The 57,671-nt window shown below is 62.6% G+C and carries 47 protein-coding genes, 1 tRNA gene and 1 pseudogene (1 of these 49 running past the window's edge); 14 read left to right on the top strand and 35 right to left on the bottom strand.

Annotation, left to right across the window (positions count from 1 at the left end; genetic code table 11):
- The 28 genes from ACO6VD_RS23975 to ACO6VD_RS23840 form a co-directional block, all read right to left on the bottom strand.
- Positions 1-265 carry the 5' end (the start) of a lipocalin-like domain-containing protein gene (locus ACO6VD_RS23975; RefSeq protein WP_422422444.1) on the bottom strand. 800 nt of this gene lie to the left of the window's left edge, so only the first 265 of its 1,065 coding nucleotides appear in the window; the start codon lies at positions 263-265; its stop codon lies off the left edge, out of view.
- On the bottom strand, positions 255-2,717 hold the full coding sequence (locus ACO6VD_RS23970) for an FtsX-like permease family protein (protein WP_422422443.1): 2,463 nt from the start codon (positions 2,715-2,717) through the stop codon (positions 255-257). The genes ACO6VD_RS23975 and ACO6VD_RS23970 overlap by 11 nt, the downstream gene beginning before the upstream one ends.
- On the bottom strand, positions 2,717-3,382 hold the full coding sequence (locus tag ACO6VD_RS23965; protein ID WP_422422442.1) for an ABC transporter ATP-binding protein: 666 nt from the start codon (positions 3,380-3,382) through the stop codon (positions 2,717-2,719). The genes ACO6VD_RS23970 and ACO6VD_RS23965 overlap by 1 nt, the downstream gene beginning before the upstream one ends.
- 62 nt (positions 3,383-3,444) lie before the next feature.
- On the bottom strand, positions 3,445-3,882 hold the full coding sequence (locus ACO6VD_RS23960; RefSeq protein ID WP_422422441.1) for a lipocalin-like domain-containing protein: 438 nt from the start codon (positions 3,880-3,882) through the stop codon (positions 3,445-3,447).
- A gap of 2 nt (positions 3,883-3,884) precedes the next feature.
- On the bottom strand, positions 3,885-4,733 hold the full coding sequence (locus tag ACO6VD_RS23955) for an alpha/beta fold hydrolase (RefSeq protein WP_422422440.1): 849 nt from the start codon (positions 4,731-4,733) through the stop codon (positions 3,885-3,887).
- Positions 4,730-5,689 carry a VOC family protein gene (locus tag ACO6VD_RS23950; RefSeq protein ID WP_422422439.1) on the bottom strand — a complete coding sequence of 320 codons (960 nt, stop codon included), beginning with the start codon at positions 5,687-5,689 and terminating at the stop codon, positions 4,730-4,732. The genes ACO6VD_RS23955 and ACO6VD_RS23950 overlap by 4 nt, the downstream gene beginning before the upstream one ends.
- 25 nt (positions 5,690-5,714) lie before the next feature.
- A complete protein-coding gene (locus tag ACO6VD_RS23945) occupies positions 5,715-6,473 on the bottom strand; it encodes an SDR family NAD(P)-dependent oxidoreductase (RefSeq protein WP_422422438.1) in 759 nt (252 codons plus the stop codon).
- A gap of 29 nt (positions 6,474-6,502) precedes the next feature.
- On the bottom strand, positions 6,503-7,951 hold the full coding sequence (iaaH, locus tag ACO6VD_RS23940) for an indoleacetamide hydrolase (protein WP_422422437.1): 1,449 nt from the start codon (positions 7,949-7,951) through the stop codon (positions 6,503-6,505).
- 21 nt (positions 7,952-7,972) lie between these two features.
- Positions 7,973-8,710 (bottom strand): aspartate/glutamate racemase family protein, encoded by a 738-nt coding sequence (locus ACO6VD_RS23935; RefSeq protein ID WP_422422436.1) that lies wholly within the window; start codon positions 8,708-8,710, stop codon positions 7,973-7,975.
- 18 nt (positions 8,711-8,728) lie between these two features.
- Positions 8,729-10,051: a M20 family metallopeptidase gene (locus ACO6VD_RS23930; protein WP_422422435.1), complete on the bottom strand. Its 1,323-nt coding sequence runs from the start codon at positions 10,049-10,051 to the stop codon at positions 8,729-8,731.
- A gap of 10 nt (positions 10,052-10,061) precedes the next feature.
- Positions 10,062-11,090 (bottom strand): FAD-binding oxidoreductase, encoded by a 1,029-nt coding sequence (locus ACO6VD_RS23925; RefSeq protein ID WP_422422434.1) that lies wholly within the window; start codon positions 11,088-11,090, stop codon positions 10,062-10,064.
- A gap of 142 nt (positions 11,091-11,232) precedes the next feature.
- Complete coding sequence (locus tag ACO6VD_RS23920) at positions 11,233-12,639, bottom strand: amidase (protein ID WP_422422433.1); 1,407 nt, start codon at positions 12,637-12,639, stop codon at positions 11,233-11,235.
- A complete protein-coding gene (locus ACO6VD_RS23915; protein ID WP_422422432.1) occupies positions 12,636-13,499 on the bottom strand; it encodes an alpha/beta fold hydrolase in 864 nt (287 codons plus the stop codon). Before ACO6VD_RS23915 ends, ACO6VD_RS23920 begins: the two co-directional genes overlap by 4 nt.
- Before the next feature lie 56 nt (positions 13,500-13,555).
- Positions 13,556-14,893 carry a Rieske 2Fe-2S domain-containing protein gene (locus ACO6VD_RS23910; protein WP_422422431.1) on the bottom strand — a complete coding sequence of 446 codons (1,338 nt, stop codon included), beginning with the start codon at positions 14,891-14,893 and terminating at the stop codon, positions 13,556-13,558.
- A 146-nt stretch (positions 14,894-15,039) separates the two neighbouring features.
- A complete protein-coding gene (locus ACO6VD_RS23905) occupies positions 15,040-16,038 on the bottom strand; it encodes an AraC family transcriptional regulator (protein WP_422422430.1) in 999 nt (332 codons plus the stop codon).
- Between the two features lie 412 nt (positions 16,039-16,450).
- The gene (locus ACO6VD_RS23900; protein ID WP_422422429.1) at positions 16,451-16,990 is read right to left on the bottom strand and encodes a cupin domain-containing protein; all 540 of its coding nucleotides are present in this window, start codon (positions 16,988-16,990) and stop codon (positions 16,451-16,453) included.
- Positions 16,991-17,047: 57 nt separating this feature from the next.
- Positions 17,048-18,148 carry an alcohol dehydrogenase catalytic domain-containing protein gene (locus ACO6VD_RS23895; protein WP_422422472.1) on the bottom strand — a complete coding sequence of 367 codons (1,101 nt, stop codon included), beginning with the start codon at positions 18,146-18,148 and terminating at the stop codon, positions 17,048-17,050.
- A 101-nt stretch (positions 18,149-18,249) separates the two neighbouring features.
- Positions 18,250-19,518, bottom strand: a complete 1,269-nt coding sequence (locus ACO6VD_RS23890) for a DUF1329 domain-containing protein (protein ID WP_422422428.1) — start codon at positions 19,516-19,518, stop codon at positions 18,250-18,252.
- Positions 19,519-19,537: 19 nt separating this feature from the next.
- Complete coding sequence (locus tag ACO6VD_RS23885; RefSeq protein ID WP_422422427.1) at positions 19,538-21,139, bottom strand: DUF1302 family protein; 1,602 nt, start codon at positions 21,137-21,139, stop codon at positions 19,538-19,540.
- 60 nt (positions 21,140-21,199) lie between these two features.
- Positions 21,200-23,575, bottom strand: a complete 2,376-nt coding sequence (locus ACO6VD_RS23880) for an efflux RND transporter permease subunit (RefSeq protein WP_422422426.1) — start codon at positions 23,573-23,575, stop codon at positions 21,200-21,202.
- A 34-nt stretch (positions 23,576-23,609) separates the two neighbouring features.
- Positions 23,610-24,572 (bottom strand): YCF48-related protein, encoded by a 963-nt coding sequence (locus tag ACO6VD_RS23875; protein WP_422422471.1) that lies wholly within the window; start codon positions 24,570-24,572, stop codon positions 23,610-23,612.
- A gap of 297 nt (positions 24,573-24,869) precedes the next feature.
- Complete coding sequence (gene dmpG, locus ACO6VD_RS23870) at positions 24,870-25,886, bottom strand: 4-hydroxy-2-oxovalerate aldolase (protein ID WP_422422425.1); 1,017 nt, start codon at positions 25,884-25,886, stop codon at positions 24,870-24,872.
- A gap of 10 nt (positions 25,887-25,896) precedes the next feature.
- Positions 25,897-26,838, bottom strand: coding sequence for an acetaldehyde dehydrogenase (acetylating) (locus tag ACO6VD_RS23865; RefSeq protein ID WP_422422424.1), 942 nt, complete (start codon positions 26,836-26,838; stop codon positions 25,897-25,899).
- Positions 26,839-26,868: 30 nt separating this feature from the next.
- Complete coding sequence (gene mhpD, locus ACO6VD_RS23860; protein WP_422422423.1) at positions 26,869-27,663, bottom strand: 2-keto-4-pentenoate hydratase; 795 nt, start codon at positions 27,661-27,663, stop codon at positions 26,869-26,871.
- 71 nt (positions 27,664-27,734) lie between these two features.
- The gene (locus ACO6VD_RS23855) at positions 27,735-28,592 is read right to left on the bottom strand and encodes an alpha/beta fold hydrolase (protein WP_422422422.1); all 858 of its coding nucleotides are present in this window, start codon (positions 28,590-28,592) and stop codon (positions 27,735-27,737) included.
- A 21-nt stretch (positions 28,593-28,613) separates the two neighbouring features.
- Positions 28,614-29,564 (bottom strand): 3-carboxyethylcatechol 2,3-dioxygenase, encoded by a 951-nt coding sequence (mhpB, locus tag ACO6VD_RS23850; RefSeq protein WP_422422421.1) that lies wholly within the window; start codon positions 29,562-29,564, stop codon positions 28,614-28,616.
- A gap of 147 nt (positions 29,565-29,711) precedes the next feature.
- Positions 29,712-30,353 (bottom strand): LysE family translocator, encoded by a 642-nt coding sequence (locus tag ACO6VD_RS23845; protein ID WP_422422420.1) that lies wholly within the window; start codon positions 30,351-30,353, stop codon positions 29,712-29,714.
- 57 nt (positions 30,354-30,410) lie between these two features.
- On the bottom strand, positions 30,411-30,893 hold the full coding sequence (locus tag ACO6VD_RS23840; protein ID WP_422422419.1) for a GNAT family N-acetyltransferase: 483 nt from the start codon (positions 30,891-30,893) through the stop codon (positions 30,411-30,413).
- Positions 30,894-31,011: 118 nt separating this feature from the next.
- Here ACO6VD_RS23840 and ACO6VD_RS23835 point away from each other — a divergent pair, with 118 nt between their 5' ends.
- The 4 genes from ACO6VD_RS23835 to ACO6VD_RS23820 all read left to right on the top strand — a co-directional run bounded on the left by ACO6VD_RS23835 (position 31,012) and on the right by ACO6VD_RS23820 (position 36,209).
- The gene (locus ACO6VD_RS23835; RefSeq protein ID WP_422422418.1) at positions 31,012-31,518 is read left to right on the top strand and encodes a GNAT family N-acetyltransferase; all 507 of its coding nucleotides are present in this window, start codon (positions 31,012-31,014) and stop codon (positions 31,516-31,518) included.
- 355 nt (positions 31,519-31,873) lie between these two features.
- Positions 31,874-34,135 (top strand): catalase/peroxidase HPI, encoded by a 2,262-nt coding sequence (gene katG / locus ACO6VD_RS23830; RefSeq protein WP_422422417.1) that lies wholly within the window; start codon positions 31,874-31,876, stop codon positions 34,133-34,135.
- Positions 34,136-34,555: 420 nt separating this feature from the next.
- Positions 34,556-35,494, top strand: a complete 939-nt coding sequence (locus tag ACO6VD_RS23825) for a Ppx/GppA family phosphatase (protein ID WP_400174272.1) — start codon at positions 34,556-34,558, stop codon at positions 35,492-35,494.
- Between the two features lie 43 nt (positions 35,495-35,537).
- Positions 35,538-36,209, top strand: coding sequence for a class I SAM-dependent methyltransferase (locus ACO6VD_RS23820; protein ID WP_422422416.1), 672 nt, complete (start codon positions 35,538-35,540; stop codon positions 36,207-36,209).
- 93 nt (positions 36,210-36,302) lie between these two features.
- Here the strand turns inward: ACO6VD_RS23820 and ydiJ are convergent, their stop codons facing one another.
- The gene (gene ydiJ, locus ACO6VD_RS23815) at positions 36,303-39,320 is read right to left on the bottom strand and encodes a D-2-hydroxyglutarate dehydrogenase YdiJ (RefSeq protein WP_422422415.1); all 3,018 of its coding nucleotides are present in this window, start codon (positions 39,318-39,320) and stop codon (positions 36,303-36,305) included.
- 152 nt (positions 39,321-39,472) lie between these two features.
- On the opposite strand from ydiJ, the gene ACO6VD_RS23810 reads away from it, so the two are divergent.
- Positions 39,473-40,375, top strand: coding sequence for a LysR substrate-binding domain-containing protein (locus ACO6VD_RS23810; RefSeq protein ID WP_422422414.1), 903 nt, complete (start codon positions 39,473-39,475; stop codon positions 40,373-40,375).
- Positions 40,376-40,413: 38 nt separating this feature from the next.
- Here ACO6VD_RS23810 and ACO6VD_RS23805 read toward each other — a convergent pair whose 3' ends face one another.
- Together ACO6VD_RS23805 and ACO6VD_RS23800 are read right to left on the bottom strand one after the other, a co-directional pair.
- A complete protein-coding gene (locus tag ACO6VD_RS23805) occupies positions 40,414-42,408 on the bottom strand; it encodes a peptidase U32 family protein (RefSeq protein WP_422422413.1) in 1,995 nt (664 codons plus the stop codon).
- A gap of 161 nt (positions 42,409-42,569) precedes the next feature.
- Positions 42,570-42,950 carry a RidA family protein gene (locus ACO6VD_RS23800; protein WP_422422412.1) on the bottom strand — a complete coding sequence of 127 codons (381 nt, stop codon included), beginning with the start codon at positions 42,948-42,950 and terminating at the stop codon, positions 42,570-42,572.
- A gap of 196 nt (positions 42,951-43,146) precedes the next feature.
- On the opposite strand from ACO6VD_RS23800, the gene ACO6VD_RS23795 reads away from it, so the two are divergent.
- Positions 43,147-43,221, top strand: a tRNA-Gln gene (locus ACO6VD_RS23795).
- A 129-nt stretch (positions 43,222-43,350) separates the two neighbouring features.
- Here the strand turns inward: ACO6VD_RS23795 and ACO6VD_RS23790 are convergent.
- A complete protein-coding gene (locus ACO6VD_RS23790) occupies positions 43,351-45,066 on the bottom strand; it encodes an amidase (RefSeq protein WP_422422411.1) in 1,716 nt (571 codons plus the stop codon).
- 273 nt (positions 45,067-45,339) lie between these two features.
- On the opposite strand from ACO6VD_RS23790, the gene ACO6VD_RS23785 reads away from it, so the two are divergent.
- Positions 45,340-47,757, top strand: a complete 2,418-nt coding sequence (locus ACO6VD_RS23785) for a glucose/quinate/shikimate family membrane-bound PQQ-dependent dehydrogenase (protein ID WP_422422410.1) — start codon at positions 45,340-45,342, stop codon at positions 47,755-47,757.
- Positions 47,758-47,855: 98 nt separating this feature from the next.
- On the top strand, positions 47,856-49,097 hold the full coding sequence (locus tag ACO6VD_RS23780; RefSeq protein WP_422422409.1) for a carbohydrate porin: 1,242 nt from the start codon (positions 47,856-47,858) through the stop codon (positions 49,095-49,097).
- Here the strand turns inward: ACO6VD_RS23780 and ACO6VD_RS23775 are convergent.
- Entirely contained in the window at positions 49,087-49,512 is a 426-nt protein-coding gene (locus ACO6VD_RS23775; RefSeq protein ID WP_422422408.1) for a RidA family protein, read from the bottom strand. The genes ACO6VD_RS23780 and ACO6VD_RS23775 overlap by 11 nt on opposite strands.
- 139 nt (positions 49,513-49,651) lie before the next feature.
- On the opposite strand from ACO6VD_RS23775, the gene ACO6VD_RS23770 reads away from it, so the two are divergent.
- Both ACO6VD_RS23770 and ACO6VD_RS23765 read left to right on the top strand, forming a co-directional pair.
- On the top strand, positions 49,652-50,017 hold the full coding sequence (locus tag ACO6VD_RS23770; RefSeq protein ID WP_422422470.1) for a glyoxalase superfamily protein: 366 nt from the start codon (positions 49,652-49,654) through the stop codon (positions 50,015-50,017).
- A 160-nt stretch (positions 50,018-50,177) separates the two neighbouring features.
- Positions 50,178-51,767, top strand: a complete 1,590-nt coding sequence (locus ACO6VD_RS23765) for an ABC-F family ATP-binding cassette domain-containing protein (RefSeq protein ID WP_422422407.1) — start codon at positions 50,178-50,180, stop codon at positions 51,765-51,767.
- Positions 51,768-51,955: 188 nt separating this feature from the next.
- Here ACO6VD_RS23765 and ACO6VD_RS23760 read toward each other — a convergent pair whose 3' ends face one another.
- Positions 51,956-52,429: an Lrp/AsnC family transcriptional regulator gene (locus tag ACO6VD_RS23760; RefSeq protein ID WP_422422469.1), complete on the bottom strand. Its 474-nt coding sequence runs from the start codon at positions 52,427-52,429 to the stop codon at positions 51,956-51,958.
- A gap of 143 nt (positions 52,430-52,572) precedes the next feature.
- Here ACO6VD_RS23760 and ACO6VD_RS23755 point away from each other — a divergent pair, with 143 nt between their 5' ends.
- The gene (locus tag ACO6VD_RS23755) at positions 52,573-53,208 is read left to right on the top strand and encodes a LysE family translocator (protein WP_422422406.1); all 636 of its coding nucleotides are present in this window, start codon (positions 52,573-52,575) and stop codon (positions 53,206-53,208) included.
- A gap of 132 nt (positions 53,209-53,340) precedes the next feature.
- On the top strand, positions 53,341-54,360 hold the full coding sequence (locus tag ACO6VD_RS23750; protein ID WP_422422405.1) for a branched-chain amino acid aminotransferase: 1,020 nt from the start codon (positions 53,341-53,343) through the stop codon (positions 54,358-54,360).
- A gap of 51 nt (positions 54,361-54,411) precedes the next feature.
- On the opposite strand, the pseudogene ACO6VD_RS23745 reads toward ACO6VD_RS23750, so the two are convergent.
- Positions 54,412-55,178: pseudogene (locus tag ACO6VD_RS23745) on the bottom strand (sulfite exporter TauE/SafE family protein).
- Positions 55,179-55,551: 373 nt separating this feature from the next.
- On the opposite strand from ACO6VD_RS23745, the gene ACO6VD_RS23740 reads away from it, so the two are divergent.
- Both ACO6VD_RS23740 and ACO6VD_RS23735 read left to right on the top strand, forming a co-directional pair.
- The gene (locus ACO6VD_RS23740; RefSeq protein ID WP_400173652.1) at positions 55,552-56,232 is read left to right on the top strand and encodes a response regulator transcription factor; all 681 of its coding nucleotides are present in this window, start codon (positions 55,552-55,554) and stop codon (positions 56,230-56,232) included.
- Positions 56,210-57,598 carry a sensor histidine kinase gene (locus tag ACO6VD_RS23735; protein ID WP_422422404.1) on the top strand — a complete coding sequence of 463 codons (1,389 nt, stop codon included), beginning with the start codon at positions 56,210-56,212 and terminating at the stop codon, positions 57,596-57,598. The genes ACO6VD_RS23740 and ACO6VD_RS23735 overlap by 23 nt, the downstream gene beginning before the upstream one ends.
- Positions 57,599-57,671: the final 73 nt, after the last annotated feature.

Here is a 57,671-nt window from a genome sequence, read left to right as displayed (position 1 = left end):
GCAGGGCCGAACGGAACAAGGTCCACTGCGCGCCCCACTCCCGCCCCTGGGTGTCTTTGAGGTTGGCGGTGACGTACCACCACTCGATGCGAAAACCGTTGTGCGCACCATGGTCGAGGGGAAAAACCAGTGGATGATTGCGTGTCACTTGCGTGAAGGCGCTCGCCTCCTCGGCCAACCCAGCATAGCCTGTGTCAGCAGGTTCGGGCTGATCACAGCCGCCCGGCAGTAACAGGACAAACAACAGCCAGACTTCAGGTTTCATCGGCAAATTGCCTCAACAGTTCGCCCGGCTGGCGCCGCGCCAGTTGCCACAGCGGCCAGGCGCTGGCCAGCAGGCTGGTCAACACGCCGAGCAAAGCCAGTTGCAGCAACTGTTCGGGAAACACATGCAACGGCAAGCGCCAACCGAATGCCTGGACATTGACCACCGCCACCAGGCACCAGGCGAGCAACACACCCAGGGGTATCGCCAGGAGCACGGTGAGGCTGCTCAACATAAGGGTTTGGCCGAGCGACAGCCAGACCAGCTGCCTGCGCGGCACACCCAGTGCCCAAAGAGGTGCCAGTTGGCCGAGGCGGCTCTGGCTCAAGCTCAGCAGGCTGATGAACAAGGCGATGCCCGCGACACCGAGGGTCAGGCTATTGAGCGCGGAGGTGGCGGCGAAGGTGCGGCTGAAGACGTCCGTCGACCAGCGCTTCAAGCTGGACTGCTCGACTACGCGGCTGTCGTCCAGCGCAAAGCGTGATTGCAACTCAGCCTTGAGCGCTGGTACACGCTCGCTGTCCACGCTCAGGCTGATGTTGCTCAGGCTCGCCTCAGGCCGCTGTTTGCGCAGCCAGTCGGCGTTGACCAGCAAATGCCCTTTGGGGTTGCCATAGTCAGCGTACACGCCCACCACCGTCATGCTTTGCACAGGTTCCACAGGCAGTTGCAGGCTGTCGCCCAGTTGCACGCCCAGGCGCCGCGCCAGTTGTTCACTGAGCATGACTGCGCGACCGCTCGCCAGTCGCTCCCAGGCCTGCGCGCTGTGTTCCAGCAACGGCCAGCGGCTGCGGTAGGCGGGATGTTCGATGATCCCCTGGACCTGCACCGGCCAGCCCTGCACAGACAGCTCAAGGCGCCAGCTTGGCAGCACCGCGTTGATCGCCGCTTGCCGCTTGAGCCAGTCGTTGATCTGCACACCCTGTGCGCTATCGCGGGGGGTGATGTAGAGGTCGGCGGCCAGGCGCTGGTCGAGCCAGCCGGTGAAGGTCTTGCGAAAGCCTTCGGTCATGCTGCCCACGCCGACACTCGCGGCCAGCGCCAGCAGCAAGGCCATCAGCGCCAGACTCAAGGACGGCAATTGTTGCCGGCTGTCGGCGATGAACCACTGGCTCAACGGCCGCCGACAGAAGCGCGCCAGCCAGGCCAGCGCGCCATCGAGCAAGGCTGGCAACAACAGCGCCGACGCCAGCAGCAATGCGGCGAGCAAAATGAATGCGCTGGGCAAGCTGGCACCGAATCGCCAACAGACCAATGCCAGCAGCACTAAAAGCCCTGCCGCGACCGCCTGGCGCCGCAGCCAGGGGCCCTGAGCCAACCGCCAGGCCTGGGGTTGCGCCAGGGCCAGCAGCGGCAAGCGGGCGGCGCGCAGCACACTGCTGACGCCGGCGAGCAGTGCGCCGAGCACACTCACCACCACCCCGGCCAGCCACCACCAACCCGGCAGGCTCAACTGCCCGGCGACTTGCGCGCCATACAGGCCGCGCAAGCTGGCGGCAAAATCGGGCAGCAGCAAGGCGGCCAGAACATAGCCACTGGCGACACCGGCCAGACCGCCCAGCAGCGCGAACACGCCCAGCTCCAGGGCCAGGCCGAGCAATACGATTTTCAGACTGATACCGCATGCACGCAGGGTGCGGATCAGGCCGCGGCGCTGCTCCAGCGCCAGGCCGATGGCCGCATGCGCGATAAACAAACCGACGACGAAGGCCAGCAGGCCGAGCGCGGTGAGGTTGAGGTGAAAACTCTCGGTCAGGCGCTGCAGGCCACCGTCGTCGCCCGGTGGTTGCCGTTTAAGGTGAACCGCGATGGCCGCCGGCAGGGGCGCATTGTCATCCGCCAGCAACAGGCGCGACAGCTGCCCCGGCGCTTGCAACAAGGCCTGGGCATGACCGATATCAACGACGATGACGCCCGGCGCCAGCTGTGGTTTGAGCACGAAAGGCGGCAACACCTGGCCGTCGCTGCTGACAGCTTGATCGCTGGCTTGCATGCCCAGTTGCTGCAACGTGTCCGGGCCGATCCAGGCTTGCCCCGGCGTGCCGATGAAGGCGCGCAGGTCGAAGTCTTTGACCTGCGTGCCGGCAACGCTGGATGCCGCGGGCAGGCTCAGTGGTTCGATGCCGATCAGCCGCACCGCCAGCGGCCGCTCGCCGGCAAAGCGCAAACGCCCCTCCAGCAGCGGCGACAGCGACCAGCCCAACTGGCGCAGTTGCAGGTACAGCGACTGGTCGAAGCGCTCGGCATCACGCGCCACCCACTGCGCTTGCGCAGGGCCCGCCAGTACCGCACTGGCGCGGGCGTAGTCATTGCGCGCCTGGCTGTTGAGGGCCTGGACACCGGTCCATAACGCCGTGGCCAGCCACAACCCGGTAAAGATGCTGAAAAACTGCAGGCGATGCCGCCGCCAGTGGCTCAGCAGCGCCTGCACGGTCATGCGCAAGGCATTCATCAGGCTTGCTCGACCTGAACCCGACCGGCATGCAGGAAACAGCGCTGCTGCAGGCGCGCCGCCAGACGCTGACTGTGGGTCACCATCAAGACGCTGCTGTCGGCATCCGCGACCAGTTGCAGCATCAACCCCAGTACTTCATCGCTGCTGGCCTCGTCGAGGCTGCCGGTGGGTTCGTCGGCCAGCACCAGCGACGGTCGCGGCGCCAGCGCCCGACCGATGGCGACCCGCTGTTGCTGACCGCCGGACAGTTGTTCCGGGTAACGTTGCAGCAGGCTCGTCAGGCCCAGGTGCTGGGTCAGGTACTCCATCCACTGCGCGTCGTGACGCCCCGCCAGCCGGGCTTGAAACGCCAGGTTGGCCGCCACATCCAGGCTGCTGATCAGGTTGTACTGCTGGAACACCAGACCGATGCCTTCGCGGCGCCAGCGTGCCAGCGCGGTCTCCGAGCGACCGTCGAGGGGCTGGTCGTCGATGAGGATGCGCCCGCTGTCGGCGCGGTCGAGCCCCGCGAGCAGATGCAGCAAGGTGCTTTTACCGCTGCCCGATTCGCCCATCAACGCCAGGCTGCTGCCGCGTGCCAGGCGCAAGTCGACGCCCTGCAACACCGGCAAGGTGCCCTGGGCAGTGATGAACGACTTGCGCAACTGCTCGACGACCAGCATCAACGGCTATCCGAAAGCTTCAAGCAATAGGAATAGCAGTGTTCTCAGGCTTTGCCCATTGCTCATCGCGTCACGGAAACAGCCCTTTGCCACTGCAAGCGTGCAGTACGCGCTTCGGCAGTGCCCTCTTCCAGCCGCGCCGTGAGTGACAGCACATCGCCCTCAAGCACTGCGCTGCGCTGCTGGATGCCGCCCACCCAGTTGGGGAAAATGCTGTGGCGCACTTTATGGATGATGGTGTCGCCTTCCACTTCGAAGTCACCGGCATAGGTCAGGTAGCTGCTGTAGGCTGCCGCCTTCTCGCTATCCTCGGCAGACCACTGGCCACCGCTGGTGAACGCTTCCCGGCCTTGCCTGGCGATTACGCAGAACATGCCAAAATCGCTGTATTCGATAAAGCCCTCCAGCTGCGTGCCCATCGGCAGCACGACCCGGCCGTCGTCGTACAGTTGCTCCCAGGCGAGGATATTCCAGCGACCTTTAACAGTTTCACGGTCCATGCTCATGCTCCGGTTGTGGTGGGCTGTTCAAGCAGAAAATCGACCAGCAGTCGGGTGAACGCCTGGGCCCGTTCAATCTGCACCCAGTGGCCGCATTCGCCGAAGACGTGCAACTGCGCATGGGGGATCAGGCGCAGCATGCGTTCAGACACCTCAAGCGGGATGACCTGGTCGTCGCGGCCATGAATCAGCAAGGTCTGCTGCGTCAGCGCCCGCAGGTCGTCTTCCGCCAGCGCCAGCAGTTGCACACCCTGCTGGCGAGGTTCGGGGAACAGTTGGGCGAAACGGCTCTGCACATCGTCACGAATGCTGGCTTCGAAGCGCATCCGCACCAGGTCGTCGTTGATCAGGCCGTGGTCGTAGGCGAACACCTCCATCAGCTCGCGCATTGCCTGCAGCGAAGGCTGATAGCCCCAGACCTTGTTCAGCCCTTCGGTGAGGGGGAACGACAACCCCGCCGCGCCCATCAGCACCAAGCGCTGAACCCGCTGCGGGAAGGCCTTGGCGAAGGCCAGGGCAATGGCCCCGCCGAACGAGTTGCCGACGATCGAGACACGCGGGATGTCCAGCGCATCGAGCAGGCCGACGAGCGACTGTACCCAGGTCTGTGGGTCCAGTTTCCACTCGGCCGGGCACTGGCTGTAGCCGAAACCGAGCATATCCGGGGCAATCACCCGCGCCTGTTGCGACAGGGCCGGGATCACCCCGCGCCAGTTGGCCCAGGCAGTCACCCCAGGACCTGAGCCGTGAATCAGCAGGATGACTTCGCCGTCGCCCTGATCGTGATAGTTGAGGGTGCATTCACCGATCTGAATGCTTTGGGCGATTTCCGGGCAGGTATTTGCAGTCATTGTTTGGCCTTGGCAGTTTGAGAGGTGGTGACAACTGGCGCGCGCACGCCCTGGGCGGCCAGGCGTTGGAGAATTTGCCGGGCTTCTTCGCGTTTGTGCTCCGGCAGCCAGGTACGGTCATGGCCCCACAGGCTCATGCCTTCCAGGGCCTCGGCCTGCCAGTCGGGACCGACGGTGCGGCTGGCCCAGCCCAGTTCGAACATCCAGCCATCGGGGTTTTTCAGGTAGAACGAGGTGACGTGGTCGTTGATGTGCCGCCCCAGGGTCACGCCGATGCAGTCCGGCTGGGTCAGGGCCATGTCGTAGGCGCGGCCGACGTCATCGAAATCGTTGTATTCGAGCATCAGGTGATAGATCTTTGCCGGTCCCCCGGTGTGGGCCAGGCCGACGGTGTGGTGGCGCGGATTGCAGTGGAGGAACTCGACGCGAAACGGCGCTTCGGTGTGGTCGCTGACCTTGAAACCAAAGAGCGTGCGATACAGGTGGCTCAGCGCCTCAAAGTGCTCGGTGATCAGGGCGATATGACCCAGGCCCATGTCGCCGGTGCGAAAGCCACCCAGTGGCCGACCTGGCACGAACGGCGTGGGCGCATCGGCGAGGCCGTGACAGACCTCGATGCGCAGACCATCCGGGTCGCGAAAGTGGAACATCGCCTCGACCCCGCGCAGCTGCAGCTCTTCAGCGCTGCCCAGGGTAGTGGCATAGCCCTCGGTCTCCAGCACTTCACGCAGCGTCGCCAGGCTTGGCGCATCGGCGACTTCAAAGCCCATGCCCATGCTCGCCTCGCCATCGACCTTGCTGACCAGCAGACGCTGCAGCTTCTGATCGGCACGCAGGCGCACGCAGGCATCGGCTTGCATCACCTCGACCTGCAGGCCGACATGCTGCTCGGCCTGTTCGATCCAGGCCTGCAGGTGCGGGGTGTGCACCACCACATAACTCAATGCATTGATCATTCATGGTTCTCCTGTGATCGAAGCGCTATTCGGCCGACATGCCGCCATCCACCGAGAGCGTGCTGCCGGTGACGTAGGAAGCCTGATCGGAGAGCAGCCAGAGCACTGCTGCGGTCACCTCTTCAGGGCGGCCAATGCGGCGCATGGGCACGCCGTCGTCGTAGAGGTGATCGTCGCCAGCAGTGACGCGGTCGAAACTTGGCGTCTTGATCGGCCCTGGGCAGACGGCGTTGACGCGGATGCCATGGGTGGCGTAATCCAGTGCGGCGGCGCGGGTGGCGCCGACAATGCCGTGCTTGGAGGCCACGTAACAGGCGGTTTCGGCCATGGCCTTGAGGCCGAAGATCGAAGCGTTGTTGACGATGGCCCCGCCACCGCCGGCGAGCATGGCGGCAGCCTCGTACTTCATCATGTACAGGATGCCCTTGAGGTTGATATCGATGACGTCGCTGAGGTCTTCGATGGGTGTGGCATGCAGCGAATTGAAGCTGCGCTGCAGCCCGGCGTTGTTGAACGCCGCATCGAGACGCCCGTAACGCTCGCTGGCCAATGCCACCAGTGCCTGGCAATCCTCGGCGCGCGCGACATCAGTAACCTGGAACACCGCCTGGCCGCCGCCGGCACGGATCTGTTCGAGCAGCAACTGACCCGCTTCGGCATTGCGGTTACCAATCACCAGCCGCGCGCCTTCGGCCGCCAAGGCCAGGCAAACATCACGGCCCATGCCGCTGGCGCCACCGGTCACAATCACCACCTTGTCACGCCACACAGTGCTCTGACTCATACCTGCTCCTTAGTGAATACACAGCCGCTTCACGCCCGCGCAATGCGGCCGAACAGGCTTTCCAGCAATTGACCGATGGCCAGCAGGCGGCGGTCGCTGCCAACCGGGCCATCCACTTCCATGCCCACCGGCAAGCCGCTAAGAGCACCGATACCGACCGGCAGTTGAATGCACGGCAGGCCGGCACTGGCGCCCGGTTCGGTGTTCTGGATCAAGCGTTCGAAACTGCGTGGCTCATTGACTTCAGCACTGGCCAGCGGCGCGACTATGGTGGTGGTGGGAAACAGCAGGCCATCGAGACGGTGCAGTTCGAACAGATCCTGATAACGCTCGCGCAGGGCCTGACGGCCGCCGTTCTGCGCCGCCTCATAGAGCGGCGCGACATCCACCATCCGCTCGCCGACCGGGACCTTGCGCGGCAGCACCCAGTGTTCGTAGATAAAGCGTACGTCAGGGCTGTGCAGCTTTTCACCGACCTGCTCGATGGTCATGCCGTGGCCGTACTCGGCCAGGTAATCGACCATGCAGTCGTAGGCTTCGTGGATCACCACCGGGAAGCCCACCGGCTCATTGAGCGCGTGCAGGCCGGCTGCTTCGATCGGGACCAGGGTCACACCGACATCGCGCAATAGCTGCAAGGCCGCCGAAGCAAGCGCCTCGGTATCCTCATCAAGGTTCAACCAGAACTCGCCGGGAACACCCAGGCGCAGCTCGCTCAGGCGAACCGACGGTATCGCGTAGTCCTCGGTGATCAAGCCGTCGAGCAAGGCCACGTCAGCCATGCACAGGGCCATCGGGCCTACCGTGTCGCGGCTGCGGGCAATCGGAATCACCCCGCGGTCGGAGTAGCGGCCCTGGCTGGGGCGCAGCGCAGCGCAGCCGTTGAGTGCCGGTGGAATACGCATCGAACCGCCGGTGTCGGTGCCCAACGCCGCCAGGGCCATGCGCGCGCCCAAGGCGGCGGCACTGCCGGAGGACGAACCACCGGCAATACGCGTGCTGTCATAGGGATTGCGCACGCCGACATCGCGACCGGTGTTGAAGGCGCCGTTGTAGCCGGTGGCGCCAAAGGCCAGTTCGTGCATGTTGGTCTTGCCGAGGATGATCGCCCCGGCCTCACGCAACTTGCGCACGGTCGGCGCATCTTCACCCGGAACAAACCCGGCGAAGGCCGGCGAGCCCGCCGTACAGGGCAGACCGGCGCAGTGAATGTTGTCCTTGATCACCACCGGGATGCCGCTCAGCGGCCGCTGTGGCTCGCCGGCCTTACGGGCGGCATCGGCGGCCTGGGCAGCGCGCAGTGCCCCGACGCCGTCGAGGGTGACATAGACATTGAGGGCCTTGCCATCCTCGGCGCGCTGCAGGCAGGCATGCACCAGCTCGACACTGGTCAACACGCCGTCACGGAAGGCGGCAACCGCCTGGGCGATGGTCAGGTCGCTCGCAGCATGGGACAGCCCTGGTTCAAACATTTTCATTCAGGTACTCCTGGCGTCACTTCAGTGAATGAAGGCCGCGTCTTTGTTCTGTTCCGGGCTTGGGTAGGCCGCTTTGCTGTGACTCAAGCCGAGGTCGAGGAGCATTTCGCACTGCTTGTAGGCGATCACCCCGGGGTTGAGCACCGGCACAGGCAAGTGCTCACTCAGGTAGGCGTGAGACTGGTGCATGGTGGTGGAGCCAAGGACGATGACATCGGCACCGTCTTGCTCGATGGCCTGCCAGGCCGCTTCCAGCAACCTGGCGAAGACCACGGTTTCCTTGCCTTGCAGCAAGGCTTCGGTATCCGGACGCACATCGATCGAGCGGATCGATGCCAGCCGCGGTTCCAGGCCGTATTCCTTGATGGTCTTGCGATACAACGGATACCAGCGCGGCCACATGGTCAGCACACTGAACTTGTGCCCCAGCATGCACGCGGTATGAAAGGCAGCAAGGCCAGGCGCCAACACCGGAATCGACAGGCGCGAGCGCAACGCCGCCAGGCCGGAGTCGCTGACGGTGTTGATGCACACCGCATCAAAACCCTGCTCCTCGGCCTGGATACCGGCCTCGATCACCGCCAGCTCCATCAAGGCCATGTCGTAGTAACTGTCGGCCAGCGTCATTACCTGGCCGGCACCGACAAAGCTCACCTCGATGTCCGGGCGCAGCAGGGACGTCGGTAGCTGTGACTCCACCAGCGGACGGGTGGCGTCACTCATCGGCACCGGAAAGATCATCTTGATACGCTTATTCATCTGCTGCCTCCGGCGGCCTTACAGGCCCAGTTCGCTGCGTGAACGGGTCAGCGTGTCGACCAGGGCGTAGAGGATTTTCTCGGCGCAAGGCATCAGGTCAGGGATGTACGTCGCGCCCATGCCCCCCAGGCCTTCGGCCACCGGCAACGGTGCGCCGGTCGCCGGCCACGGCCAGCCGATACGCGCCGTTGGTACGCCGTAACGGCGCAGTGCGGCACCATCGGTCTGGCCGGCGAGCATGTCGGGAATGCCATGCGGGCGCTGCTCGATGAATTCCCAGCCGCGCTTGCACGACTGCACGATCCAGTTCTCTGGGTCGGTGCTGCCACCGGGTACCGAGCCGTACTGCTCCCAGTCCAGATCCAGCGCCGGGAAGCGCGTCTTGAGGTCGCTGACAAAGTCGGCGAACTGCGCTTTGACGCTGGCCGGACTGACCCGCGGATTGACCCGCACATCGAAGAAGATTTCCGTCACCGCGCTGGGGAATGCCGGGCGCTCGACATCGCCGCTGCGCACCCCGGCAATCCAGCCGTGCGGCTGGATCACGCCGCTGGTGTTGCGGTCGGTGTACTGCACGATCCACGCCTGCAGCTCCTGGATCACGCTGGCGGCTGGCAGCACCGAACTGCGGAAACCCGGAGTGTCGTGTGGCACACCGGCGTACCCGAGGGTGCCTTTGACCTTGAGCTTGAACCAGGCCATGCCCGGCTCCTCGTGATAGACCCAGTTCCACGGTTTCATGATGATCGCGAAGTCCGGGTACATGCCGCGATTGAGCATATGGATCACCCCGTTGGACATCCCCGCATGGCGGGCACTGATGTCCACCGGCATGCCGCCGTCGGCCATGCCCAGCAGCAAGTCGCCCTTGAGCGGGAGGTTGGCTTCGAGCAGCGCAGTGGCCACTTCGGTGAGGGTCGCAAGCATGGCCTTGGGGTTGGACGAACCGAGGCCGAAGACCCAGTCGTCGACCTGCTGGGCGAAGGGCTGCAGGTCCGCTTCCTGGCCTTCGCCGGTGAGCACCTGTTCGCCTGAAGTGCGATCCAGGTGGGTGTCGATCGGGGCATACAGCAACACGGTGGCGCCATCGCCACTGCCCCTGCGCTCACCCAGGGCATTGCCGCTGATGTCGTTCATCGGGTAGTAGCGCGACTGCATGCCGATGGACTGCAGGTGGCGGGTCATGAATTCGCTGGCCTGGCGGGTGGCACCGGTGGGGCTGTGAATGTTGGTCAGGTCGAACAGCAGGGCCTGCAGGCGCTTTGGGTTGAGGCGGGCGCGAGCCTGCTCGTACCACTGGCTTTGCTCGGCGGTGAACGGCAGCGACGTCGTCGGTTTCATGCGCGGGTCCTCAATGGCTGGCAACGAATTGTTCGGCAAAAATGTTCTGGGCTTTGACGCCCAGCTCGATCAGCCGCCGGGTGGCGGCATCGATCATCGGCAGCGGGCCACACAGGTAGGCCACGGTGTCGGGGTCGCTCACATCGCCTTCGCGCAGGGCGCTGACCGGGCTGCCCAGGTGCAGCCCCTCCGTGGCTTCGCGGTCGACGCAGATGCGCGCTTCCAGGCTTGGCAACCACTGCTGGCGCAGCTCGATGTCTTCCTGCGAGAACAGCGCCTCGGGCACCGCACAGCCGAAGCTCAGGAGCATCGGCGGCTTGCGTCCGCTGCTCTGGCGCAGGGTGTCGATCATCGACAGGATCGGCGCCAGGCCGGTGCCACCGGCGACGAAGATGTGCGGTACACGCTTGTGTTCATCGCGCAGGAAAAACGCGCCGTAGGGACCACTGAGGGTCAATACGTGATCGGCATCGGCCTCGTTCTCGAGGAAGCTGGACATCGCCCCACCCGGCAGCAGGCGGATGAGGAACTCCATCTTTGGCAGGCTCACCTGGGTACTGGACGGCGAATAGCTGCGCAGCACGCCCAGGCCCGGTACGACGATCTGCATGAACTGGCCGGGGCGAAACTCCAGCCACTCGCCTTCCGCCAGCTCCACCGTCAGCTTCATGACGTTGCTGCCGATGCGCTCGATCGAGTCGATGAACGCGTGTACTTCGCGGGCCGCGGTAGAGCCCACTGCGCTGCCATAGGCCAGTTCGAAGGTGCAATCGGAATTGGCTTGCGAGACACACAGCAAACGCTGGCCAGCTTCGTACTCACTGCCCAGCAACGAGGCACTGGCACCGGGTTGGGTCACCGCTTCGCCTTGACTGAGGTTGCAGATGCAACTGGAGCAACCGCCGGAGCGGCACTGATAGAGCACGGGCATTTCAGCGGCGATGGCGGCATCGAGAATGTTGCTACCCGCTGCGACACTGAAGTGGTGGGTGACGCCATCGGCGAAGTTCAGGGTGACTTGATGTAGTTGCTCATTCATGGCTGGGTTCCACCGATATTCGAGACTGACGGGTGTGCGGACTGCAGATGGCGTCGATGTTAGGAACTGCCCGGTGGGCGCGGCGCTCCCTTGGGCTACGCGGTTATCCCGAAAGCGCAAGTTCTTGCACGCCCCTGCCCGCTCAACTGAAGCCTTGCGGACGCAGCTGGTGCCAGTGCGAAACGCGCTGCACCGCCATGCCGGCGCGGCACAGCACTGCCTCCCCCCCTTTGCGGGCGATGAACTGGCCACCAATCGGCAGGCCGTCTTCGGTCAGGCCGATGGGCAGGCTGAGGCAGGGATGGCCACTGACGTTGAACGGCGCGGTGAACTGAATCAGACGACGGTTGGCTTCCGGGTCCTGGGCCAGATTGGCCAGTTGCTCGTAGGTCGGCGCGGCGTAGGGTTGCACCGGCGCCAACAACAGATCCAGCTCGTGCAGCAAGGCATCGGCTTCGCCTGTGAAGCGTTGTGCGGCGAGCAGAATGCGCTGGTAGTCCATGCCACTCAGGGCACGGCCGGCACCGATCAGGCGGCTCAGGGCCGGGCCGTAGGCGCTGGCGTGCAAGGGATAGGTGTCGGCATGGGCCACGGCCGTCTGCACACCGCAATGGGCCTCCCAGTTACTGCTCACGGCACGGGTATCCGGCATGCGTACGCTGAGCAACAGACCACCACCGTCGCGGATCATCAGCATGATCTGCTGCAGGGCCTGCTGGATCACCGGATCGACACCTTCGCTGAGCCAGCGTTCATCGATGCCGACCCGCAAGCCGCGGAAGGTATCGTCGATGCCCGGCACTTCCAGGCACACGCTAGGCTGCGAGGTGGGGTCGAGCGGATCATGCCCGGCGATGGTCGACAGCAGGAACAGGGCATCCCGCGCACTGCGGGTTATCGGGCCGACGTGGTCGAGGCTCGCCGCCATCTCGAAAGCGCCATGACGGCTGACCCGCCCCCAGGTCGGCTTGAGGCCGGTGAGGCCGTTGGCGGCACAGGGAAAGCGGATCGAGCCACCGGTGTCGCTGCCCAGCGAGGCGTAGCACAGGCCGGCAGCCGTGGCCACACCGCAACCACTGGAAGAGGCGCCGCTCCAGTGATTGCTACCCCAAGGGTTGACCGGCACGGCGGTATCGGGGTGATGGATGGCGAAGGCACCTTCGGTCATCTGCAGTTTGCCCAGCATCACCACACCGGCTTCGCGCAGGCGTGCGACCACCGTGGCGTCCTGCTGGGCGATGCGCTGAGCGTGCAGCGGCATACCCGCCGAGGTGATCACGCCAGCGCAGTCGAACAGGTCTTTGAAAGCGAGCGGGATACCGTGCAGCGGGCTGCGGCAGATACCGTCGGCCAGTTCCTGTTCGGCAACATGTGCCTGCTCCAACGCCAGCTCGGCTGTCACCCGGGCGTAGCTGTGCAGCTCACCGTCGAGGGCGTCGATGCGGTCCAGTTGTGCTTCGGTGACTTCAACCGGCGAAATCTTGCGGCTGCGGATCAGCAACGACAGTTCGTGCATCTCCAGAAAATGCACATCGCTGGGAAGGCTCATTGATCGGCTCCGATAAAACCCAGGGCGAGACGGTTGAAGTCGTCCGGGCACTCGCTCTGCACATGATGCGCGGCCTTGCCGAACACATGCAGATGGCCGTCCGGCAGGCGGTTGAGCATCATCATCGGCACATCGATGCTGCCGAACCAGTCATGCAGGCCCCAGCACAACAAGGTCGGTGCCTGCACCTGATGCAGCAGCGGCAGCAAGTTTTCCCACTCCCCGAAAGCACCGGGTATGTGCAGCAGTTGCAGGTAGCCGGGGTGGTTGCTGGCTGCAAAACGCAGGCGCAGGTTTTCTTCGTCGAGACGGCTGTCATCGTGCAGCTCATAACGCTGCAACAACTTACGCATCTTGTTCAGGCTCGGACCGCCATCCGCCAGGTAGTAATCACTGATCAAGGTCGCGGCGTGCTTGCCAAACAGCGGCAGCGGCTGCAGTGCGCCCTGGTCGACCGGCTGAGCGCCGATGGCGATCAGGCGCCCTACCCGCTCGGGATGATCGGCAGCCAGGCGCAGCGCTACTCCACCACCAAAGGACTGGTTGATCAGGTGCGCCCGGCGGATGCCCAAAGCATCCATGAAGCCCAGCAGCTTGCGCGCGTGCCAGGTGAACAACGGGCCCTCGACCGGCACCCGGTCGGAGCCGCCGAACTGGGCGAAATCGAGAAAATAACAACGGTACCCGGCAGCAAACGCCCCGGCACTCAGGCGAAAGTTGCTCCAGGCAGTGCTGCCCGGGCCGCCACCATGGGTAAAGATCACCGGCAGGCCACCGGTGTCCTGGCCATGCACCTGATAGTGCAGGCGCACCCCCTCAACCGAAACGAACCGACTTTCGCTCGCGGACAATTGCGACATAAGGAATTCCCACAGGAAGTGGGGCCGCGCCTGGTCTGAAGCGCGGCCCCGAGGCATCATTCTTCGCTGATCTGACGCACCTTGTAGCCTGGGCGATGGCCGTCGGCGGTGTCCTTGAAAATCAGGCTGGTGTTCTTCAGGGCACCGGCCACGCCGCGGCCCGGTTTGGCGATCCCGCGGTTCCAGCGCGAAGCCATCTTGCGCCAGGTGATCGGCGAGACGTCGGTGGCCACCAATTGCTCCTGATCCCAGCCGGTACCGTCGGAGTAGAAGTTCTGCATGGCTTCACGGGCGTACAGGTCGCAGTCGTTGAAGCCGTGCAGGCACAGCGGCTTGTACATGTAGTCGTAGCGGTACTGGAACTTCTTGCGCTCGTCGTCGGTGTTGCACACGCGCACGAGGATTTCCCAGTACTCATGGGTGTCATCGGTGATGGGTACGTACCATTCGTACTGCACCACGTGCTCTTCCGGCCAGTTCTCCACCATCAGCACGCCGGGCAGCACCACCGAAGTGCGATAGAAACGGCCCTTGAGACCCTCGACTTTCAGGCCCAGGGTCTGGTTTTCCAGCACCGGCTCCCACTTGTCGGTGAACAGCCACTGCATCAGGCCCTTCGGACCGTTCTCGTCTTCGATCACGCTGATGCAGTCATCCGCCGCCGGCAGCAGCCCCAGTGGCAGTACCCAGTCCATGGCGTGGACGATGGCATTGTCCTTGTGCACGAGGATGTGGGCGTTGTCGAAACCGTTCTCGCAGGCGATACGCCAGTTGCCGTAACCGGTCCGGTGCATGCCGCGGACCATGGCGTTCTCGTCCAGCACGCTGGGCGAAGCCGGCCACAGTGGATGCGGGAAGCGCTCGCTGTTTTCCGGGAAGCGGAACGGCAAGTCATTGGCCAGCGGCGGTACGTCGTCGAGAGGGAAGTCATCTTCACGGACGAAGACGAAGATCATCCCGTTGACTTCCTGCACCGGGTAGCTGGTGATACCGGTGGTGCCGACCAGTTTGTCGTCCGGGTTGGCGATGATGGTGACCAGGTCGCCGGTTTCCAGATCGAAGGTGAAGCCGTGGTACCAGCAAGAGATGGTGCTCTTGTTGAAGCACATCGGCTTCTCGGACAAGCGCACACCACGGTGCAGGCACTGATCCTTGAGGCAGTAGACCTTGCCGTTGACCCGCCGCAGCACCAGCGGCACGCCGCAGATCATCATGCCTTCGACCTGGTCTTCGGCCAGCTCTTCGGAGAACAGTGCCGGGTACCAGTGGTTGATGAAACCCCAGGCGGCATCCTTGTACGGCTGGTACTGGCTCTGGGTCTTGGCGTTGTTGGCACGGGCATCGCTGATGCCATGCTTGACCACACGACGCCGGATGATTGGCTGATCGGACATTGGTATAACCCCCTGGCTGACTGGACAGGCGCCACCCCGTGTGGCGCTAATGCAGTCATCCTAAGAAGCTGTACCGCGGCTGACGCTCCCTACACTGTTGGCCTTATCCCGCAAGCGCATAAAGATGCATGCCATGAGTGGCGCACTCAGCGCGCCAGGGTTTCCGACGGGCTCTCGCCGAAACGGCGCTTGTAGTCGGTGGTGAAATGGCCGAGGTGACTGAAGCCCCAGCGAAAGGCCACCGCTGTCACCGTGTCGCGCCCGGTGCTCAGGCGCAGCAGCTCTTCATTCACCCGGCGCAGGCGCACTTCCTTGAGGTAGAGCATGGGCGAAGTGTTGCGGTAGCGACGGAAACCGGTGAACAACGAACGGCTGCTGACCCCGGCATGCTCGGCCATGTCGACAATGGAAATCGGCTCATGGGCGTGCTCTTCAATGTAGCGCTCGACGCGCTTGACGAACGACGGCGCCAGCGACGGGCCATCGGCGCACAGCTCTGCCGAGTAGCTGTTGGGCTGGTTGGTCAACAGCATGTTGACCAGGCCGCTTTCCATCTGTGCTGCCATCAGCGGCGACAGCTCATCGTCCACCGAGAGCGAGTCATACACCCAACTGACCATGCGCAACCAGCGCGCCCCGGCCTCGGTGTCCAGGGGCAGGCCTGAGTCGAACTCGATGTTGTTGCGCAGGGTGCGTCCGAGCAGTTGCTGGCAATGGCGCTCGAGCAAGCTGCGATCGATGCGCATGATCAGCTTTTCAGTATTGGGCGTATGGTTGATCACTGTCGGTGTGTGGGCATTGATCACCGTACCCATGCGCGGGTTGCACAACACCCGCTGCTTGCCCAGCTGGATCAATTCTTCACCATAAATCGGCATCTGGATCAGGGCGAAGGTATCGAGCACACCCGGCTTGATGGTGACGGCGCCACCGTAGCTCATGCGGCCGATGCCGATGCCGCCGAGACGGCGATAGTAAATGCGGGTATTCACCGAGCCCTGGCTATCAACGCTGCACAGGTGGTTTTCGCAGAAGATTTTCTCGCCCCATTGCCGGGCTTCTTCAAGGTCGTGGGTGCGACAGATTTCGTAACGCGACAATACGGCTTCAGGCGGCGTTACCGGACGGAAACTTAGCTGTTCCATGTACAACCCTCTACGGCCTGGCAGGACAACCAGACCGTGCTATCACACGATTTTGTTATGAGATCCACAGTACGTGCCGTGGACCCTTGTTGTTATCGCCGTGGTTAGCTGAACCCACTCGCTGAGCGCTGGTTCAGTGCAAGGCAAGGTGAACCCACCCCTTTCGTTGCTGCGAAAGTCCTTGTAATCGCTGAGCACGCAAATAGCGGAGCATTTGCCTTCAGAGTGTCCTGACCGCCTTTTAAAATAAGCATTTAGCGTGCCTGAACGCCGCTTCGATGATGACAATAAAGACCAATGGTGGCCGTTGGCCGTTTAGCCGTCGGAAACGTCCTGACAATGCCGCTTTACTCGCCATCAAACACGGCCAGGGTGCCTGAATTGGCAAGCCTGGCCCGGTTTCCAGCGGTGCTCAGCAGCGCTGCGCGTCAACCATCACGAACATCACCCGCGCCGGGGTGTTACCGGTGTTACGCCAGGCATGCCGTGTTCCCATTTGCACCACAACATCGCCTGCCCTGCACACACATGACTCACCCTCGTCCAGCAGCAACGTCAGCTCACCCTCCAGCAGCACGCCATAGTCGATGCTGTCGGTGCGATGAAAGCCGGGCGCATCGGCCTCGAAACGTTCCGCCAGGCCAGGCAGTCGGGCAATCAGCTCCTCGCCGGCGGCCTGCATCTGCTCGGCGCTGGGTAGTGCGCTCGACTCCGGCGGGAAGGTCACCAGCATGGCGCAGGTACCACCGCTGCCGGGCAACACCGAGGTAATGGGGCCGGATGTCTCGGCCGGTAGGCCGCCTACCTGTGGATTGGCTGCGGTTTGCCACAACAGCGTGGCACCGAAGCCCGGGCTGTGGACGAAGGGATCATCACCGGCAACCGGGCCGGCACTGACTACGCGGGCACGCCCTTGGGCGTCATGGCCGGTAACTACACGTCGGGTTCGCATGCTGCGCACTCCTTGAGGCTCGACGGCGCACACAGGTCTGGCGCCGCCGGGACAGGGTTATCGGTGAAGGATATGGAAGTTGGTGAAACCGTTGCCTTGCGTCTGGATGTCGTCCAGCGCCTCATTCAACTGCTCCAGCGCGTAGGCCCGCGTATCCAGATGCGACAGGTCGAGAATGCCGGACGCCACCATGCTGGCCATCTCTTCACCTTCAGTGGTGGAGAACCACAGCGAACCGATGTACTGCAGCTGGGCGCACATGAACGGATGCGGATCGATCGGGATCGGTCCGGCCACGCCGCCGATCTGGATGATGCGTCCACCACGGGCAACCGCTTGCATGGCATCCACCGACAGCTCGGTCGGGGCCTTGGCGCCAAGAGTGTCGAGCATCGCATCCACACCTTCCGGCAGCAGCGCGCGCACCTGCTGGTGAATCGCCCCCTGGCCAATCTGAATCGCGATTACCCGGCGTGGGTCCAGGGCCTGCAGGCGTTCCAGCGCTTCGCGGTCACGGGCCACGACCAGAACCCGGGCGGCGCCGAACGCCAGCGCCAGCAATGTCGCGCCGACACCCAGGGTGCCGCTGGCACCGAGAATCAGGATGTTCTGCGACGGGCGCAACGCCGCTTTGCGGATCGCCGAATAGGCAGTGCCGAGATAGCCGAAACGGGTGGCCTGGGCAAAGCTCAGGCAGTCCGGCAAACGCACCAGGTTGTGGCCGTGGGCAGTCATGTACTGGCCATAGCCAGCGTAGGGATAACGCTTGAATACCTGCTGCGAACCGGCGCCGAAACCGAAGTAGCCCATGAAGGTATAGGCCTGGCAGCGCGGTGCGTCACCTTCACGACAGTGCCGGCATTCACCACAGCCGATGCCAGGGTTGACGTAGACCCGATCGCCGGGCCGGAACGCGGTGACCGCCGAACCGACAGCGGCCACGGTACCGGCAGAGTCGAGGCCGAAAATGGCCGGAAGTTGCGGCAATGGCAGGAACGGATACCACTCGGGGAAATGCGTGGTGACGTTCTTCAGGTTGGGAATGATGCCACTGGCCGCAACCTTGACCAGGACATCATGGGGGCCGGGCTCAGGCACGGGAATCTGGTCGACGACAAACCGGCCGCCGATTTCGTGAAGACGCGCTGCTTGCATCATGGACACAGGACTCTCCTTGGGTCACGACACCCGGCACACGGCCAGGCGACCCGAATTGTTCTTCTGGAAATGCGCCCCCGGCACGGGGGCGCGGGGAGCGCTTAGCGGCCGGCCGCCTGCAGGGCCTGCAGGGAGAAGTCGGTGGCTTTGGCTTCGAAGTTGGTCCGCCAGGTGCTGGTATCGATCAGCGAGATGGTGGCGTGGTTGCGCTGGAAGTCGATGACCGAGCCCACGGTAGTACGCACGTCGCCATCGGCCGGGTTGGAGTAGGAATGGAACTCCATGAACTTCCAGAACTCGCCTTTACGGTTGTAGGCCTCGCCGTAGTAGATACGCGGGTACTTGGTGTCGACGTAGAGAACCTTTTTGCTGTACGGGTGGATCGACGGCGTGATCGCCTCGACCACATAGACTTCGCGCACCTCATAGCTGTTGCCGACGATATTCCAGTACGGCGGTTTGTCTTCCATCACCGGGTAGCGCTCGCCGAACGTCTTGCCCGATTTGTTCCAGATGGCATCGCCGGTCTTGCTCGCGCTGACCGCAAGAATGTTGCGCTTGCCGAGCAATTTGTACTCCGGGTACCAGCAAGGACGGGCGTTGAACACTTCCAGGTCATCCTGCAACTGGTCGGACGAACCCACCGGGTCCATCCACGCACCTCCGGACAACTGACGCACACGCCGCACCGCCGGGATGTAGGCCCAGACACTGTTGACCTTGTCCGAGTCGTACATCACGGTGTAGGTACCCAGGCCTTTCATGTCCGAGGGTGCCTTGAAATACAGCAACTGGCGGCCACGCTCGCTGCCATCGCCTTCGACGGTATTGGCGCCGGTCAGCCGCCCCTTCATCGAGTAGCGGGTGAACTCGGCAACCGGCTCGGCATGCACGCCTTTCTTGCCGTCGACCAGCAACTGGGTGTAACCCGGTACCTGCGAGATATCACCCACGAGCTGGCCGAGGTGCCAGTTCCACATGATTTTCTCGGCGGCTTGCGGGTCTTTCTCATCGATCTGCGGGAACGGCTCGCCGGCGCCCCAGCCATCGACCCGGCACTCGGCCTTGTTGATCGAGGTTTTGCCGGCGTTGGCGCTGGAGGCCTTGACCCAGCGCGGGTCGAGCGGCACCGGCTTGGAGGCCGCCAGAGGCATCTGCATGCCACTGTTGCGGATACGCCACTCGAGCTTTTCCGTCAGCAGACTGGCAATGCTGTGGCCTTCGAAGGTGTCATTTTTCAGCTGGTCGATGTTGCTGGCACTGATCACGGTGCCGGCCGGTACTTCAGCGGCATTGACGATACCCACAGCGCTGGCGGCAACCAGGCCGGCGAGCAACGGCGAACGTAACGCATGGCGAAAACGGGTCATGGTGCAGTCTCCGATTGAGTCAGAACAGGTAGGTCAGGCTGGTGTACAGCTGATCCCGGTTGTGGAAGTAGCCAAACAGCGTGGTGTTCTCGCAAGTCGCCAGATTGCCTGGCTGGCACTTGCTGCTATCGCTGTGTTCGTCATCCCAGAAGGCGTCGTACTCGACCTTCCAGCGCAGCTTGCTGGACAGTTCGAAGGTCACCGATGGCACGGCAAAACCACCGCCGTTGCTGAGGTCGCCGCCCACCACCAGTTGCGGGCGGATACGCCCGTTGGCATAGCTCATGTCGAAGATCGCCGTGCCCATGACCGAGTGTTCCTTGACCTTGCCGCCCCAGCCCACGCTGTACAGCAGGCGGTCGTCTTCGTCGAAGTTCTGCACCCACTTGTCGAACAGCTGCACCGAGAAGAACATCGGCTTTTCAGTGCCGAGCAGGGTCTGGCTGAAGGCCAGGTTCTTGTCCATGCGCAGCATCAGCGCAACCACGTCTTTTTTGCTGTAGCCATCGAAACCGGGGGCGACGAACTGGCTGATCAGGGTCGGTGTCGCGGCCTCGAACTGGTACGGCGCATCCTTGATGTAGGCCATCTCGGTACTGAACACCGCATCGGCCCAGTCGGAGTAGCGGCTGGCGGTCACGCCGAAGACGTCGACGATCGGGTAGATGATCTCGCCGGCCAGGCCACGGGTCTGGTCGCCATCGGTGGTCTCTGCCCCGCTGGGTACATTCGGCAAGCCAAACAGCCCCAGGTTGTTCGACGCGTTGAGGATCGGCGCGTTGTAGTAGGTCTTCAGGTACGACAGCGAGTAGTTGGTATCGCCCCACAGACCGGTCCAGCGGATACCGCCGGTAACGTCGTGGCGGCTGCCGTCTTCATGGTTGAAGTTGTAGGGGTCGATGTTGCGGAAATCGACCCCGGCATAAGGCTGGCTGGACCAGCGACCGCCGTAGATATCGATCTCGGTACCGATATCCTTGGTACTGTCCAGGCCCGGGCGCACGAACAGTTCGATCCCGCCGTTGTACTCCGGCACATCGATGTTGACCTTGGCCATGATGTTGGTTTTGCGCAGTTCTTCGTTGGCCGGCTCAAGGAACGAACGCCAGGTATTGTCGAAACCGTGGACCAGGTCGTTGGCGGCGAAAAAGTCGGTTTCACCCCAGGCGATTTGCTGCTTGCCCAGGCGGAACCAGGTGCGCTCGCCTACCGGGAAGTCCACGTACAGCTCGCGGATGTCGGTCTTGTCGTAGAGTTCGGTGATGTCACCACGGCCATCGGCTTCGTGGTAGTTGTTGGCGCCCATCTTCTCCAGGTGATTGAGGAAGTTGGTTTCGACCTCACGCACACCGCGCAGCTTGGCCACCAGCGAGAAGCTGTCGGCGGGTTTCCACTGCAGGTTGAGGCGCGCGGTGCTGCGCATCATCGACAGTTTGCCGCGGTCGTCGTAATCGGGTGTGTCTTCCCAGTTCTTCATGTTCCAGGACATTTCCTGGCGCAGGTAGCCGTCATAGGTGAAGGTGTCGGCCAGCGCCGGGGTAGTCATCACCCCCAGTGCGACGGCCAGTCCCAGCCGGTTGAACGAGGTGTGCGCGTGCGCTCCCCGAATCAGCTTGTTCATGCTTCTCTCCCCAATAGGTAGCGGCAGCGATTGATCGATTGCTGTTGTTGTTATTTCGTATCAAAGCAACTGAAACGAGGAGTCCGGCAGGCTGGCCGCCCCTCCCTGCTCCCGCTCGCCAAAGATGAAGCGGGGACGGAACACATAGATCAGCGCGGGCATCACGAACAGTGCGCTGAACGCCGAAACCGTCAGCCAGATCGCCATCAGCAGCCCCATTTCGGCCTGGAAGCGCAGCGACGATGCCCACCACAACAGGGTGGCCAGGATCAGTACGCTGGCGGTCACGATCACGCCCATGCCGGCCGAGTGCAGGGCGATGCGCACGGCATCCTCGGCACTCTTGCCGATGGCGATCTCTTCCTTGATCCGGTCTGCGATGTAGAAGGCGTAATCCACACCCAGACCAATACCCAAGGCAGCCACCGGCACGGTGTTGATGTTCATGCCGATGCCCTGCCAGGTCATGAAGGCGAAAGTCATCATGTTGGAAATGATCACCGGCACCATGAACACCATGCCGGCGATCGAAGAGCGGTACACGGCGGTGCAGATCAGTGCCAGCACCAGCAGCGCCAGGGCGATGGCTTCGATCTGGCTGGCCAGGATGATTTCGTTGACGGCGGCCATCACCCCGATCAGGCCACCGGCCAGGTACCACTCACCCTGGGCCAGCGGGTGCTGGGCGATGAACTCCTTGATGCGCGCCACGGCAGTACGGATGGTTTCACCCTGGCGGTCACGGAACATCAGGGTGACCGCGCCGTTGGCGTACTGGTCGTCGGCAAAGCGCGACATGTCACCGGGCTCCGAGACCGAATCGAGCATGGCCGCGAGGCTGCCGTTGATGGCGCTGCTGTCGCCCAGTTCCAGGTAGCGTGGGTTGCCTTCGCGCAGGCTGAGGTTGATCTGCGGCAGCACATCGGCCAGTGAAACAGAACCGCCGACTTGCGGCTGGGCCTCGATAAAGCGTTGGAAGCTGTTCATTGCCTGCAAGGCTTCATTGCTTTTGATCAGGCCCTTGTTGCCGTCCTCACCGAGGACCACGAACATCCGGTCGACGCCTTCGAAGCGCGCATTGATCGCCGCCGAGTCGAGGTTGTAATCGGCTGTCGGCCAGAGAATCGGCGAACCCGGGTTGGCGTCACCGATTTTCAGGTTGAGTGAAAACAGGCCGGCACCGATGACCGCGATCAGGCTGAGCGCCAGCACCGCATAACGGGCCCGGGACAGGCAGACGGCAGTGGCCAGGTCCAGCACCCGGGTGAGCAGCGGAATGCAGTTGAGCGGATGCACCATGCCGTGCGGCTTGCGGATGAACGACAGCATCACCGGGGTCAGGATCACGGCACTGATCGTCAATGTCAGTACCCATACGCACGCCAGCACCGTGAGCTTCTGCAGCATCGGGATCGGGCTCAGCGCCACCACTGCCATGCAGGCCGCATCGGCGATCACCCCGAGCATGCCCGGGCGAAACAGGTCCGACAGTGCCACTTTGGCGGCGATCCTGGCGGTGTCGGCATTGGCCGGCAACAGCTCCAGCTCATCGTCGAAACGGTTGACGATCTGCACCGAGTGCGACACCGCTCGCGAGGTGATCAGCATCGCCACGACGATTACCAGCGGCTCGAAACTGATGTCCAGCAAATGGCAGATACCCAGGGCCCAGGACGCACTCACCGCCCCTGCCAGCAGCGGCAACAGCACGCCACGCCAGGTGCGCAGGAGAATGAATAGCATCACCAGGGTGACCAGCAGCGCAGCGCCGACCAGCTGGAACGTCTCTGGCAGGTAATGCCCGACCCAGCCATAAAGAATCGGATCGCCGACCACGCGGATGTGCACCTGACCGTCGTCGACACGTTTGATCAGGCTGCGGATCTCTTGAAAAACCTTGCTGTACTCGACCTGATCGTCGATGAAGTCGACGGTAATCAGCGTCGCTTGCAGGTCCTTGGAAACGTACGGGCCATACACCAGCGGGTTGCGCAGTACCGCCTGCTTCAGCTCGGCCATCGCTTCGGCGCTTTGCGGCAGCTGTGGCCACATCAACGGCAGGCTGACGATACCGGCAGTGGATGCGCGCACCTCTTTGAGTTTTTTCGAGGCCAGCGAAGTGATCTGGTACGGATTGACCGCCGACACCTCACGCAGCCCCAGGGTGACTTCGCGAACTTTCTCCAGCACCGCCGTCTGAAAGATGTCGCCCTGGTCCACTTCGAACATGATGGTGACCATGTTCGAGCCACCGAAGGTGTCCTTGAATTTTTCATGGGTCTTCACGTACTCGTGACGTGACGGCAGCATGTCTTCAAAGACTGTGCGCACCTCGATGTGCAGGGCAAACCAGCCCAGCACCAGGGTCAACAGCAGCAGGCAACCGGCCACCCAGGCACTGCGCCGGATGCAGAACTCAGCTATACGTTCGATCATGAGAAGCTCTCGCTTGCGTTAAGCAAAATGATGTTCAGGGCTGCAGCCGGGACCAGCGCGTGCCGTCCCATTGGCCGATATCCGCCCCTGCCAGCCACAGGCTTCCGGCCACCGGCAAGGCACGGACATGCCAGGACAAATCGCGCTCATCGAGAATGCCGCGGTGCCAGGCGCTGCCTTCGCCACTGGCCCAGCGACCCAGTGCACCGGTGACGAACCAGCGCTGTTGCGGCGCCAGCCAGGCCACATCGAACAGGTGATCGTGCAGCCCGACATCAACGGCCTGCCAGCTCTGGCCGCCATCGCGGGTTTGCAGCACGGTGCCTTCCAGGCCAACTGCCATGCCGTTCTGGGCGTCACGGAAATTCAGGGCCATCAACGATGTCGCGATACCGGCATCGACTTCCTGCCAGTCCTGGCCATTGAGGTTGCCGAGCATCACCCGCCCGAACTCACCGACCAGCACCAGGCGACCGCCGTCGAGAATCGCCACGTCGTTCCAGGCCACGTCTTCTTCTTCGCGCAGGCGCTGCCAGCTCTGGGCGAAATCGCGACTGATCAACAGCGCGCCCATTTCACCGGTGGCGATGGCCACGCCATCGGCAGCGACACGCACGCGATTGAGTTTGTTGGCCACTGCCGAGCGCGGGACGTCCTCGACTTGCTGCCAGCTCTGGCCGCCATCGCCGCTGCGCAGGATCACCCCATCGTTGCCCACGGCCACCAGGTGACTGGCGTCCCAGGCGGCGATGTCCTGCAGGGTATTGCGGCTTGGCGTCGGCAGGCGGCTGACCGCGCCATTCGCTGCGATCAGGAGGATCTTGCCGTAGGAACCACTGGCCAGCAGGTCACCGTTGGGCAGGCGCGCCAGTCCATAGAACTGGTCGCGATTCTCCAGCGGTGCCGGCTCGATAGTGCTGCCGACCGGTTGCGGACGAATGAACAGGCCGGCCCACAACAACGCCGCAATGATCACCCACGGCAAGATCGCCATCATGAGCTTCACAAGCCGCGCACCTGGTCGTGGGGCTGACACCTTTACAAGGCTGAGATCGCTAGTAACGAGGTTCGACATGAGACTGATCCACACGTTAATCGCCACCGGAAGTCTGATGACGAAGGCACAGTCACATTAGGTCTCGCCGTTGGCAGGGACTATCCGTGTACTGCTCGCCTTATCCCCCCAGTGCAAGTTAATGATTGGGGTCAAAGGCGTGGGCGTCAGCGGGGCGTTTCAGGAAAAAACCGGGCAAAAAAAAACGCCGTGACAAGCACGGCGTAGAAGTGGAAAGCATCAGGCGCGTTGCTGGAGCAGGTCGAGGGCGACGTCGACAATCATGTCTTCCTGGCCACCGACCATACGCCGGCGCCCCAGCTCGACAAGGATATCGATGGTTTTCAGGCCGTACTTCGCCGCCGCCAGTTCAGCGTGGCGCAGGAAGCTTGAATAAACCCCGGCATACCCCAGCGCCAGGGTTTCGCGGTCGACGCGCACAGGGCGGTCCTGCAGCGGGCGCACCAGGTCGTCGGCGGCGTCCATCAGCCGATACAGATCGGTGCCGTGATTCCAGCCCAGACGTTCGGCGGCGGCAATGAACACTTCCAGCGGGGCGTTACCGGCCCCCGCGCCCATTCCGGCAAGGCTGGCGTCGATACGGTCGCAGCCCTCTTCCACGGCGGCGATCGAGTTGGCCACGCCGAGGCTCAGGTTGTGGTGCGCGTGCATGCCCGTCTGCGTCTGCGGATCGAGCACGGCCTTGAAGGCACGCATGCGGGCGCGGATATCGTTCATGTTCATGGCGCCACCGGAGTCGGCCATGTAGATGCACTGGGCACCGTAGGACTCCATCAGCTTGCCCTGGGCCGCCAGCTGTTCGGGCGCGATCATGTGGCTCATCATCAGAAAGCCGACGGTGTCCATGCCCAGCTCGCGGGCGAACTCGATATGCTGGCGGGAGACATCCGCCTCGGTGCAATGGGTCGCGATGCGTACCGAACGCGCCCCGGCCTGGTAGGCCTGTTTGAGGTCGTGGACGGTACCGATGCCCGGAATCAGCAACACCGTGATGCGCGCATGCTCGATGACATCGGCAGCCGCTTCAATCCACTCCAGGTCACTGTGGGCGCCGAAGCCGTAGTTGAAGCTGGAACCTTGCAGCCCATCACCGTGAGTGACTTCGATGGCATCGACGCGGGCCAAGTCCAGCGCGCGGGCGATGTCCTGGACATTCTGCAGCGAGTACTGGTGGCGGATGGCGTGGCTGCCATCACGCAGGGTCACGTCGCAGGTATAGAGTTTGTTCTCGGTCATGTTCATGTCCTCAAGCCTCGCTGCTCAACATGCGTTGCGCCATCCGCTCGGCGCTGGCCATTGCCGCGGAAGTCATGATGTCGAGGTTGCCGGCGTAGGCCGGAAGGTAATGGGCCGCGCCTTCGACTTCGAGGAAGATCGAGGTCTTGAGGCCGGAGAATTTACCCAGCCCGGGAATGTTCAGCGGTGACGCTTCGGGTATCAGGTCAAACTGCACTTTCTGTTTGAGGCGGTAGCCCGGCACGTAGGCCTTGACCGCCTGTTCCATGGCCAGCACCGACGCTTCGACCGCTGCCGGATCGGCGGCTTCGGACAGCACAAACACCGTGTCACGCATGATCAGCGGCGGCTCGGCCGGGTTCATGATGATGATCGCCTCGCCCTTGGTCGCGCCGCCGATCACCTCGATGGCCTTGCTGGTGGTTTCAGTGAATTCATCGATGTTGGCGCGGGTGCCGGGGCCCGCCGACCTGGATGCAATCGAGGCAATGATTTCGGCGTAATGCACCTTGGCCACACGCGACACGGCCGCCACCATCGGAATGGTGGCCTGGCCGCCACAGGTGACCATGTTGATGTTGAGTTCATCGACGTGCTCGGCGCCGTTGACCACCGGCACACAGTACGGGCCGATGGCCGCTGGCGTCAGGTCGATCAGGCGGATGCCGGGCTTGATGGCGCGCAGGAAGCGGTCGTTGTTGACGTGGGCCGAGGCCGAGGTGGCATCGAAGACAAAATCGATGTCCTTGAATACCGCCATTCTGCTCAGGCCGGCCACACCCTCGTGGGTGGTGGCGATACCCAGGCGTGCAGCGCGGGCCAGGCCATCGGAGGCCGGATCGATACCGACCATGGCGCCCATTTCCAGGTGCTGGCCATGCCGCATGATCTTGATCATCAGGTCGGTGCCGATATTGCCGGAGCCGATGATGGCAACCTTGAGTTTGTTCATGCTGATGCGCTCTTCAGGTTGAGCTGCCGATCACTCGGCGGAAAAATTGACGGCGACCTGGCCAATGCCTTCGATCACCGCCTCGAAACGATCCCCGGCCTGCACCGCCACCATCGGCCCCAAGGCGCCGGTGAGGACGATGTCGCCGGCACGCAGGGGTTCGCCCAGGCCAGCCATGGTGCGCGCCAGCCACACCGCAGCGTTGAGCGGATGCCCCAGGCACTCGGCACCGCTGCCGCTGGACACCTGTTCGCCGTTGCGTGTCATGTGCATCACTGCGTTGCGCAGGTCGGCTGCGGCCAGCGGTATGGCCGGCCCACCGAGAACGAAGCAACCGCTGGAGGCGTTGTCAGCCACGGTGTCGACAAAGCGGATGTTCCAGTTCTGCACCCGCGACCCGACGATTTCCAGTGCCGGCAACACCCAGCCCGTGGCCTCCAGAAGCTCGGCGAAGGTGGTGTCGGCACGCGGCAGGTCCTTGCTCAGGATCAGGGCGATTTCCGCCTCGATCTTCGGTTGCAGTACTGATGTGACCGGCACGGTCTGGTTGTCGCCGTAGCACATGTCCGCGAACAGGGTGCCGAAGTCCGGTTGGTCGACACCCAACTGTGCCTGCACCTTGGGGTTGGTCAGGCCGATCTTGCGCCCCACCACCCGCCGGCCTGCTGCCACGCCATGGGCAACGTTCAGGCGCTGGATGGCATAGGCCGCCTGGCCGGCCTCTTCACCAATCTGCTCACGCAAGGGTGCAATCGCTTCACCGCTGCGCTCGGCAGCACGCAGGGCGGCGGCCAATTGCTCGAGAGTTTCCTGGGTCACGCTCATATTCACCTCGGGGTTCACAGCGCAGCCATTGCTCTTGCAGCCGCGCAGGTTGCTCTACCGGCAGCGCCGGATCAGGGGGCGAGAAAATCCAGCACCAGCCGGTTGAAGCGCTCGGCGTACTCCCACTGCACCCAATGGCCACAGTTGTTGAACACATGCAGTTCGCTTTGGGTAATGCCGGCGACCAGGCGCAGGCCGGTGTCCATCGGCACAAAGCGGTCGTTGCGGCCCCAGATCACCAGGGTCGAAGCGTTGATCTCACCCAGGCGCATCGACACATCCGGAAACTGGCGCGGGTACAGCGCCAGGCTCTGGGTGAAGTTCTCCAGGTGGTCACGGCGTTTGAGGATGTTCTCCAGGCGGCCGGCGATCAGCTCAGGGGTCAGGTCGCTGCTGTCATGAACAAAGATGTCCATCATCTGCTGCAAGTTGGCCTGCGTGGGTTCGCGATAGACCTTCTGCAGCAGCTTGATGCCTTCGGTCGGCATCGGCACGAAGGCGCTGACACCGCCGGTGCCACCGCCCATCAGCACCAGGCGGCCAACGCTGTCGGGATAATTCAGGGCGAACGCCACGGCGCTGTGGCCGCCCATGGAATTACCGATCAGATGCGCCCGGGCAATCCCCAACTGCTCCAGCAACGCCTTGAGCACCCGGGCATTGAGGGCTGAACGCGACTCGGTGCAGACAATGCTGTCGCTTTTGCTCCAGCCGGGGCAGTCCATCAGGATCACCCGGTAACCGGCGGCCATCAACGGCTCGATATTGCGGCTGAAGTTCGACCAGCCACTGGCGCCCGGCCCGGAGCCGTGCAGCATAACCACCACGTGCTGGCTTGCACCGCAGTCGTGGTAGTGGATGTTCAGGCGTACGCCGTTGTCTTCAATCAAGGCAAAGCGGCTGGTTGCGCTTTCGCTGTAGTCGCTCATGGCTGGACTCTCCTGGGGCTCTCAAGCGGGACGAACAGGGCGGGCACTCAACGAACCGTAACCGGCGATCCACTCGGGAACGGGGCGGTAATAACGGTCACTGACCTGATACAGCCCAAAGCCGGCCAGGGCGGCAAAAGCCGCCACCCAGGTCTTGATTTCATGCGTGGACTTGCCGGCCAGCGCCGACAGCTGCGCATTGCTGATGCTGTCCAGCTCCGTCAGGCAGCCGCGCTCGAGTACGCTGAGAAAGTGTTGGTCCCACTCGGGATTGAGCGGATGCAACGTGCCCTGATCCTCGGCGAAGCGCTGCGCCGCCAGGATCACCCGTTGCGTGCGCGCCTCGCGCTCATCGGCGGGCAGATAACGACCGCTGCCTTTGAGCCTGTCGGCCATCAGGCCCTCGACCTTGGCCAGTTCCGGTACCGGCGGTTGATGGGAAAGGCCTCCGGAACCGAGGAACAGCACCCGCTTGCCCTGGGTAGCGGCCCAGCGGCCAATGGCTTCGCCCAGCAGTCGGGCACGCTGGAAGCTCGGCAGCGGCTTTGCCACCGAGTTGATGAACACCGGGATCACCGGCACCTGGCGTAAACCGCCGAGCAGCAGCTCCAGCGGTTGGGCAGCACCGTGGTCGAGCTGCATGCGGTACGACACCGCACTGTCGACACCCGCCTCCAGCACCGCGGCCGCGCAGTCTTCAGCCAGCGCCTGAGGCACGGACAAGGGCCCGGCCAGCGTGCCGAAGTCGCCAATGGCATGAGCGGCCATACCGATGCAGAACGACGGCATCACATCGTAGAAAAAGCCGTTGTAGTGGTCAGGGCTGAACAGGATCACCAGCTCGGGATCGAAGGCGGCGATGCGTTGGCGCGCCGCCGCGATTACCCCGGCGACCTCATCCAGGACAGCCTGGGCTGGGTCTACATGCCCCATCAAGGGGCTATGCGACAGACAATGCAGATAAGCGCTCATTCACGTCCACACTCAAGGTCAAGGACAGCCGGGCACTTTCAGCAAGTCCCGGCCGGTTGCTTGGGTCGACGATAGAGTGCTGTGGAGGTCCCGGCAGTCCCGTGACGGCGGGCGTTATCCCTTGAGCGCAGAAAACTCCGTGCGGCGTTACGCAGCTTGCCTGCGCATGGTAAGAATGGCGGCACCGAAGAAGATGAATGTCGAGCCAACCGCCCTGCTCACCCACAGCGAGAAGCGTGGGCGCGTCAGTACCCCCTTGGCCCGCGACGCCAGCGCTGCGTACAGGGTCAGGGAGGTCAGCGACAAGCCCATGAAGATCGAGGTGAGCAGCAGAAACTGCGGCAGCAACGCGGCACTCTGGTCAAGGAACTGCGGAAACAATGCGGAGAAGAACATGGTCGCCTTGGGGTTGGTCGCCGCCGTCAGGAACGCCGACTTGAACAGCTTCCGGCGCGACGGTTTGCAGGCTTTCTGATCGCCCGCAACATCAGCCGCCAGCATCGGCGTCTTCTTGAACAACTGCTTGGCACCCAGATAAAACAGATAGCCGGCACCGGCAATCTTCACCACGTTGAACATCCACTCAGAACTGGCGAGCAGAGCACCCAGCCCCAGCATCGCTGCGGCCGAAAGACAGAACAGTCCGCAGGCATTGCCCAGGGAAGACCACAACGCAGAGCGCGGACCATAGGCCAGGCTGTTGTTGATCGCCATCAGGGTGGCTGGACCTGGGCTGGCGATGGCAATCGCGGCAACCACTACATAAGCAAGTATCGAGTGAGCATCCATTTTTCAGACTCGGGCGTGACAGGAAGACACTGCATCTTACAGGGACACGCGGGGGCGTTATTGCTTTGTTTGCTCAGAAGCGGTCTCTAGTGTTTTACGCATGAAAACCCGCGCATAGCCCTCTTCCATGGCCCGGTGGGTTTCCACGTAACCGAGCCGTTTGTAGATCTCGATGTTCTCGGTCATTCGTTCATGGGTGTACAGCTTGATGGCCGTGCATCCCATGCGCTGCGCATAGTCCTCACAAAACGCCAGCAACCTTTTGCCAATGCCCTGGCCTTTGTAGCGCGCGGCCACGGCGATATTGTTGAGCAGCAGTTCGGTGTTTTCCTGGCTCAGCACCAGAACGCCTTGTATCTCCGCGCCGCTTGCCAACACGAAAACGCTGGATTCAGCGATGACCTGGCGGTAGTCATCGAGCATCGGCGCCGGCTTTTTGCCGATCCGTGCGATGTACGGTGAGTAGGCTTCAGTTACCAGGGCAGCAATGTGCTCGGCGTCTTCCTGGCTGGCCGGGCGGATCCTGCTCAAAGATTCCATGGGTACCTCCCGGGTTATCGTTCAAGGCATGCGAGGCCGGATCGGGCAATAATAGGCTGCCTGATAGCCCTTACGCACTGAGCAGCTTCTTCAACCAAGTCCGAATGCCAGGATCGACATGAACATCACCCTTCGCAATGAACAACCCGCAGACTTCGACAGCATTGCACGCTTGACCGAGGCAGCGTTCCGAAACGAAGAGCACTCCAGCCATACCGAGCAGTTCATCGTCGATGCCCTGCGAAAAGCCGGTCAACTGAGCGTCTCACTGGTGGCGGAAGAAAACGGCGCCATCATCGGCCACGTGGCTGTTTCACCCGTTACCATCTCGTCGGGAGCAACCGGTTGGTATGGCCTGGGCCCGATTTCGGTGTGGCCTGATCGCCACGGGCAAGGTATTGGCTCGTCATTGATGAAGGCCGCGCTGGCTGAGCTGCAACGTCTTGGTGCTGAGGGGTGCGTGCTACTCGGCGACCCTGGCTACTATGCTCGCTTCGGCTTCAAGGTCCACCCCGGCCTTGAGTTGCCCGGCGTTCCGCAGGAGTACTTCCAGGCGCTGTCGTTCGCCAGTACGGTACCCACTGGTGTCGTTACCTACCACGAAGCCTTCGAAGCCAGCGCCTGATCATCGCTGGCATCATTACAAGTCAGCCCATCCTGAAAGAGCCACTCTATCAGCCACCAATACTCGCGCTATTAGCCCTCGCTCTTCCCCACGTCTAGCCTATATTTATCGCTGCACTGATCCGGCCGGATGGATTCTGGGAAGACGGTAATAAAGCGGCTACAGCCGTTACTCCCGCCATGATCCGTCTTTCCGATAACGAGATTGCCGCTACGCTGAACTGTCCGTGATGGCCATCACCGATTCGTTGATCGAACCGCTGGCCTTGAACCTATGTCATTGATTTCACTCATCTCTACTCGGTTGATAGAACGGGTCGGATTGTGGGGTGAGTCCATCCAGAGGTGAAACAGTCATGTCAAACGAGTCAAAATGCCCGTTCAATCCTGCCGCTGGTGGTGGTACCAGCAACCGCGATTGGTGGCCCAACCAGCTGAATCTGAAGATCCTGCACCAGCACTCGAACCTCTCCGACCCGATGGATGCGGGTTTCGATTACGCCAAGGCGTTCAAGAGCCTGGACTTCGCCGCCCTCAAGCAAGACCTGCGGGCGCTGATGACCGACTCCCAGGACTGGTGGCCGGCCGACTTCGGCCACTATGGCCCGCTGTTCATCCGCATGGCCTGGCACAGCGCCGGCACCTATCGCATCGGTGATGGCCGTGGTGGCGCCGGCTCTGGCCAGCAGCGTTTCGCCCCGCTCAACAGCTGGCCCGACAACGTCAGCCTGGACAAGGCCCGGCGCCTGCTGTGGCCGATCAAACAGAAATACGGCAAGAACATCTCCTGGGCCGACCTGATCGTGCTCACCGGCAACGTCGCTCTGGAATCCATGGGCTTCAAGACCTTCGGTTTTTCCGGTGGCCGCGCCGATGTCTGGGAGCCGGATGAAGCGGTGAACTGGGGGGCCGAGACCGTCTGGCTGGGTGGCGACATCCGCTATGGCAAGGCGCAACCGCCCGGTGACGTGCCGCTGGTGGCGGAACCGTCCAAACATGGCGAGGAGCAAAGCCGCGACCTGCCTGCCGGGGAGCGCAACCTCGACAACCCGCTGGCCGCCGTGCAAATGGGCCTGATCTACGTAAACCCCGAAGGCCCGGAAGGCAATCCCGACCCGATGGCCTCGGCCAAGGACATCCGCGACACCTTTGGCCGCATGGCCATGAACGATGAAGAAACCGTGGCGCTGATCGCCGGCGGTCACGCCTTCGGCAAAACCCACGGTGCCGGCCCGGCCGACAACGTCGGGGCTGAGCCGGAAGCTGCGGGCCTTGAGGAACAAGGGCTGGGTTGGCGCAACAAGTTCGGCAGCGGCAAAGGCCCCGACGCGATCACCAGTGGCCTGGAAGTGACCTGGACGTCGACCCCGACGAAGTGGAGCAACGAGTACCTGGAAAACCTCTTCGGCTTCGACTGGGAACTGACCAAGAGCCCCGCCGGCGCCCACCAGTGGCGGCCCAAAGGCGGCGCCGGTGCCGACCGCATCCCCCATGCGTTCGACCCGGCGAAAAAACAGGAACCGCGGATGCTGACCTCGGACCTGGCGCTGCGCTTCGACCCAATCTACGAACCGATCGCCCGCCGCTTCAAGGAAAACCCCGAACAGCTGGCCGATGCCTTCGCCCGCGCCTGGTACAAGCTCATTCATCGCGACATGGGCCCGCTGTCACGCTACCTCGGCCCGGAAATGCCCGGTGAAGAACTGCTCTGGCAAGACCCGATCCCGACTGTCGACCATGCGCTGGTCAACGACGCCGACGTCGCCGCGCTCAAAGCCAAGGTATTAGCCTCGGGCCTGTCGGTGTCGCAACTGGTGTCCACCGCCTGGGCTGCGGCCTCGTCGTTCCGTGGATCGGACAAACGCGGGGGTGCCAACGGTGGGCGCCTGCGTCTGGCGCCGCAAAAAGACTGGGAAGCCAATCAGCCGGCGCAACTGGCCGAAGTGCTGGGCAAGCTGCAAAGCATCCAGAACGACTTCAACGCGCAGGGCGGCGGCAAGAAAATCTCCATCGCTGACCTGATCGTCCTGGCCGGTAACGCAGGTGTCGAGCAAGCGGCGAAAAACGCTGGTCACACTGTGACGGTGCCGTTCTCCCCTGGCCGTACCGACGCCTCCCAGGCGCAGACCGATGTTGAGTCCTTCGGCTTGCTGGAACCAATTGCCGATGGCTTCCGTAACTACGTCAAAGCAGGAGCCAAGGCCAAACCCGAGGCGCTGCTGGTGGACAAGGCGCAACTGTTGAACCTCACAGCACCGGAGATGACCGTGCTGGTCGGTGGCCTGCGGGTGCTCGGCACCAGTGTCGGCAACTTCAACCTGGGCGTGTTCACCCAGCGGCCTGGGCAGTTGACCAACGACTTCTTCCAGAACCTGCTGGACATGAACGTGGAATGGAAGCCGACCTCCAGTGCCAACGACAGCTATGAAGGCCGCGACCGCAAGACCGGCGCCGTGAAATGGAGCGGTTCACGTGTCGATCTGGTGTTCGGCTCGCACGCGCAACTGCGCGCGCTGGCCGAGGTGTATGCCAGCAACGATGCCAAGGACAAGTTCGTCCACGACTTCGTCGCCGCCTGGAGCAAGGTGATGAACCTCGACCGTTTTGACCTGGCCTGAAGCCAATGCTCTGGCCTGATAGTGCCAGGCAGAAACGCCCCGACCTGAACGTTCAGGCCGGGGCTTTTTCGTTCTGATCCGTATTTTTCTGCGTCATCTGCATCTGTAATGAAAGCCCTGAAAATCCGACAATGAGGCCCCTACAAGGCACCTTTCACGGCGTGCCTGATCAGGTGGCTGGTTGATCTGCAGCGCCTGTTGCCTCTTTCCTGTTCAATTCGGAGTTCATATGGGCAAGCTTGCGTTTTTCGTGGTTGGCTTTCTGGTGCTGGCCATTGGTATCGGGGCGTTAGGGACGATTTCGCCGTTGTAAGAAACTGATATCACCTATTGGGGGCTGTCATCTTCGCGTCATCAATCGAGTGGCAAGATCATCGCAACGCTTTGAGCGCTGTCTGATGAACCTGCAAGGAACACTCGATGAAAAGCGACACCTCCCTGTTTGCGGCGATTGACCTGGGGTCCAATGCGTTTCGCATGATGATTGGCCAGCCGGTCAAACGGAACCGCCAATGGGTGATCGAGGAAGTCAAATCCTTGCGTGAGCCGGTTCGCCTGGCTGAGGGCCTGCATGGCGGCGCCCTCGACGACCTGGCACTGGACCGCGGCTGGCAAGCGCTGGCACGTTTTGGCAAAAAACTGCGCGGTTTCGAGCCAGGACGCGTTCGCGCAGTGGCCACCAGCGCCGTGCGCGAAGCGGCCAATGCCAAGCGCTTTCTGAGCGACGCCCAGCGTCATCTGGGCTTTCCCATCGACGTTATCTCCGGCGAAGAAGAAGCCCAACTGGTGTATGCCGGCGTCAGCCATCGTATCCCGGATGCCACGACCATGCGCTTGGTAGTGGACATCGGCGGTGGTTCCACCGAGTTGATCCTCGGTCGCGGCGAACAGGCCTTGTTGACCGAAAGCCTGACCATCGGCAGTGGTACCTGGAGTACGCGCTTTTTCCCTGGCGGCCGGGTGAGCGCCCAATCCTTGCTGGACGCCGAGCGCACCGCCACCTTGCAATTCGAGAAAGTCGCCCGGCGCTATCGCCATCTGGGCTGGCAGCAGGCCATCGGCTCGTCAGGCACCGCCCGGATGCTGGCCAAAGTGCTCAGGGCCAATGCCTTGAACGACTGTGGCGAAGGCGGCATCACCTACCGCGGCTTGTTGCGCCTGTCCGTACTGCTGCTTGAGGCCGGCCATGTAAACAGCACCCGCCTGGGCGGATTGCAGCCTCATCGCCAAAGCGCCCTGCCCGGTGGCCTGGCGATCATGCTGGCGGCCTTCAAGGCGTTCGGGATTACCGAGATGATGCCGTCCGAGCCCGGACTGCGCTTTGGTGTGCTGCATGGGTTGATGCTTAACCGCGCGTGATTTCTTCTATCCTTCTATGCAACCCGCCATAGTGGATACCGTCATGCCCGCCCCCGACACCACCCTCCTGCAAAGTTGGCATGACAATGCCCGCGCCTGGATCGAAGCCATCCGCAGCGGCGCTATCGAAAGCCGCCTGAAGGTCACCGACCAGGCCATCCTCCTGGCGGTGCTCGGCCGTCAGCCCGGGCACGTGCTTGACCTCGGCTGTGGTGAAGGCTGGCTGCTGCGGGCGCTGACTGAACGAGGTATCAAGGCAGTCGGCGTGGACGGCGATGCGACACTGGTGGAAGCGGCGCGGGCGGCAGGCAGTTCGCCGGTGCATCTGGCCAGCTATGACGCGTTGGCAGCGGCACAGGTCAATGTCGGTAGCGACTACGATCTGATCTGCGCCAACTTCGCCCTGCTGCACCAGGACGTCATCCCGTTACTCGCCGCCATGCACGCCCTGCTCGCCCCAGGCGGTGCGCTGGTGATCCAGACCCTGCACCCCTGGACCGCGGCGGCGGGCGATTATCAGGATGGCTGGCGCGTGGAGACCTTCGCCGACTTCCAGGGCCAGTGGCAACCCATGCCGTGGTACATGCGCACCTTGTCCAGCTGGCTCAATGCACTGGACATGGCCGGTTTCCGTCTGGCCAGCCTGCAGGAGCCGCAGCACCCGCAAAGCCTGGTGCCGCAGTCGCTGCTGCTGGTGGTCGAGCAGCGCGACTGAAGGTGGGTGGGAGCGGGCTTGTCCCGCGATGCGGGGTGACTGACCGACCGCCATCGCGGGGCAAGCCCGCTCCCACCAGTTGGACTCCACCCTTTACGCCAGTTGCTGCAACAGCACTTCCAGCGGATGGCGCAAGGTACGATCAGCCTGGCGTTTGACCTGACTACGGCACGAATACCCGGTCGCCAGTGCTTCACCCTCCTTGTCCAGTTTGCCCGCCCAGGACTGCTCGAAGATGGTCTTCGAGGTTTCCTGGTTACGCGCTTCATGGCCGTAGGTGCCGGACATGCCGCAGCAGCCGGTGGCTTCGGTCGACAGCTTGAGGCCCAGACGCGCAAACACCTGCTCCCACTGACGGGTGCTGGCCGGAACGTTGGTCTTCTCGGTGCAATGCGCCATCAGCCGGTAGGTGGTGGTGGCCCGGGTCGGCTGCTCAGGCAGTACATCCACCAGCCACTCCTGCGGCAGCAAGACTTTCGGGCAGTCGCCCAGGCCCGGGACCTTTTGATACTCCTGGCGGTACACCAGGGTCATGGCCGGATCCAGGCCCACCAACGGCACACCGCAGTCGGCCAAGGCGCTGAGCTGGCGGGCGTTGCGGATAGCCGCCTTGTTGAAGGCAGCGAGGAAGCCCTGGACGTGCAGCGGCTTGCCGTTGGCGCTGTAGGGCGCCAGGTAGATGCGGTGGCCGAGGCGGTAAGCCAGATCAATGAAGGCTGCCAGCACCGGGGTCTCGAAGTAACGGGTGAAAGCATCCTGGACCAGCACGATGCTGCGCTCCCGCTGGGCCGGGGTCAGTTCACGCAGGGCCGGAATGCTGGCCAGGCGCACGTTGCAACGGCTCAGCGTGGCCTGCAGGTTGTAACGGCTGATCAACGGGCTGTCGAGCATGCCGACATGCCGTTCGAGCAATTTGCTCACCCACTTCGAACCCATCACCGCGTTGTACAGGCCAGGCGCGTAGGCCAGGTACGGAATGCTGAACTCCAGCGAACCGATCAGGTAGTCGCGCAGTGGCCGCTGGTAGCGCCCGTGGTAAAGCTCGAGAAAGCGCGAGCGGAATTCCGGCACGTTGACCTTGATCGGACACTGGCCTGCGCACGACTTACAGGCCAGGCAGCCGGCCATGGCGTCGTAGACTTCATGAGAGAAGTCCGCTTCACCCTTGCTGCGCGAAAGATTGTTGCGCAGGCGCGCCGGCAGGCCTTTAAGCCAGTTCAGCTTGCCCTGGGCAGTCGCCAGCACGTCGATGTTGGCGGCACCCTGCAAACGCAGCCACTCGCGGATCAGCGAGGCACGGCCCTTGGGCGAATGCTGGCGTTCGCGGGTGGCTTTCCATGACGGGCACATGGCGTCGTTGGGGTCGTAGTTGTAGCAGGCACCGTTGCCGTTGCAGTGCACGGCGCTGCCGAAGCTTTGCCACACACGCTCGTCGATCTGCCGGTCGAAGTCGCCACGCAGCGGCGCTTCGTTGACCTTGATCAGGCCCTGGGCGCTGTCCGGCGGGGTGCAGATCTTGCCGGGGTTGAGCTGGTTGTGCGGGTCGAAAGCGCCCTTGAGCGCTTGCAGCGACGGGTACAGCTCACCGAAGTATTCCGGTACGTATTCCGAGCGCAAGCCCTTGCCATGCTCACCCCAGAGCAGGCCGCCATAGCGCAGGGTCAGCGCTGCCACGGCATCGGAAATCGGCTTGACCAGCGCCGCCTGGGCCGGGTCTTTCATGTCCAGCGCCGGGCGCACATGGAGCACGCCGGCATCGACGTGACCGAACATGCCGTAGGCCAGGCCATAGCCGTCGAGCAAGGCACGGAACTCGGCGATATAGTCCGCCAGTTGCTCCGGCGGCACCGCGGTGTCTTCCACGAACGGCTGCGGACGCACTTCACCCTCGACGTTGCCGAGCAGGCCCACCGAGCGTTTGCGCATGGTGTAGACCCGCGTCACCGCCTCGGCACCTTCGGCCAGGGTATGGCCCAGGCGCTCGACGCCCTGGTCGGCCTGCAGGTGGGCAACAAAGGCCTGCACCCGTGCATTCACCTCGGCCGGATCATCACCGCAGAATTCCACCAGGTTGATGCCCAGGGTCGGGCGCTCGGCGTCAGCAGGGAAGTATTCGGCGACGCTGTGCCAGACGATGTCTTTCATCGCCAGCATCAGCACCTTGGAGTCCACCGTCTCGATCGACAGTGGCTTGTGCGCCATCAGCGCATTGGCATCGCGCAGGGCGTCCATGAAGCTGGTGTAGCGGACGTTGACCAGTACCGCGTACTTGGGAATCGGCAGCACATTGAGCTTGGCTTCGACCACATAACCCAGCGAACCCTCGGCACCGCACAGCACGCTGTTGAGGTTGAAGCGACCCTGCTCGTCGCGCAGGTGCGCCAGGTCATAGCCGGTCAGGCAGCGGTTGAGCTTGGGAAAAATCTGCTCGATCAGCTCGGCCTGGGTTTCCTGGATCTGTCGTGCCGTGCGGTACACCTCACCGGCGCGGCCAGGCTCGGCACAGGCCTGTTCCAGTTCGGCGTCGTCCAGTGGCCGCGTGTGCAGGTGTTGGCCACCCAGCAGCACGCTGTGCAGCTCCAGCACGTGGTCGCGGGTTTTACCGTAGGTGCAGCTGCCCTGGCCGCTGGCGTCGGTGTTGATCATGCCGCCGACGGTGGCGCGGTTGGAGGTCGACAGCTCGGGGGCGAAGAACAACCCGTGGGGCTTGAGCGCAGCATTGAGCTGGTCTTTGACCACGCCGGCCTGGACCCGCACCCAACGCTCCTCGACATTGATTTCGAGAATGCTGTTCATGTGTCGCGACAGGTCGACGACGATGCCGTCAGTCAGCGACTGGCCATTGGTGCCGGTACCGCCGCCGCGCGGGGTCAGCTTGACCTCCTTGAAGCGCGGTTCGGCCATCAGCGCGGCAATTCGCGCGATGTCATCGGCATCCTGGGGGAATACCGCCGCCTGCGGCAGGCGCTGGTAAATGGAGTTATCAGTGGCCAGCACCGTGCGGGTGGCGTAGTCAGCACTGAGCTGGCCACGGAAACCGGCAGTGCGCAGGGCTTCGAGAAAGTCAGGGTACAGCGTGGCCGGCGCAGTGCCAGTCAGTCGGGCGATCATCGGGGGATGGCCTCATTTATGTCAGGCTAATCAGGAATACTTGCTGAAACGGTATGGTCAGTACACCGCCAGGTAGTGGATGATGCCAATGATCCCGCAGCCTTGCGCCAGGCACAAACGGATATTCCCGCAGCCTTTGATGACTTTTACGAATGAATTACCGCAACCTCACGCCTTCCATGTCCCTGCTGCTCGCCTTTGAAGCCGCCGCGCGTCACGAAAGCTATACCCGTGCGGCGGTGGAACTGGCGCTGACCCAAAGCGCCGTCAGCCGTCAGGTCCAGGCCCTGGAACAGCAACTGGGGGTGACGTTGTTCCGCCGCGAAGGCCGCACGGTCAAGCTCACCGATGTCGGACGCCTGTACCAGCGCGAAATCAGCGAGGCCCTCGGCCGCGTGCGCAGCGCCACCCTGCACGCCATCGCCCACCAGGCTGGCGGCGGCAGCCTGCGCCTGGCCACCTTGCCGACTTTCGGCTCGAAATGGTTGTTGCCTCGCTTGCATGAGTTCTACCGCAGTCACCCCGAGGTGCTGGTACACATCAATTCGCGGATTGAACCGGTGGACTTCGCCACCAGCGGCATCGACGCCGCCATCGTGGTCGCCACCAGCGACCTGCCGGGGCTGATCTGCCACCGTCTGCACGCCGAAGAATTGATGGTGATCCTGTCACCAACCCTGGCGGCCAGCCGGTCCGACTGGAGCCCGAAAGACATCAGCCAACAGGTGCTGCTCAGTGTCGCCAACAACGCCAATGCCTGGGGCGAATGGTTCACCCACCACGGCCTGGCGCACCAGGCCATGCGCCTGGGGCCGAGCTTCGAACTGACGTCGCATTTGATCCAGGCGGTGCGCGCTGACATCGGCATCGGCCTGGTGCCACGCATCCTGATCAGCGATGAACTGGCCAGTGGCGAGTTGAGCAGCCCTGCCCTGCCCTTTGCCAGTGCACGCAGTTACTACCTGGTGTATCCGCCGCGCAACCAGGCGCTGCCAGCGCTGGAGGCGTTCCGTAGCTGGCTGCTGGACAAAGCGGGGATGGAACTTCGCGGTTGAGGACGAGCGCGACGCCGTAACGCCGCGCTCGCGATCATTCAGTGCGGGGCGCGGGGGATGGTCTTGAGCAGGTCTTCAGGGCTGATATGGCCAACCACTTGCTGGCTGCCCGGCTGCGGCAGATCGAAGATGTGCCCCTTCATCTTGCCGATGACGTGCATCTCGCAAGGTTTGCAGTCGAACTTCAGGGTCAGCACCTCGTCGCCGTGAATCAGTTGCATCGGCGCGACCTTGGTACGCACGCCAGTGACGCCCTTGGCCTGTTTCGGGCAGAGGTTGAAGGAGAAACGCAGGCAGTGCTTGGTGATCATCACCGGCACTTCGCCCTTCTCTTCATGGGCCTCATAAGCCGCATCGATCAGCTTGACGCCGTGGCGGTGATAGAAATCGCGCGCCTTCTGGTTGTAGACGTTGGCCAGGAACGACAGGTGCGATTCCGGGTACACCGGCGGCGGATTGCTTTCCGCCTTACGCCCACCGCGTGGGTGCGCCTTGATACGCGCTTCAGTCAGCGCCTCGATCACTTCGCGGCGCAAGGCCTTGAGCTGCGAGTTGGGGATGAAGTATGCCTGTGGCGCATCCAGCTCGATGGCGCTGGCGTGGTATTGGGTGGTACCCAACTGGCCGAGCAGATCGTGCAGTTGCTCCAGCGCCTGTTCCGGCTTGTTCGCCGCGCCAAAAGGGCCGTCCAGGACAACGCTGGCGCTGACACCCTCTTCGCTGGTGGCGGTCAATTCCAGACGCTCTTCACGCAAGCGCGCAACCCAGGCCAGGCCAACACGGCGCTCTGCAGAGGTTTTCTGCAGGGCTTGCTGCCAGTTGTGGTCGAGGTTACGGCTCAGCGGGTGGTTCGGCCGCAGCTGGTACATCCCTTTAGGCATTTCGTTCGGCTCGACGCGGTAGCGGTAGCGCTTTTCGCCGTCTTCATCGAACTCGCCCTTGGGCTCGGCGATGTTGGCACGAAAGCCCACGACTTCGCGTTTAACCAACACATTGAGGCCGTCGCCGTTGGACAGCGGCTCATGGGTGACGACCTGCATGTCACGCTTGCCGACTTTCTCGACCACGCCTACCGCCAGACCGGTGAAGGTCGGCGAGTCGAAGGCGCCGATGTCGATCTTGCGCTCACTGACGAAGTAGTCGGTGCTGCCACGGTGGAAGGTCTTGTCTGGATCCGGCACGAAGAAGTGCGCGGTGCGGCCGCTGGAGGCACGGGCGAGGTCCGGGCGGTCTTCGAGGACGTCGTCCAGGCGCTGGCGGTAGTAGGCCGTGATGTTCTTCACATAGCCCATGTCCTTGTAGCGCCCTTCGATCTTGAACGAACGCACACCGGCTTCGACCAGGGCGCGGATGTTGGCGCTCTGGTTATTGTCTTTCATCGACAGCAGGTGCTTCTCATAGGCGATCACGCCGCCCTTTTCGTCCTTGAGGGTGTACGGCAGGCGGCACGCCTGGGAGCAGTCGCCGCGGTTGGCGCTGCGTCCGGTCTGGGCATGGGAAATGTTGCACTGGCCGGAGAACGCCACGCACAACGCACCGTGAATGAAGAACTCGATCGCCGCGTCGGTTTCATCGGCGATGGCACGAATTTCCTTGAGGTTCAGCTCACGAGCGAGAACCAGCTGCGAGAAACCGGCCTGATCGAGGAACTTCGCCCGCGCCAGGGTACGGATGTCGGTCTGGGTGCTGGCGTGCAGCTCGATGGGCGGAATATCCAGCTCCATCACCCCCAGGTCCTGAACGATCAAGGCATCGACACCGGCATCGTACAACTGGTGGATCAGCTTGCGCGCCGGTTCCAGCTCGTTGTCGTGGAGGATGGTGTTGATGGTGGTGAATACCCGGGCGTGATAGCGACGGGCAAACTCCACCAACTGAGCGATATCGCTCACCTCGTTACAGGCGTTGTGGCGGGCACCGAAGCTTGGGCCACCGAGGTACACGGCGTCGGCGCCATGCAGGATGGCCTCACGGGCGATGGCTACATCGCGGGCGGGGCTGAGCAGTTCCAGGTGATGCTTGGGTAAGGACATGTTTTTTTAGTCAGGCTTGTCACGGTCAAGGCGCGCATTGTAGCGCGAAACGCGTGACAGGCACCCCTATGCTGCCGGGCGGTGGGAACGGGTTTGCCCCGCGATACGATGTGACTGGCAGCCCGCAATCGCGAGGCAAGCCCGCTCCCACTACAATCAGCTCAGCCTTTGGCCGCCATTGCCGTCACTTCCACACGCATGCCTTCAACCGCCAACGAGGCCACGCCGACAGCAGCGCGCACCGGCCAGGGCTTGGCGAAGAAACGCTGGTAGACCTCGTTGAAGGCGGCGCGGTCAGCCATGTCGGTGAGGTAGATGGTCAGGTGCAGCACCCGGTCCATCGAGCTGCCTGCACGCTCCAGTGCGACCTTGAGTGCCTGCAGGGTGCATTCGCTCTGCAAGGTGATATCCCCCAGTTCCAGGCTGCCATCGGCACGGGTTGGAATCTGGGTGGAAACCAGCACACCGCCAAACCCGGCAACGTCGCTGGAGATGGATTCCGGGTCGGGGTCGGGAACGAAGGTGATGTCGTGGTTTGCCATGGGGAATTTCCTGCTGAAATGGAGTGAACAGTATGACGCCTGACCTGCCGCGACAGTAACCGGCTGTTTTAAAAACAATTTATTTGCTCTGGCTCTTCCCAGACGGCAGAAAAGTTGATAAATTTCCGCGCATTCCTGCAACGGCAGCGAATGCTATCTCTTCAAACGAGTACCAGAGACTCGTCGCAACAGCTACAGGGGCGTCGCCAAGCGGTAAGGCAGCAGGTTTTGATCCTGCCATGCGTTGGTTCGAATCCAGCCGCCCCTGCCATTTTCTTCTGATCCAAACTCCTCTCTATTCACGACATTTCTGTCGTAGTCACGCGCGCACCTCAAGCACACTGCACGGCCACCAGCGGCCGGGATTGACGCTGTGTAGCGTCAACCCCACCCTCTTCTCTTACGCCTTAGCAGCCACCAGTGGCGGCGTGCGCGGCGGCACCAAGCGCTTCGACCCTGTCGACTCGAACGCCGACGCCAGGCGCAGCAACGACGAATCGTCATAAGCGCGTCCGGCAAAGGTCAGGCCGACCGGCATGCCGATATCCGCCATCACGCCCATCGGCACGGTGACCGTCGGCACACCCAGGTGACGAATCGCCAAGTTGCCGTTGGCCACCCAGACACCGTTGCTCCAGGCAATGTCCGCCGACGCCGGGTCGACATCGGAATTGGCCGGGGCGACATCGGCGACCGTCGGGAACAGCACGGCATCGAGCTTGAGGCGATCCATCCACTCTTCAAGGTCGATGCGCCGGGTTTTCTCCAGTCCGCGCAGGCCATCAGGCACAGTGCTGATCTGATCCCAGGGGGTGATACCACGCTCGGCCATGCGCACGTACTCATCCATGCCCGCAGCCAGATCGCCTTCGCGGTTGGGCAGCGTGCCCGGATCGTGAGGGAAGATCTTCGGACCATCGACGTCGACCAGACGATTCAGTTTCGGATCGCCGTTGGCCTGAAGGAAATCGTCAAAGGCCCAGGCGGTCAGGTCCCACAGCTCATGGTGGAGGAACTCCTTGGACACCAGGCCACGATTGAACACCGTCGGCGCGCCGGGGCGATCGCCTTCGCAGTTGGAAACCAGCGGGAAATCCACTTCGATCACTTCTGCACCCGCAGCCTCGAGGGCTTTGCGCGCCTGCTCCCAGAGCTCGATGACTGTCGGACGGGTGTTGATACGCTGGCCGGTCGGCCCACCAATACCCGGCGCTTCGCTGGTGCCGGCCTCAGGGTCGGCATTGATGTACATCTTCGGGATGCCCAAACGCTTGCCTGCCAGTGCCGAGGCGTTGACCGCCAGCTCCAGGTACGACGCCGGACGCACCGAGGCGACACTCGGAATCGCCACCCAGGGCTGCATCCGCCACAGGTCGCCGCGAGTGTCGGGGTCTTCGGCGACCACCACATCGAGCACTTCGAGCAGGTCAGCCATGGTCCGGGCAAAGGGCACGACGACGTCCATGGTCGGCGTCAGCGGCCAGTTACCGCGCACCGAAATCACCCCGCGCGAAGGCGTGTAGGCGCACAAGCCGTTGTTCGAGGCCGGACCGCGCCCACTCGACCAGGTTTCTTCGGCCAGGCCGAACGCCGAGAAGCTCGCGGCAGTGGCGGTACCGGCGCCATTGGATGAACCCGAAGCGAAGGGTGCGGTGAGGTACTCGGCGTTGTACGGACTCTCGGCCCGGCCATACACCCCGCGCTGCATACCACCGTTGGCCATCGGTGGCATGTTGGTCTTGCCCAGGCAGATGGCGCCCGCCGCGCGCAGCCGCTCGATGGTGAACGCATCGCGGTAGGCAACCAGTTCGGCAAAGGCCGGGCTGCCGGAAGCCGCGGTGAGCCCTTTGACCAGGTAGCTGTCTTTGGCCGTGTAAGGAATGCCATCCAGCGGCCCGAGGGTTTCGCCCCTGGCCCGACGCGCATCAGAGGCCTCGGCCTCCTTGAGTGCTTCAGGGTTGCGCACAACCACGGCATTGAGTGCGGTGGCTGTTGCCGGGCCGTCATAGGCATCGATACGGGCAAGATAGGCCTGAACCAGCTCGACCGCAGTGGTCTGGCCGGATTCGAGCGCCGCGCGCAACTGGGCAATGGAAACTTCGGTCACTTCGATCATGCGTTTATCACCGATGGCTGAAGGTTGACGCCATGAAGGTTGTCATCACACTGAATACTGAGCACAGGCACACCACATCTCTCAAAACGGGTTTTCATATCGGGTCTCGTTGCACGCCATTACGCGATTCCGCGCATTGGCCACCATGAAACCCTGACGCTGCCTTGAAAGCAACAGAGCAGCCAATGATCCTATCGTCTAAAATGTACTAACTTGTTAATTAGCTTGCTAAGGGTATAATTCGACCACTCCCCACCTCGAGTTTTTTTCGATATGAAGCAAGCACCGCGCACCTCTGGCGCCTCTACATTCATCCTGGTTGGCCTGGGGCTGATCATCGCCCTGCTCGGCCTGGCGCTGGCCGCTGGCGGCGTGAAACTGGTCAGCCTGGGTGGCTCCTGGTACTTCCTGATCGGCGGTTTGCTGATGGCCGTTTCCGGCCTGCTGGTCGCGCGCCGCAAGCCGACAGGTGCCTGGCTGTACGCCGCGTTCCTGGCCGGTACCGCGATCTGGGCCCTGGCGGATGTCGGGCTGGTGTTCTGGCCGCTGTTCTCGCGCCTGTTCATGTTCGGCGCCATCGGTCTGGCGCTGGCGCTGGCCTACCCGCTGCTGGCCCGCGCTGCGGGTAATACTCCAGGCCGCAGTGCCTATGGTGTGGCCGGGGTGCTGGCTATAGCGCTGGTCTTTGCCGCAGGCAACATGTTCGTCGCCCACCCCAGCGTCGCCCCCACTGGCGATAGCCCTGGCGTAACCGCCGTTGATCCGGCCAACGCCCAGAAAGACTGGGCGCACTACGGCAACACCGAAGGCGGTAGCCGTTTTGCCGCGCTGGACCAGATCCATCGCGACAACGTCAATCAGCTGAAAGTGGCCTGGACCTATCACACCGGTGATGTGGCCTTCAGCGACGGCAACGGCGCCGAAGACCAGCTGACGCCACTGCAGGTCGGCAACAAGGTGTTCATCTGCACCCCGCACAACAACCTGATCGCCCTCGATGCCGACACCGGCAAGGAGCTGTGGAAGAACGCGATCAACGCCAGGTCGAAGGTCTGGCAGCGTTGCCGTGGCCTGGCCTACTTCGATGCCACCGCGCCGATCGCACAACCGACCCAGGCCAACGCCTCGGCAATCATCGCCGCCAACGTAGCGGCCGGCGCCAATTGCCAGCGCCGTCTGCTGACCAACACCATCGACGCCCGCCTGATCGCCGTCGACGCCGACACCGGCGAGTTCTGCCAAGGCTTCGGCAATAACGGCCAGGTCGATCTCAAGGCCGGCCTGGGCAATGTCCCGGACAGCTACTACCAACTGTCGTCGGCACCGCTGATGGCCGGCACCACCGTGGTCGTTGGCGGGCGTATTGCCGACAACGTCCAGACCGATATGCCCGGCGGCGTGATCCGTGGTTTCGACGTTATCAGCGGGCAAATGCGCTGGGCCTTCGACCCGGGCAACCCCGAGGACCGCAACGCCCCGAGCGGCGACAGCACCTACGTGCGCAGCACCCCCAACAGCTGGGCGCCGATGTCCTATGACCCGGCGATGAACACCCTGTTTCTGCCGATGGGCAGCTCTTCCACCGACATCTATGGTGTCGAGCGCACGGAGCTGAACCACAAGTACGGCGCTTCAGTGCTGGCCCTGGACGCCAGCAGCGGTGAAGAGAAATGGGTGTACCAGACCGTGCACAACGACCTCTGGGACTTCGACCTGCCGATGCAGCCGAGCCTGATCGATTTCACCAAGACCGACGGTCAGTCTGTTCCGGCATTGGTGATCGGCACCAAGGCCGGGCAGATCTTCGTCCTTGACCGCGCCACCGGCAAACCGCTGACCCAGGTCGAGGAAGTCGCGGTCAAAGCCGGCAACATTGCCAACGAGCCCTACTCGCCGACCCAGCCCAAATCAGTGGGCATGCCGCAGATCGGCGCCCAGCAACTGACCGAGTCGGATATGTGGGGCGCCACGCCTTACGACCAGCTGCTGTGCCGCATCGACTTCAAGAAAATGCGCTATGACGGGCTCTACACGGCGCCCGGCACTGACCTGTCGCTGAGCTTCCCCGGCTCGCTGGGCGGGATGAACTGGGGCAGCATTTCCACCGACCCGGTGCACGGTTTTATCTTCGTCAACGACATGCGCCTGGGCTTGTGGATCCAGATGATCCCGTCGCAGAACAGTGGCCAGGCCAGTTCCGGCGGTGAAGCACTGAACACCGGCATGGGCGCCGTACCACTCAAAGGCACGCCGTATGCCGTGAACAAGAACCGCTTCCTCTCGGTCGCCGGCATTCCTTGCCAGGCGCCACCGTTCGGCACCCTGACTGCCATCGACATGAAGACGCAAAAAGTCGCCTGGCAGGTGCCGGTGGGCACCGTCGAAGACACCGGCCCGCTGGGTATCCGCATGCACCTGCCGATCAAGGTTGGCCTGCCGACCCTCGGTGGCACCTTGTCGACCCAGGGCGGCCTGGTGTTCATCGCCGGCACCCAGGACTTCTACCTGCGCGCCTTCAACAGCGGCAACGGTGAGGAAGTCTGGAAAGCCCGCCTGCCAGTTGGCAGCCAGGGCGGCCCGATGACCTACGTGTCGCCGAAAACCGGCAAGCAGTACATCGTCATCACCGCTGGCGGCGCACGTCAGTCGACTGATCGTGGCGACTATGTAATGGCTTACGCCCTGCCTTGATCCTCTGACTTGCCCCGCGAAAGGCTGCTCGCACGAAAAGACCTCAGGAAAGCTCCACAATGTCATCCGCTCATATCCACCTGTCCTCGTGGCTACTCATGTCCCTTGCCAGTGTTACCTCCCTGCCCGGCCAGGCCGAAGACAACCTCACCACCCGAAACACGCTTACCGGCGACTGGAGCGGCCTGCGTCAGCAACTGAACGAGCAAGGCATCAGGTTCACCGGCGACTACAGCGGCGAGACCGCCTACAACGCCGCTGGCGGCCAGCATCGTTCAGCGCGCTACTCCCAGAACCTCAAGCTCGGCGTGCAGTTCGATCTGGGCAAACTTTATGGCCTGGACAACGGCGGCAAGGTCCAGCTGACCGTCAACGACCGCCGCGGCAACAGTGCTTCCGAAGACCTGGTCGGGAACCGTTTGCCGATCCAGGAAAACTACGGCGGCCTCTACACCCGCCTGACCGAACTGAGCTACGAGCGCACCCTGCTCACCCCGGCACTGAACGTCAAGTTCGGCTACATGGCCATGGGCAACGACCTCGGTGGCCTCGACAGCGGCATTCTCTGCAACTTCATGAACGCCGGCTTCTGCGGCCATCCGCTGAACATGTCGGGTGGCAGCGGCTGGACCAACTACCCCAATGCCCACCTCGGCGTGCGGGTGAAGTACGACCTGTCCTCGGCCTGGCAGCTGCGGGTCGCCGCCTTCAACGTCGACCCCGAGAGCAACGGCAATTCCAGCCGCGCCTGGCACCTGGGGCCCAAACACAGCACCGGTACCGTGGTGCCGGTCGAGCTGGTGTACAAACTGCAGGGTGAACTGCCCGGCGAATACAAACTGGGCTACTACTACGACAGCTCCGACGCCAAACGCATCGGCAGCGACAAGGACGTGGCCGGCCGCGACGGTCACTACCTGCTGATCGACCAGGCCGTATGGAATTCGCAAGTCACAACGGGCCGTAGCCTGCATGCCTTTGGCCAGTACTCGGCAGCCAGCAGCGCCGCATCACCGTTCAGCAAGTGGTATGGCGCCGGCATGGTGCTCTACAAGCCCTTCTCAGGCCGACCGCGCGACACCGTCGCCCTGGGTTACGGCCGCGCCGTGCCCAACCCGCGCAGCCGCGACGTCCAGCAAGATGCCGCACTGGCCAATGGCGAGGCCTTCCCGAACCTGGACAGCGCCGAACAGCTGATCGAACTCAGCTACGGCTACCAGGCCACGCCCTGGCTGACACTGCGCCCGGATGTACAATACATCATCGAGCCAGACGCGTTTTCCGCTGAGCACATCGACAATGCGCTGGTTCTGGGCTTGCAGGTCAAGGCTACGTTCTAAGTGCTGCAGTGGCCTCGATCTCGATCTGCATAGCGTCCAGCGCCAACCGCGGAACCGGGATGAGCGTGCAGGTGGGCTTCATATGAGGCCCCCAGGCACGGTCCGCCTCGGCCACCCACTGGCGCAGCTTTTCTTCCGAGTGATCGACGATCAGCAGCGTCAGTTTGAACACATCCGCAAGCCCTGCACCTCTGCTGCGCAACGCCGTCTGCAGATTGGCCAGGGCTTGTCGGGCCTGCACTGCAAAGTCTGTTGAAAGCTGCCCATCAATGTCCTCACCCCCCTGACCGGCGATGTACAGGAGCCGGGCCCGGGAGCTGATTTCGGCGACGTGAGAATAGGCGTTGGCGCTGGGGTCGTAGAGACCTTCGGGGTTGGACAGTTCGAAGGCTGGCGAGGTAGTGGCAAGGGTCATGGTGCGCTCCTTTACGAAAGAGCGGGCAGTTTCGTACCTCGAGTTAAGTGGAGGTCAAGCAGGTAATTGCTGGCTACTTGAACGCCTGTCACACTGCCAGCTGGCCCACTCACCGCACGGAATGCCCATGCCTTCACCTATCCAGCTCGCCCCCGCCATCCCGGTCCTGCGCATCTTCTGCGTCGACAAAGCCAAGGAGTTCTACCTGGACTTCCTCGATTTCACCCTGGACTGGGAACACCGCTTCGAGCCCGAACTGCCCCTGTATGCCCAGGTGCACCGCGACGGACTGATCCTGCACCTGAGCGAACATCACGGCGATGCCACTCCCGGCTCGACGGTGTTTGCCCGCGTCGAGGACATCATCGCCTTGCAGCGCGAGCTGGCAGACAAGCGCTACGGCTATTCCCGCCCTGAAGCGATCAATGTCGGCTGGGGCCTGCAGATGGAGATCGCGGATCCGTTCGGCAATCGCCTGCGGTTCTGTCAGCAGATCGAGGGCTGAGCCAGCCGAGCTTTACCCGGCACAGCCGCAACCTTTAAGCTGTGCCCCTAGTACTTTTTTCGAGGTGTGGTCCGATGCGCCATTAATGCCGCCGTCTGTCTGACGGCCCGTCTTCATCCCCCTTCAGCGGGGACGTTGCAGGCATTTTCTGGAGTGTCATATGACCCCTGTCTCGATCCTGACGCTCGACAGCGTCGCCTTTGCCTTGCCGGATGGCAGGCAATTGTTTACCGATCTCAACGAACGCTTCGACCAGCGCCGCACCGGCCTGGTCGGACGCAATGGCGTGGGCAAGACGGTGCTGGCGCAGATCCTCGCCGGGCGTCTGCAGCCTAGCGCCGGGCACTGCCGCACAGTCGGTCGCGTGCATTATCTGGGGCAGCAGTTGGCGAGCCCCGACGCCACCGTGGCGCAACTGGCTCAGGTCGACGAGGTGCTTGATGCCTTGCCGCGCATCGAAGCGGGCAGCAGCGATCAAGCCGATTTCGATACGCTGAACGAACGCTGGGACATGCGCGAGCGTCTGCAGGCGCAGCTGGAACGTCATGGGCTGGAACAACTGGATGCGGGTCGTCGTGTCGTGACCTTGAGCGGTGGCCAGGCCATGCGTGTAGGGTTACTCGGCGCGTTTCTGAGTGACGCCGACTACCTGATTCTGGATGAGCCCAGCAACCATCTGGACACTGCCAGCCGCGCCCTGCTGCGCGAGCTGATCAGCCAGTGGCACAAGGGTCTGCTGGTAATCAGCCATGACCGTGAGCTGCTCGAACACATGCAGCGAATCGTCGAACTTTCGACCCTGGGTCTGCGCAGCTACGGCGGCAATTACAGCGTCTATGCCCAGTGCAAGGCCGAACAAAGCACGCAAGCCGAACGTACCCTGGAGCGCTTGAAACTGGAACGTCAGCGCCAGGCACGCGAGCTGCAACAACAACGCGAACGCCTCGAACGCCGCCAATCCAGGGCAAGCCGGGAGGCCCGCGACACTAACCAGGCCAAGATCCTCCTGGACCGCAAACAGCAACGCAGCGAGGTAACCGCCGGCAAGCAGCAACGCGACCATCAGGTTGCCCAACAATTGATGTCGATGAAAGTACGTGAGGCCGCCCGTCAGGTCGAGGAAAACAGCGCGATTGTGCTGCATACGCCCGCCCCCGTGCGGCCGACAGGCAGCCCGCTGGTGTGTCTGCGCGAGTTGCAATTGCCGTTCGCCGTACCGCAGCAGCAGCCCTTGAACTGGACCTTGTACGGCGGCGAACGAATAGCGCTTACCGGCGCCAACGGCAGCGGCAAGTCGACCCTGCTCAAGGTGATTGCCGGGCAGCTACAAGCGCGCGCAGGACAATGCGAAGTACGTGGCAATATCGCCTACCTCGACCAGCAGTGCAGCCAGCTACCCGCCGCACAATCGATCCTCGGTCACCTGCGCGAATGCACCCACAGCCCCGATGAAAGCGCCCTGCGCACCCGTCTGGCACAGCTAGGCCTGGATGCCCGGCGGGTCGATCTGCCCAGTGGGCTACTCAGTGGTGGCGAACGGCTCAAGGCAATGCTGGCCGGGGTGCTGTATGGCGACACCCCGGTGCAGTTGCTGCTGTTGGATGAGCCGGGCAATCATCTCGACCTGCCCTCCCTCAGCGCCCTGGAAGCCATGCTGCAGCAGTACCGCGGGGCGTTACTGGTGGCCTCCCACGATCGAGTATTTCTACAGCAACTGAACGTGGACAGTGAGCTGCACCTGGGCAACTGAAACCTGAGAACAACCAGCCCGGACGGAGAAAAGACAAGGCCCCGTCCATTGCTGGCGGGGCCTTGTTTTACCTACTGCCTAAGGTTCAAGCATCGGTACCAGCCCCGCTATAGGCGGTAGTCGTGGTACGCATCGAGGTCAGCAGGCAAATCGTCTTGAGTTCATACTGCGCCTGCCTTTGCAGTAGGTCAAGCCTGCAGATGCGTCAGCGGCAAAGGCCCATGGGGCTTGACGGTCTGGATGGCAAAGTTGCTGCGAATATCACTCACCCCGGGCAGTTTGAGCAAGGTGTCGATCAGAAAGCGCTCGTAGGCGCGCAGGTCCGGCACCACCACCTGCAAGAGAAAATCCGACTCGCCGGACACCAGGTGCGCGGCAATGACCTCCGGCAACGCCAGCACAGCCTGCTGAAAGGCCTGGGCGGCCGGTTCATGATGACGCTCGACCTTGACCCCGACAAACACCGTCAGTCCCAGGCCGACTTCGTCGCGGTCCAGTTGCGCGGCATAGCCCTTGATCAGTCCCGCCTCTTCGAGCAAGCGCACCCGGCGCAGGCAAGGTGAAGGCGACAGGCCGATCAGCTCGGCCAACTCGACATTACTCAGGCGCGCATTACGTTGCAGGGCGTCGAGAATCTTGCGATCAAAAGCGTCCAGGGTGATTTTTGGCATGATCTGTATTTTCCGTTACTGATCCTGGCAGTTTATATCAATATAACTGCGTATCGGCGCAACAAACGCAAGCACCTGCTAGCCCCTTCGGGCTTAGAATTTTCTCCAGTCTGTTGCTTGCCGGAGAATGCCCGATGACTCAATACAGCGTGTTTTGCGCAGCCCTTCTGGTGGTCTACCTGGTGCCGGGGCCAGACATGTTCCTGCTGCTCAATACCGGCGCCAGAGAAGGCCGCCGTCAAGCGTTGATGACCGCCCTGGGCCTGGCCCTCGCCCGCGCGGCGCATGTCAGCCTCGCAGCCCTGGGCCTGGCCGCACTGCTGCGCACCTACCCCTGGGCTTTCGACCTGTTGAGCATTGCCGGTGGCTTGTACCTGGCATGGCTGGGGTGGCAACTGCTGTGCGCTCCCGTTACCCCGCTGCCGATCGACGGCGGCAGCACTCACCGCAGCAGCCATTGGTCGGGTGCGCTGAAAAAGGGTCTGCTGACCAACCTGCTCAACCCCAAGGCCCTGCTGTTCTGCTCAGTCTTGCTGCCGCAGTTCATCAGCCAGGAGGCCGGTTCGGTCAGCCAGCAGTTCGCCATTCTCGGCACGGTGCTGGTGGTCGTTGGCCTGGGCTTTGACAGCTTCTATGCGCTGAGCGGTGATCGCATCGGCCGCTGGGTGGCCGCCAGCCCCTGGAAGCAAAAGCTGCAAAACCGCCTGTTCGGTACCCTGCTGATTGGCTTCGGCGCGCGCCTGGTGCTACTGCGTGAGCTGACGGGCTGAAAATTTCACTGCGACCATGGTCCAATCCTCTGACTGGGCGTTCCCGATCCGCACGGGATGTATTATCGTGGCTGCGTGCGCGATAACAGACGCCTGAGCGTTCAGGCATATGCAAACCGATTCGAGGGTGCCATGAGTAACGAAAGCATTAACTGGGACAAGCTGGGCTTCGACTACATCAAGACCGACAAGCGCTACCTGTCCAACTTCCGTAACGGCGAGTGGGACAAGGGCACCCTGACCGAAGACAACGTGCTGCACATCAGCGAAGGCTCGACCGCGCTGCATTATGGCCAGCAATGCTTCGAAGGGATGAAGGCCTACCGCTGCAAGGATGGCTCGATCAACCTGTTCCGCCCTGACCAGAACGCCCTGCGCATGCAGCGCAGCTGCGACCGCCTGCTGATGCCGCAGGTGTCGACCGAACAGTTCATTGATGCCTGCAAGCAGGTGGTCAAGGCCAACGAACGCTTCATTCCACCGTATGGCAAGGGTGCGCTGTACCTGCGTCCGTTCGTTATCGGCGTGGGCGACAACATCGGCGTGCGTACCGCTCCGGAGTTCATCTTCTCGATCTTCGCCATTCCGGTCGGCTCGTACTTCAAAGGCGGCATGACCCCGCACAAGTTCCTGATCTCCGATTACGACCGTGCTGCCCCACAAGGCACCGGTGCGGCCAAGGTCGGCGGCAACTACGCAGCCAGCCTGCAACCGGGTTACAAGGCCAAGCAAGCCGGCTTTGCCGATTGCATCTACCTGGATCCGCTGACCCACACCAAGATCGAGGAAGTCGGTTCGGCCAACTTCTTCGGCATCACCGCCAATAACGAATTCGTCACGCCGAAATCCGCCTCCGTGCTGCCGGGGATCACCCGTCTGTCGTTGATGGAATTGGCCGAATCGCGTCTTGGCCTGAAGGTGATCGAAGGCGACGTGCTGATCAACGACCTGAAGCGCTTCAAAGAAGCCGGCGCCTGCGGCACCGCAGCGGTGATCACCCCGATCGGCGGTATCCACTACAACGGCGAACTGCACGTGTTCCACAGCGAGACCGAAGTCGGTCCGGTGACCCAGAAGCTCTACAGCGAGCTGACCGGCATCCAGAGCGGCGACATCGAAGGCCCGGCGGGCTGGATCGTCAAGGTCGCCTGAAGCGCTACTGAGCGGTAACCGAAGGGCATGCCAGAAATGGCATGCCCTTTTTCATATCAACATGGACACGCCCATTCTACCGATAAGAAATAACAGCAAGATCAAAAAGAACACGCGAATAAAACCACTACCGTATCGCAATGCCAAAAAGCCCCCGTAAGAGAGCCTGCGATATTACAGATAGCTACCACTCCACCGATCGCCCACAGCACATTCCCCGACGGAATAAAGAAGAGCAACGCTGCGCTGAATGTCCCTAGGTTAACCAGCTTTGCCGAAGCTGATGCATTCAAGAAGTCGAAGCCAAAAATCTTGACAAAGAAAAAAAGCAACAGACTCCCACTCCCCGGCCCAAAAACCCCGTCATAGAAACCAATCAACCCTCCAAAAAACACCCCCAACAGCACTTCTTTGGTTCCGCACCGTATTGTCGTATGAACCCGACCTAGATCCTTTTTTATAAAGGTATAAACCGCCATCACGATCAAAACCACAAGAACAACCGGTTCCATAAGCGCTTTCGGGACCAGCGAGATGGAGAAAGCACCTAGAAATGAAAACATGAAGGCCGAAATCAGAGTAGGCAGCAGAAGCCTCCATACAATATCTATTCTTTTTGTGTAGCTGAGAACGGATGAAAGATTTCCTGCCAACACCGCCAGCTTGTTAGTTGCAAAAACGGTAGCCAAGCTATATTGCGGCAAAGCGTGCAAGAGCGCGGGCACTTGAACAAGCCCTCCTCCACCCACTGCCGCATCTATTAAGCCACCACAAAATGCAAAGAACCCCAGTGCAACCAGCGTGTATTCATAGTCCATGAGTATGATCCAGCAAGGATATGCATGTTTACATCTACGACATATTTTTAAATTAAACGAGAGACAACTACCCCTGGAAGTCAGCGCCCATGCAACCGACCTTTAGCAAGCAAGGTCAAAATAGGCTCATGAGCTCCTGTAAAGTGGTAAAAACCGCAATCTAGCAAGAACACCCAAAGCGAAGATGTAGGAGTCTTCCGAGCATCGAGTAGGCTTGCTCCAAGGTTTAACTCTTCGGCACGCGCATGCCACCCCAGCCCCCCCTGCCACCCAGCCGGGCGGCAAAGACCCTGCGTAGATGAATTTTTCTTTAACCCGGGCACAGCCTATTCTTTGGCACAATCAAGTCTCTACTCGCCGCCCAGGTACTAGCATGCCCCGCGTACTGACTATCGAAGACGACGCCGTGACCGCCCAGGAGATCGTCGCCGAGCTATCCAGCCATGGCCTGGAAGTGGAATGGGCCGACAACGGCCGTGAAGGACTGGCCAAGGCCATTGCCGGTGGCTACGACCTGATCACCCTCGATCGCATGCTCCCTGAGCTCGACGGCCTGACCATCGTCACCACTCTGCGCACCCTGAAGATCGCCACGCCGATCCTGATGATCAGTGCCCTGTCCGATGTCGACGAACGGGTGCGCGGCTTGCGTGCTGGTGGCGACGACTACCTGACCAAGCCCTTCGCCTCCGACGAAATGGCGGCCCGCGTTGAAGTGCTGCTGCGGCGCAACAGCGTGCCGCTGGCACAAACCCGCCTGCAGGTCGCCGACCTCGAGCTGGACCTGATCAGCCACGAAGCCCGGCGCGGCGAGCAGACCCTCAACCTGCTGCCCACCGAGTACAAGTTGCTGGAATTCCTCATGCGCCATGCCGGCCAGGTGATCACCCGAATGATGATTTTCGAGGAAGTCTGGGGTTATCACTTTGACCCGGGCACCAACCTGATCGACGTGCATATCGGACGCTTGCGCAAGAAGATCGACGCCGCTGGCCAGACTCCGCTGATTCGGACCGTGCGGGGCTCGGGCTATGCCATTGCCGAACCCGTCTAAGGGTTGGAGTTCCTCGACCAGCCGCCTGCTGGCGCTGTACAGCTTTCTGTTCGTGGCCTGGAGCAGCATCCTCATGGGCGTGCTGTACTTCGAGGTCTCAGGCTATCTGAACAAGCTCACCCGTCACTCGCTGCTGCAGCGCCAGCACCTGTTCGCGCACATGAGCGGCAAGCAACTGGATGACGCGCTGATTGCCAGCCAGGCCTTCGAAGAACGCAGTTTCGATGCCTATGGCCTGTTCGACGCGCAGTTCAATCCCCTCGGCGGGCAGATCCGCCAGCTGCCAACCGACCTCGGCCTGGACGGCAAGATCCACGAACTGAACCGCTGCCTGGACGCCGATGACCCGCACCTGCCGCGCGACAGCTGCGACGCCGTGGCGATCAAGGTCCGTGATGGCCGCTGGCTGGTGCTGGTACGCGATAACGGCTCGTTGTTCGTGGTCACCCGCATCATCCTGCATGCCCTGCTCTGGGGCCTGTCGCTGACCATCATTCCCGGCATCGCCGGTTGGTATCTACTGCGCCGCCGACCGCTCAAGCGTATTCGCGCCATCCAGGCGACCGCCGAACAGATTGTCGCCGGTGACCTGACCCGACGCCTGCCGCTGTCGCAGCGCCGCGATGAACTGGACATGCTCGCCGCCATCGTCAACGCCATGCTCGACCGCATCGAACGCTTGATGCATGAGGTCAAGGGCGTCTGCGACAACATTGCCCACGACTTGCGCACCCCGCTGACGCGCCTGCGCGCCCAGCTCTACCGGATCCGCCAGCAGGCCGGCGACGAGTCACCCCAGGCTGAGGCACTGGAGCAGGCGATTGGCGAAACCGACACCTTGATGGCGCGTTTTCGCGGTTTGCTGCGCATCAGCGAGCTGGAGGATCGCCAGCGCCGGGCGGGGTTTGTCGAACTCGACCCACGCGCCCTGCTGGTGGAAATGCACGATTTCTACTTGCCGCTGGCCGAGGATGGTGAGATTCGCCTGAGCCTTGATCTGCCCACCCAACTGCCGCCGCTCAATGGTGACCGCGAACTGTTGTTCGAAGCCTTGGCCAACCTGCTCGGCAATGCGATCAAGTTCACCCCTGCGGGCGGACAGGTGCGCATGGGCGCCAGCAGCGAAGACGGGGTGGTGAAAATCGCAGTGGAAGACAGCGGGCCGGGGATTCCCGAGGATGAGCGTGAGGCGGTGTTGAAGCGCTTTTATCGCAGTGAGGAAGGTCAACGTCACTCGGGGTTCGGGCTGGGGTTGTCGGTGGTAGCGGCGATTGTCGACCTGCATGGCTTTGCGCTTGAGGTCGGGGCGAGTGAGCTGGGTGGGGCGAAACTGGTGTTGCATTGCCGGACCGGGGTGGCCGGCTAGGAGCATCGCGGGGCAAGCCCGCCCCCCCCACCGAGTAGGGGGGGGGGGTTCCCCCCACACAGCCAAACCAAAA

Source organism: Pseudomonas sp. GZD-222 (assembly GCF_049310525.1).
Lineage (GTDB): Bacteria > Pseudomonadota > Gammaproteobacteria > Pseudomonadales > Pseudomonadaceae > Aquipseudomonas.
The sequence above is the reverse complement of the archived record's forward strand: the minus strand, read 5'-3'. Positions and strand labels throughout refer to the sequence as shown.

What these genes read in the sequence shown, in the direction of transcription:
- ACO6VD_RS23970 (WP_422422443.1), bottom strand. Translation starts at nt 2,717, where the DNA reads ATGAATGCCTTGCGCATGACCGTGCAGGCGCTGCTGAGCCACTGGCGG.
- ACO6VD_RS23965 (WP_422422442.1), bottom strand. Translation starts at nt 3,382, where the DNA reads ATGCTGGTCGTCGAGCAGTTGCGCAAGTCGTTCATCACTGCCCAGGGC.
- ACO6VD_RS23960 (WP_422422441.1), bottom strand. Translation starts at nt 3,882, where the DNA reads ATGGACCGTGAAACTGTTAAAGGTCGCTGGAATATCCTCGCCTGGGAG.
- ACO6VD_RS23955 (WP_422422440.1), bottom strand. Translation starts at nt 4,733, where the DNA reads ATGACTGCAAATACCTGCCCGGAAATCGCCCAAAGCATTCAGATCGGT.
- ACO6VD_RS23950 (WP_422422439.1), bottom strand. Translation starts at nt 5,689, where the DNA reads ATGATCAATGCATTGAGTTATGTGGTGGTGCACACCCCGCACCTGCAG.
- ACO6VD_RS23945 (WP_422422438.1), bottom strand. Translation starts at nt 6,473, where the DNA reads ATGAGTCAGAGCACTGTGTGGCGTGACAAGGTGGTGATTGTGACCGGT.
- iaaH (WP_422422437.1), bottom strand. Translation starts at nt 7,951, where the DNA reads ATGAAAATGTTTGAACCAGGGCTGTCCCATGCTGCGAGCGACCTGACC.
- ACO6VD_RS23935 (WP_422422436.1), bottom strand. Translation starts at nt 8,710, where the DNA reads ATGAATAAGCGTATCAAGATGATCTTTCCGGTGCCGATGAGTGACGCC.
- ACO6VD_RS23930 (WP_422422435.1), bottom strand. Translation starts at nt 10,051, where the DNA reads ATGAAACCGACGACGTCGCTGCCGTTCACCGCCGAGCAAAGCCAGTGG.
- ACO6VD_RS23925 (WP_422422434.1), bottom strand. Translation starts at nt 11,090, where the DNA reads ATGAATGAGCAACTACATCAAGTCACCCTGAACTTCGCCGATGGCGTC.
- ACO6VD_RS23920 (WP_422422433.1), bottom strand. Translation starts at nt 12,639, where the DNA reads ATGAGCCTTCCCAGCGATGTGCATTTTCTGGAGATGCACGAACTGTCG.
- ACO6VD_RS23915 (WP_422422432.1), bottom strand. Translation starts at nt 13,499, where the DNA reads ATGTCGCAATTGTCCGCGAGCGAAAGTCGGTTCGTTTCGGTTGAGGGG.
- ACO6VD_RS23910 (WP_422422431.1), bottom strand. Translation starts at nt 14,893, where the DNA reads ATGTCCGATCAGCCAATCATCCGGCGTCGTGTGGTCAAGCATGGCATC.
- ACO6VD_RS23905 (WP_422422430.1), bottom strand. Translation starts at nt 16,038, where the DNA reads ATGGAACAGCTAAGTTTCCGTCCGGTAACGCCGCCTGAAGCCGTATTG.
- ACO6VD_RS23900 (WP_422422429.1), bottom strand. Translation starts at nt 16,990, where the DNA reads ATGCGAACCCGACGTGTAGTTACCGGCCATGACGCCCAAGGGCGTGCC.
- ACO6VD_RS23895 (WP_422422472.1), bottom strand. Translation starts at nt 18,148, where the DNA reads ATGATGCAAGCAGCGCGTCTTCACGAAATCGGCGGCCGGTTTGTCGTC.
- ACO6VD_RS23890 (WP_422422428.1), bottom strand. Translation starts at nt 19,518, where the DNA reads ATGACCCGTTTTCGCCATGCGTTACGTTCGCCGTTGCTCGCCGGCCTG.
- ACO6VD_RS23885 (WP_422422427.1), bottom strand. Translation starts at nt 21,139, where the DNA reads ATGAACAAGCTGATTCGGGGAGCGCACGCGCACACCTCGTTCAACCGG.
- ACO6VD_RS23880 (WP_422422426.1), bottom strand. Translation starts at nt 23,575, where the DNA reads ATGATCGAACGTATAGCTGAGTTCTGCATCCGGCGCAGTGCCTGGGTG.
- ACO6VD_RS23875 (WP_422422471.1), bottom strand. Translation starts at nt 24,572, where the DNA reads ATGATGGCGATCTTGCCGTGGGTGATCATTGCGGCGTTGTTGTGGGCC.
- dmpG (WP_422422425.1), bottom strand. Translation starts at nt 25,886, where the DNA reads ATGACCGAGAACAAACTCTATACCTGCGACGTGACCCTGCGTGATGGC.
- ACO6VD_RS23865 (WP_422422424.1), bottom strand. Translation starts at nt 26,838, where the DNA reads ATGAACAAACTCAAGGTTGCCATCATCGGCTCCGGCAATATCGGCACC.
- mhpD (WP_422422423.1), bottom strand. Translation starts at nt 27,663, where the DNA reads ATGAGCGTGACCCAGGAAACTCTCGAGCAATTGGCCGCCGCCCTGCGT.
- ACO6VD_RS23855 (WP_422422422.1), bottom strand. Translation starts at nt 28,592, where the DNA reads ATGAGCGACTACAGCGAAAGCGCAACCAGCCGCTTTGCCTTGATTGAA.
- mhpB (WP_422422421.1), bottom strand. Translation starts at nt 29,564, where the DNA reads ATGAGCGCTTATCTGCATTGTCTGTCGCATAGCCCCTTGATGGGGCAT.
- ACO6VD_RS23845 (WP_422422420.1), bottom strand. Translation starts at nt 30,353, where the DNA reads ATGGATGCTCACTCGATACTTGCTTATGTAGTGGTTGCCGCGATTGCC.
- ACO6VD_RS23840 (WP_422422419.1), bottom strand. Translation starts at nt 30,893, where the DNA reads ATGGAATCTTTGAGCAGGATCCGCCCGGCCAGCCAGGAAGACGCCGAG.
- ACO6VD_RS23835 (WP_422422418.1), top strand. Translation starts at nt 31,012, where the DNA reads ATGAACATCACCCTTCGCAATGAACAACCCGCAGACTTCGACAGCATT.
- katG (WP_422422417.1), top strand. Translation starts at nt 31,874, where the DNA reads ATGTCAAACGAGTCAAAATGCCCGTTCAATCCTGCCGCTGGTGGTGGT.
- ACO6VD_RS23825 (WP_400174272.1), top strand. Translation starts at nt 34,556, where the DNA reads ATGAAAAGCGACACCTCCCTGTTTGCGGCGATTGACCTGGGGTCCAAT.
- ACO6VD_RS23820 (WP_422422416.1), top strand. Translation starts at nt 35,538, where the DNA reads ATGCCCGCCCCCGACACCACCCTCCTGCAAAGTTGGCATGACAATGCC.
- ydiJ (WP_422422415.1), bottom strand. Translation starts at nt 39,320, where the DNA reads ATGATCGCCCGACTGACTGGCACTGCGCCGGCCACGCTGTACCCTGAC.
- ACO6VD_RS23810 (WP_422422414.1), top strand. Translation starts at nt 39,473, where the DNA reads ATGAATTACCGCAACCTCACGCCTTCCATGTCCCTGCTGCTCGCCTTT.
- ACO6VD_RS23805 (WP_422422413.1), bottom strand. Translation starts at nt 42,408, where the DNA reads ATGTCCTTACCCAAGCATCACCTGGAACTGCTCAGCCCCGCCCGCGAT.
- ACO6VD_RS23800 (WP_422422412.1), bottom strand. Translation starts at nt 42,950, where the DNA reads ATGGCAAACCACGACATCACCTTCGTTCCCGACCCCGACCCGGAATCC.
- ACO6VD_RS23790 (WP_422422411.1), bottom strand. Translation starts at nt 45,066, where the DNA reads ATGATCGAAGTGACCGAAGTTTCCATTGCCCAGTTGCGCGCGGCGCTC.
- ACO6VD_RS23785 (WP_422422410.1), top strand. Translation starts at nt 45,340, where the DNA reads ATGAAGCAAGCACCGCGCACCTCTGGCGCCTCTACATTCATCCTGGTT.
- ACO6VD_RS23780 (WP_422422409.1), top strand. Translation starts at nt 47,856, where the DNA reads ATGTCCCTTGCCAGTGTTACCTCCCTGCCCGGCCAGGCCGAAGACAAC.
- ACO6VD_RS23775 (WP_422422408.1), bottom strand. Translation starts at nt 49,512, where the DNA reads ATGACCCTTGCCACTACCTCGCCAGCCTTCGAACTGTCCAACCCCGAA.
- ACO6VD_RS23765 (WP_422422407.1), top strand. Translation starts at nt 50,178, where the DNA reads ATGACCCCTGTCTCGATCCTGACGCTCGACAGCGTCGCCTTTGCCTTG.
- ACO6VD_RS23755 (WP_422422406.1), top strand. Translation starts at nt 52,573, where the DNA reads ATGACTCAATACAGCGTGTTTTGCGCAGCCCTTCTGGTGGTCTACCTG.
- ACO6VD_RS23750 (WP_422422405.1), top strand. Translation starts at nt 53,341, where the DNA reads ATGAGTAACGAAAGCATTAACTGGGACAAGCTGGGCTTCGACTACATC.
- ACO6VD_RS23740 (WP_400173652.1), top strand. Translation starts at nt 55,552, where the DNA reads ATGCCCCGCGTACTGACTATCGAAGACGACGCCGTGACCGCCCAGGAG.
- ACO6VD_RS23735 (WP_422422404.1), top strand. Translation starts at nt 56,210, where the DNA reads ATGCCATTGCCGAACCCGTCTAAGGGTTGGAGTTCCTCGACCAGCCGC.